Source organism: Micromonospora sp. NPDC005707 (genome assembly GCF_040631005.1).
Lineage (GTDB): Bacteria > Actinomycetota > Actinomycetes > Mycobacteriales > Micromonosporaceae > Micromonospora.
Genome location: NZ_JBEXYR010000027.1, coordinates 1 through 50,245, shown reverse-complemented (window position 1 = coordinate 50,245; position 50,245 = coordinate 1). Strand labels below are relative to the sequence as shown.

General features: G+C 72.1%; 40 protein-coding genes. 17 read left to right on the top strand and 23 right to left on the bottom strand.

Annotated features, from left to right (window positions below; genetic code table 11):
* Positions 1–159: 159 nt before the first annotated feature.
* Positions 160–2,055 carry a ricin-type beta-trefoil lectin domain protein gene (locus tag ABZ452_RS31540; protein ID WP_357950828.1) on the top strand — a complete coding sequence of 632 codons (1,896 nt, stop codon included), beginning with the start codon at positions 160–162 and terminating at the stop codon, positions 2,053–2,055.
* Positions 2,056–2,098: 43 nt separating this feature from the next.
* Here ABZ452_RS31540 and ABZ452_RS31535 read toward each other — a convergent pair whose 3' ends face one another.
* On the bottom strand, positions 2,099–3,331 hold the full coding sequence (locus tag ABZ452_RS31535) for an ROK family transcriptional regulator (protein ID WP_357950825.1): 1,233 nt from the start codon (positions 3,329–3,331) through the stop codon (positions 2,099–2,101).
* A 164-nt stretch (positions 3,332–3,495) separates the two neighbouring features.
* Between ABZ452_RS31535 and ABZ452_RS31530 the strand changes: the two genes are divergently transcribed.
* On the top strand, positions 3,496–4,854 hold the full coding sequence (locus tag ABZ452_RS31530) for a glycosyl hydrolase family 18 protein (RefSeq protein WP_357950822.1): 1,359 nt from the start codon (positions 3,496–3,498) through the stop codon (positions 4,852–4,854).
* Between the two features lie 116 nt (positions 4,855–4,970).
* Entirely contained in the window at positions 4,971–5,471 is a 501-nt protein-coding gene (locus ABZ452_RS31525; protein ID WP_357950819.1) for a hypothetical protein, read from the top strand.
* Between the two features lie 65 nt (positions 5,472–5,536).
* On the opposite strand, the gene ABZ452_RS31520 is transcribed toward ABZ452_RS31525, so the two are convergent.
* The 3 genes from ABZ452_RS31520 to ABZ452_RS31510 form a co-directional block, all read right to left on the bottom strand.
* Positions 5,537–7,333, bottom strand: coding sequence for a glycoside hydrolase family 15 protein (locus tag ABZ452_RS31520; protein WP_357950816.1), 1,797 nt, complete (start codon positions 7,331–7,333; stop codon positions 5,537–5,539).
* 61 nt (positions 7,334–7,394) lie between these two features.
* Positions 7,395–7,850 carry a hypothetical protein gene (locus ABZ452_RS31515; RefSeq protein ID WP_357950813.1) on the bottom strand — a complete coding sequence of 152 codons (456 nt, stop codon included), beginning with the start codon at positions 7,848–7,850 and terminating at the stop codon, positions 7,395–7,397.
* A 270-nt stretch (positions 7,851–8,120) separates the two neighbouring features.
* Complete coding sequence (locus ABZ452_RS31510) at positions 8,121–8,873, bottom strand: TioE family transcriptional regulator (protein WP_357950811.1); 753 nt, start codon at positions 8,871–8,873, stop codon at positions 8,121–8,123.
* Between the two features lie 58 nt (positions 8,874–8,931).
* Between ABZ452_RS31510 and ABZ452_RS31505 the strand changes: the two genes are divergently transcribed.
* A complete protein-coding gene (locus tag ABZ452_RS31505) occupies positions 8,932–10,161 on the top strand; it encodes an erythromycin esterase family protein (RefSeq protein ID WP_357950808.1) in 1,230 nt (409 codons plus the stop codon).
* 76 nt (positions 10,162–10,237) lie between these two features.
* Here the strand turns inward: ABZ452_RS31505 and ABZ452_RS31500 are convergent, their stop codons facing one another.
* The 4 genes from ABZ452_RS31500 to ABZ452_RS31485 all read right to left on the bottom strand — a co-directional run bounded on the left by ABZ452_RS31500 (position 10,238) and on the right by ABZ452_RS31485 (position 13,511).
* Positions 10,238–11,071 carry an ABC transporter permease gene (locus ABZ452_RS31500; RefSeq protein ID WP_357950805.1) on the bottom strand — a complete coding sequence of 278 codons (834 nt, stop codon included), beginning with the start codon at positions 11,069–11,071 and terminating at the stop codon, positions 10,238–10,240.
* Positions 11,071–12,027: an ATP-binding cassette domain-containing protein gene (locus ABZ452_RS31495; protein ID WP_357950802.1), complete on the bottom strand. Its 957-nt coding sequence runs from the start codon at positions 12,025–12,027 to the stop codon at positions 11,071–11,073. Before ABZ452_RS31495 ends, ABZ452_RS31500 begins: the two co-directional genes overlap by 1 nt.
* Positions 12,028–12,055: 28 nt before the next feature.
* Positions 12,056–12,901, bottom strand: a complete 846-nt coding sequence (locus ABZ452_RS31490; RefSeq protein WP_357950800.1) for a DUF4097 family beta strand repeat-containing protein — start codon at positions 12,899–12,901, stop codon at positions 12,056–12,058.
* A gap of 76 nt (positions 12,902–12,977) precedes the next feature.
* Positions 12,978–13,511 carry a YlcI/YnfO family protein gene (locus tag ABZ452_RS31485; protein ID WP_357950798.1) on the bottom strand — a complete coding sequence of 178 codons (534 nt, stop codon included), beginning with the start codon at positions 13,509–13,511 and terminating at the stop codon, positions 12,978–12,980.
* A 176-nt stretch (positions 13,512–13,687) separates the two neighbouring features.
* Here ABZ452_RS31485 and ABZ452_RS31480 point away from each other — a divergent pair, with 176 nt between their 5' ends.
* A complete protein-coding gene (locus tag ABZ452_RS31480) occupies positions 13,688–15,535 on the top strand; it encodes a glycoside hydrolase family 15 protein (protein ID WP_357950796.1) in 1,848 nt (615 codons plus the stop codon).
* An 8-nt stretch (positions 15,536–15,543) separates the two neighbouring features.
* Here ABZ452_RS31480 and ABZ452_RS31475 read toward each other — a convergent pair whose 3' ends face one another.
* The 4 genes from ABZ452_RS31475 to ABZ452_RS31460 form a co-directional block, all read right to left on the bottom strand.
* Entirely contained in the window at positions 15,544–16,920 is a 1,377-nt protein-coding gene (locus ABZ452_RS31475; protein ID WP_357950793.1) for a pyridoxal-dependent decarboxylase, read from the bottom strand.
* 87 nt (positions 16,921–17,007) lie between these two features.
* A complete protein-coding gene (locus tag ABZ452_RS31470; protein WP_357950790.1) occupies positions 17,008–18,006 on the bottom strand; it encodes a glycoside hydrolase family 11 protein in 999 nt (332 codons plus the stop codon).
* 276 nt (positions 18,007–18,282) lie between these two features.
* The gene (locus tag ABZ452_RS31465; RefSeq protein WP_357950787.1) at positions 18,283–19,248 is read right to left on the bottom strand and encodes an acetylxylan esterase; all 966 of its coding nucleotides are present in this window, start codon (positions 19,246–19,248) and stop codon (positions 18,283–18,285) included.
* A gap of 88 nt (positions 19,249–19,336) precedes the next feature.
* Complete coding sequence (locus ABZ452_RS31460; protein WP_357950784.1) at positions 19,337–20,371, bottom strand: acetylxylan esterase; 1,035 nt, start codon at positions 20,369–20,371, stop codon at positions 19,337–19,339.
* 315 nt (positions 20,372–20,686) lie between these two features.
* Here ABZ452_RS31460 and ABZ452_RS31455 point away from each other — a divergent pair, with 315 nt between their 5' ends.
* Genes ABZ452_RS31455 through ABZ452_RS31425 form a run of 7 tightly spaced genes read left to right on the top strand, consistent with a single transcriptional unit; the run spans position 20,687 to position 30,734 of the window.
* Entirely contained in the window at positions 20,687–21,718 is a 1,032-nt protein-coding gene (locus ABZ452_RS31455; RefSeq protein ID WP_357950781.1) for an ABC transporter permease subunit, read from the top strand.
* Entirely contained in the window at positions 21,715–22,644 is a 930-nt protein-coding gene (locus ABZ452_RS31450) for a carbohydrate ABC transporter permease (protein ID WP_357950778.1), read from the top strand. The genes ABZ452_RS31455 and ABZ452_RS31450 overlap by 4 nt, the downstream gene beginning before the upstream one ends.
* A gap of 49 nt (positions 22,645–22,693) precedes the next feature.
* Positions 22,694–24,331, top strand: coding sequence for an extracellular solute-binding protein (locus tag ABZ452_RS31445; RefSeq protein WP_357950777.1), 1,638 nt, complete (start codon positions 22,694–22,696; stop codon positions 24,329–24,331).
* A gap of 32 nt (positions 24,332–24,363) precedes the next feature.
* Positions 24,364–25,896, top strand: a complete 1,533-nt coding sequence (locus ABZ452_RS31440; protein ID WP_357950775.1) for a xylan 1,4-beta-xylosidase — start codon at positions 24,364–24,366, stop codon at positions 25,894–25,896.
* Entirely contained in the window at positions 25,893–26,582 is a 690-nt protein-coding gene (locus ABZ452_RS31435; RefSeq protein ID WP_357950773.1) for a YesL family protein, read from the top strand. Before ABZ452_RS31440 ends, ABZ452_RS31435 begins: the two co-directional genes overlap by 4 nt.
* Positions 26,579–28,612, top strand: coding sequence for a beta-galactosidase (locus tag ABZ452_RS31430; RefSeq protein WP_357950770.1), 2,034 nt, complete (start codon positions 26,579–26,581; stop codon positions 28,610–28,612). Before ABZ452_RS31435 ends, ABZ452_RS31430 begins: the two co-directional genes overlap by 4 nt.
* Positions 28,599–30,734 carry an alpha-glucuronidase gene (locus tag ABZ452_RS31425; RefSeq protein WP_357950766.1) on the top strand — a complete coding sequence of 712 codons (2,136 nt, stop codon included), beginning with the start codon at positions 28,599–28,601 and terminating at the stop codon, positions 30,732–30,734. Before ABZ452_RS31430 ends, ABZ452_RS31425 begins: the two co-directional genes overlap by 14 nt.
* 50 nt (positions 30,735–30,784) lie before the next feature.
* Here the strand turns inward: ABZ452_RS31425 and ABZ452_RS31420 are convergent, their stop codons facing one another.
* Genes ABZ452_RS31420 through ABZ452_RS31405 form a run of 4 tightly spaced genes read right to left on the bottom strand, consistent with a single transcriptional unit; the run spans position 30,785 to position 36,191 of the window.
* Positions 30,785–33,109 (bottom strand): glycoside hydrolase family 3 N-terminal domain-containing protein, encoded by a 2,325-nt coding sequence (locus tag ABZ452_RS31420; protein ID WP_357950762.1) that lies wholly within the window; start codon positions 33,107–33,109, stop codon positions 30,785–30,787.
* A gap of 39 nt (positions 33,110–33,148) precedes the next feature.
* On the bottom strand, positions 33,149–34,015 hold the full coding sequence (locus ABZ452_RS31415; protein ID WP_357950831.1) for a carbohydrate ABC transporter permease: 867 nt from the start codon (positions 34,013–34,015) through the stop codon (positions 33,149–33,151).
* Positions 34,012–35,010, bottom strand: coding sequence for a sugar ABC transporter permease (locus ABZ452_RS31410; RefSeq protein ID WP_357950759.1), 999 nt, complete (start codon positions 35,008–35,010; stop codon positions 34,012–34,014). Before ABZ452_RS31410 ends, ABZ452_RS31415 begins: the two co-directional genes overlap by 4 nt.
* Complete coding sequence (locus tag ABZ452_RS31405) at positions 35,007–36,191, bottom strand: extracellular solute-binding protein (RefSeq protein ID WP_357950757.1); 1,185 nt, start codon at positions 36,189–36,191, stop codon at positions 35,007–35,009. The genes ABZ452_RS31410 and ABZ452_RS31405 overlap by 4 nt, the downstream gene beginning before the upstream one ends.
* Positions 36,192–36,384: 193 nt before the next feature.
* Between ABZ452_RS31405 and ABZ452_RS31400 the strand changes: the two genes are divergently transcribed.
* Complete coding sequence (locus tag ABZ452_RS31400; protein ID WP_357950754.1) at positions 36,385–37,461, top strand: LacI family DNA-binding transcriptional regulator; 1,077 nt, start codon at positions 36,385–36,387, stop codon at positions 37,459–37,461.
* A 15-nt stretch (positions 37,462–37,476) separates the two neighbouring features.
* Here the strand turns inward: ABZ452_RS31400 and ABZ452_RS31395 are convergent, their stop codons facing one another.
* Positions 37,477–38,496, bottom strand: coding sequence for a LacI family DNA-binding transcriptional regulator (locus tag ABZ452_RS31395; RefSeq protein ID WP_357950751.1), 1,020 nt, complete (start codon positions 38,494–38,496; stop codon positions 37,477–37,479).
* 355 nt (positions 38,497–38,851) lie between these two features.
* On the opposite strand from ABZ452_RS31395, the gene ABZ452_RS31390 reads away from it, so the two are divergent.
* Positions 38,852–40,045 carry an endo-1,4-beta-xylanase gene (locus tag ABZ452_RS31390; protein WP_357950749.1) on the top strand — a complete coding sequence of 398 codons (1,194 nt, stop codon included), beginning with the start codon at positions 38,852–38,854 and terminating at the stop codon, positions 40,043–40,045.
* Between the two features lie 61 nt (positions 40,046–40,106).
* Here ABZ452_RS31390 and ABZ452_RS31385 read toward each other — a convergent pair whose 3' ends face one another.
* On the bottom strand, positions 40,107–40,568 hold the full coding sequence (locus ABZ452_RS31385) for a YdeI/OmpD-associated family protein (RefSeq protein ID WP_357950746.1): 462 nt from the start codon (positions 40,566–40,568) through the stop codon (positions 40,107–40,109).
* Positions 40,569–40,647: 79 nt separating this feature from the next.
* Here ABZ452_RS31385 and ABZ452_RS31380 point away from each other — a divergent pair, with 79 nt between their 5' ends.
* The gene (locus ABZ452_RS31380; RefSeq protein ID WP_357950743.1) at positions 40,648–42,237 is read left to right on the top strand and encodes an FAD-binding oxidoreductase; all 1,590 of its coding nucleotides are present in this window, start codon (positions 40,648–40,650) and stop codon (positions 42,235–42,237) included.
* A 167-nt stretch (positions 42,238–42,404) separates the two neighbouring features.
* On the top strand, positions 42,405–42,866 hold the full coding sequence (locus tag ABZ452_RS31375; protein ID WP_357950740.1) for a nitroreductase/quinone reductase family protein: 462 nt from the start codon (positions 42,405–42,407) through the stop codon (positions 42,864–42,866).
* A gap of 115 nt (positions 42,867–42,981) precedes the next feature.
* On the opposite strand, the gene ABZ452_RS31370 is transcribed toward ABZ452_RS31375, so the two are convergent.
* Positions 42,982–43,902, bottom strand: a complete 921-nt coding sequence (locus ABZ452_RS31370) for an AraC family transcriptional regulator (protein ID WP_357950737.1) — start codon at positions 43,900–43,902, stop codon at positions 42,982–42,984.
* A gap of 84 nt (positions 43,903–43,986) precedes the next feature.
* On the opposite strand from ABZ452_RS31370, the gene ABZ452_RS31365 reads away from it, so the two are divergent.
* The gene (locus ABZ452_RS31365; RefSeq protein WP_357950734.1) at positions 43,987–44,961 is read left to right on the top strand and encodes an SDR family NAD(P)-dependent oxidoreductase; all 975 of its coding nucleotides are present in this window, start codon (positions 43,987–43,989) and stop codon (positions 44,959–44,961) included.
* A gap of 90 nt (positions 44,962–45,051) precedes the next feature.
* Here ABZ452_RS31365 and araA read toward each other — a convergent pair whose 3' ends face one another.
* The 4 genes from araA to ABZ452_RS31345 are packed head-to-tail and all read right to left on the bottom strand — an operon-like array spanning position 45,052 to position 50,172.
* Positions 45,052–46,554 carry an L-arabinose isomerase gene (gene araA, locus ABZ452_RS31360; protein ID WP_357950732.1) on the bottom strand — a complete coding sequence of 501 codons (1,503 nt, stop codon included), beginning with the start codon at positions 46,552–46,554 and terminating at the stop codon, positions 45,052–45,054.
* Between the two features lie 26 nt (positions 46,555–46,580).
* Positions 46,581–47,570, bottom strand: a complete 990-nt coding sequence (gene yjfF, locus ABZ452_RS31355; RefSeq protein WP_357950729.1) for a galactofuranose ABC transporter, permease protein YjfF — start codon at positions 47,568–47,570, stop codon at positions 46,581–46,583.
* Positions 47,567–48,637 carry an ABC transporter permease gene (locus tag ABZ452_RS31350; RefSeq protein WP_357950726.1) on the bottom strand — a complete coding sequence of 357 codons (1,071 nt, stop codon included), beginning with the start codon at positions 48,635–48,637 and terminating at the stop codon, positions 47,567–47,569. Before ABZ452_RS31350 ends, yjfF begins: the two co-directional genes overlap by 4 nt.
* Positions 48,634–50,172 carry a sugar ABC transporter ATP-binding protein gene (locus ABZ452_RS31345; RefSeq protein WP_357950723.1) on the bottom strand — a complete coding sequence of 513 codons (1,539 nt, stop codon included), beginning with the start codon at positions 50,170–50,172 and terminating at the stop codon, positions 48,634–48,636. Before ABZ452_RS31345 ends, ABZ452_RS31350 begins: the two co-directional genes overlap by 4 nt.
* Positions 50,173–50,245: the final 73 nt, after the last annotated feature.

Genomic DNA, 50,245 nt, shown 5'->3' with positions numbered 1-50,245 from the left:
CACGCCCGGGTCGGTGCCGCCGTGCCCCGGGTCGATGACCACGGTCCGTCCGACCAGGGTCGGCCCGGCCTGCCGGATGGCGTCGGTTCATGGCTTGACATAAGCAGGTGTGAGGGGTTTTCTCATTCGCGGATGTCGATTGATCCGGAAGGAGCATCCGTGTCCCCCACCACCGTTCCCCGCATCGCCGGCCGCGCCGCCCTGGCGCTCTGCCTCGCCGCCGGCGCCCTCGCCCTCGCCCCGCCACCGGCCGCCCGGGCCGCCGGCGAGACCGTCAACCTCTGGCTCACCACCACCTCCGACTCCGGCGGGCGGACCGTCACGCGGGGGCTGCAACAGCAGAACCCCCTGACGTTCGCGGCCACCAGCCCCGCCGCCACGCACACGATCACCGTCGACGAGAACACCCGCTACCAGCCGTTCGACGGCGCCGGGGCGTCCATCACCGACACCACGGCGCACCTGCTGCGCGGCGGGCCGGTCAGCGCGGCCACCCGGGACGACGTGATGCGCAAGCTGTTCAGCCCCACCGACGGCATCGGCCTGTCCTTCGTGCGCAACCCGATCGGTGCCTCCGACCTGTCCCGGCCCGGCAACGTCTCCCTCGACGACACCTGCTGCGACCTGAACGACTTCGGCGCCAACGGGTACGACACGAACGTCGAACTGCTCACCGCCCAGGCCCGGCAGCTCAACCCGGCGTTGCGGGTGATGGTGGTGCCGTGGAGCGCGCCCGGCTGGATGAAGGACAACGGCCGGATGGACCAGATGGGCTGGCTCAGGTGGGAGTACTACGCCACCTACGCCCAGTACTTCGTGAAGACCATCCAGGCGTACGCGGCCCGGGGCGTGAAGGTCGACTACCTCTCGGTGCAGAACGAGCCGAACTGCTGCCAGTCCGGCAACCCCACCGCCATGGACTACCCGGGAATGAGCTGGAACTCCTCCGGCCTGGTGGAGCTGACCAAGACCTTCGTCTACCCGGCGTTCCGCGCCGCCGGCATCACCACGAAGGTGCTGGTGCACGACTGGAACTACGGCGACTACGGCACCATCGGCGCCGGGCTGCTCGCCGACAACGCGGTACGCACCGATCCGCTCTTCGGTGGCATCGCCTGGCACGGCTACTGGGGTGACCCGGCGGTCGGCAGCCAGGTGCACGGCCAGTACCCGGCCGTGCCGCAGTTCAGCACCGAGCACTCCGGCGGCACCTGGATCGGCAACCAGCACAACGAGGACATGGCCGACATCGTGAACTACGCCCGGAACTGGAGCCGGAGCGTCGTGAAGTGGAGCCTCGCGGTCAACCAGTTCATGGGGCCGCACAACGGCGGCTGCGGCACCTGCACCGGCCTCATCACCGTGCAGGAGGGCGGCGCCCGCGCCGGCCAGGTCGACTACACGATCGAGTACTACACCACCGGGCACCTCACGAAGTTCGTCCGGCCCGGCGCGCTCCGGATCGACTCCACCGCCAACGGCACGGTGCAGAACGTCGCGTACCGCAACCCGGACGGCACCAAGGCGCTGCTCGCGCACAACGGCGGCGGCTCCGCCCAGTCGGTGAAGGTGGTCTGGGGCGGGCAGTCCTTCACCTACACCCTGCCGGCCCGCACCACCGCCACCTTCACCTGGGCCGGCACCCCGTCCGGCGGCGGTGGGGGCGGCACGCCGACCGGCCCGGTCACGGGCATCGGCGGCAAGTGCCTCGACGCCACCGACAACAGCAGCGCGGACGGCACGCCGGCGCAGATCTGGAGCTGCACCGGCGGCGCGAACCAGCAGTGGACCCGGGCCGCCGACGGCACCATCCGTGTGCTGGGCAAGTGCCTCGACGTGGCCGGCGGTGGCACCGCCGACGGCACGAAGGTGCAGCTGTGGACGTGCAACGGCAGCGCCGCCCAGCGGTGGACCTGGACGGCCGCGCGGGACCTGGTGAACCCGCAGGCCAACAAGTGCCTGGACGTCACCGGCAACACCTCCGCCGACGGCACGAAGACGCAGATCTGGGGCTGCACCGGCGCCGCCAACCAGAAGTGGACGCTCCCGTCCTGAGCCGGGGCCGGGCCGGTGGCGCTCCCGCCGCCGGCCCGGTGGCTCAGCGGGCCCGCGAGCGGGGCCGCCGCGCCGGCCGCGCCGGCGCCGGCACCAGCCGGACGGCCGGGTCGCGCGGCACGCCGCCGTCACGCAGCAGCCGGGCCATGGGCAGGGTGGCCGCGCCCATCGCGACCGCGTCGGGTCCGAGCCGGCACAGCTCGATCGAGGTCTGGGTGTACGGCTGGCGCAGCGCGTGCCGCGCGGTGACCTCGCGGATCAGCGGCAGGTAGCGCTCGCCCAGGGCCAGGCCGGCCCAGCCGCCCAGCACCACCCGCTCGGGGTTGAACAGGTTCACCAGGTTCGCCACCCCGGCGCCCAGGTAGCCGACCGTCTCGTCGAGCACCTTCGCGGCGGTGCGGCTGCTGGCGCGCAGCAGCTCGCCGAACGCGCTCTCCTCGTCGCCGCCGGCCGCCGGGCGGCCCCGGTTGGCCTGCCGGAACCGGTCGAGCACCCCTTCCGCCCCGACGTACGCCTCCAGGCAGCCGAGGTTGCCGCAGCGGCAGCGGCGGCCCCCGTACACGATCGTGGTGTGCCCCCACTCGCCGGCGCTGCTGTGCGCGCCGCGGTAGCCCACGCCGTCGGCGACCACGCAGGCCCCGACGCCGGACCCGACCAGGGCCACGACCGCGTGCCGGACGCCGCGGCCGGCGCCGAACCACATCTCGGCCTGGCCGAGGGTCTTCGCGCCGTTGTCGATGTGCACGGGGATGTCGGTGCCGGCGCGGAGCATGGCGCCCAGCGGCACGCCGTCCCAGCCGAGGGTCTGCGCGTGCACGACGGCGTCGGCGGCGCGCTCGACCGTGCCGGAGACGGCGACGCCGAAGCCGAGCACCGCGGCCGGGTCGACGCCGGCCTGCTCGATCACCGCGGCGAGGCCGTGCAGCAGGTGGTCGGTGACCTGCCGGGGGTCGGGCTCGGCGGCGGCGATCGGATACTCCGCCTTGGCCAGGGCGGTCATGGCCAGGTCGAAGAGTTCGACCTGCACGCGGGTCTCGCCGACGTCGGCGCCGACCAGGTAGCCGTAGGCGGGGGCGACGCGGAGCAGGACCCGGGGGCGGCCGCCGTCGGACTCGACCGAGCCGGCCTCCTCGACCAGGCCCTCGGCGATCATCTCGCCGACCAGGTTGCTCACGCTGGCCAGGCTGAGCGCGGTGGACTGCCCCAGCTCGTGCCGGCTCAGCGGGCCGTCCAGCCAGATCCGGGTGAGCAGGACCGACCGGTTGGCACGACGCATGTCGCGCACAGTGGTGCGTCTGGCGTCCACGTCCGCCGCCGTCCTCTCCCGGCCGCTCCCGGCGGCCTGCTTCACGCCGTGAACCAAGTGCTGACAGACTACTGCGCATTTACATTTAACAAAGTTAACTGCTAGCCTCCGGCGCATCGATGAGGAGGTATGTCATGCGACTCAGACGAGGGTTGACCGCCCTGCTCGGCGGCGTCGCGCTGCTCGCCGCCACCGCCGCCCTGCCGGTCGCCACCGGGCTCGCCGCCGCGCGGACCGCCCTGGTGGCCTGCTCCGCGCCGGCCTGGGCCGAGGGGGTCACCTGGACCGCCGGCAGCCGGGCCACCTACGCCGGCCGCCTCTACCAGGCACTGGTGACCCATACTCCGCCGGCGGGCGCCGGCTGGAACCCGCCCGCCACCCCGGCGCTCTGGTCCGACCTCGGCGCGTGTGACGGTGGCACCCCGTCACCCACCCCGACCACCAGGCCGCCCTCGCCCACCCCCACGCCCACCTCGTCCCCCTCCCCCACCGCGACGCCCACCCCCACCCCGACCGCGACGCAGCCGCCGGGCGGCACGACCTGCGCCCTGAAGTCACGGCCGGGCGGCAAGGTGCTCCAGGGCTACTGGGAGAACTGGGACGGCGCGGCCAACGGTGTGCACCCCGGCATGGGCTGGATCCCGGTCACCGACTCCCGGATCACCGCGCACGGCTACAACGTGGTCACCCTGGCGTTTCCGGTGATCCGCGCCGACGGCACCGTGCTCTGGGAGAACGGCATGGACGCCGGCGTGAAGGTGCCCACCCCCGCCGAGGTGTGCCAGGCCAAGGCCGTCGGCCTGACCGTCCTGCTGTCGATCGGCGGCGCGACCGCCGGCATCGACCTCGGCTCCAGCGCCGTCGCCGACCGGTTCGTCGCCACCGTGGTGCCGATCCTCAAGCGGTACAACTTCGACGGCGTCGACATCGACATCGAGACCGGGCTGACCGGCAGCGGCAACATCAACCAGCTCTCCACCTCGCAGGCCAACCTCGTGCGGATCATCGACGGGGTCCTGGCGCAGATGCCCGCCGGCTTCGGCCTCACCATGGCGCCGGAGACCGCGTACGTCACGGGCGGCAGCGTCACCTACGGCTCGATCTGGGGCGCGTACCTGCCGATCGTCAAGAAGTACGCGGACAACGGCCGGCTCTGGTGGCTGAACATGCAGTACTACAACGGCTCGATGTACGGCTGCGCCGGCGACTCGTACCCGGCCGGCACCGTGCAGGGCTTCACCGTGCAGACCGACTGCCTCAACACCGGCCTGGTCGTGCAGGGCACCACCATCCGCGTGCCGTACGACAAGCAGGTGCCCGGGCTGCCCGCCCAGACCGGCGCCGGCGGCGGGTACCTGAGTCCGGCGCTGGTGGCGCAGGCGTGGAACACCTACCGGGGCGGCCTCAAGGGGCTGATGACCTGGTCGGTCAACTGGGACGGCTCGAAGGGCTGGACCTTCGGCGACAACGTCAAGGCTCTCCAGGGCCGCTGAGGCCGCGGCGGGGCCCCGCAGGCGCGCGGGGTCCCGCCGGTCCCGCTTTCGAAGCACCGCGGAAAGCCGCGGGGTCCGCCGCACGGCCGCGCGACGCCGATCTCTAGCCTTGCCCCGTGACGGGATTCGACTGGTCCGCGCTGTCGGCGGCGAGGGGCGCGAGGCCGGACGCGGTGCCGGAGATGATCAACCACGCCCTCCGCGTCCTGGAGGACCTCCTGGAGGAGGTCGACCACGCCTGCACGTTCACGCTCACGGGCGGCCCGCTGGTCGACGACGACGTCGTCGCGGCGATCGACGCGCTGCTGCCGGAGAGCTGCCGGACCGCGCGGTTGGAGCCGGTGACGTCCTGGTCGACGCTGGTCCGTGAGGCACTGCCCGGTCTGTTCGTGCCGACCCGGCAACCCGACGCCTGGGCGCCGGAGTCCGCCGCGCGGCGGCTGGCCGACGGGCTCACCGACTGGGTCCTGGCGCTGATGGGACGACTCTGGCCGGAGCGCGCCGAGGCGTGGACGCTGACCGTGGACACCGGCGATTGGTACGAGGCGGCCTACGTCGATCTCGTGGTCCGCGTGCCCGACCGGGTGTGGCTGCTGCACCTCGGCGTCAGCGACTGACCCGGCACAAGCCACGGTTCGGTAGGGACGGTGCCGAGGCGCGTCGTCCGGCGGCGGCAACCACGTCAACGAGGGCTGTCCCGGATCGCGAGTACCGCCTGGATGAGCGCGGCGTGGGTCAGCGTCTGCGGATAGTTCCCGAGGTGGGCACCGGTCGCGGGGTCGAGCTCCTCGGCGTAGAGGCCCAGCGGGCTGGCGTGGTCGAGCAGCGTACGGAACAGCTCCTCCGCCTCGCGGCGCCGCCCGGTGCTGGCGAGGGCCTGGACGAGCCAGAACGAGCAGGGCAGGAAGGCGCCTTCGGTGCCGGGGAGGCCGTCGCGTCCCGGCGGGTAGCGGTGCAGCAGCGGACCGCCGGCGGAGAGCCGTTCGCGGATGGCGTCGATGGTGCCACGCACGCGGGCGGACTCGACGCCGTCGATGCCGAGCAGGGGAAGGACGAGCAGAGCCGAGTCCAGGTCCGGGCTGCCGTAGCTGCGGACGTAGCTGCCCTGGGTCGGGTCGAAGCCGCGCGTGCGCACGTCGGCGGCGATGGCGTCCCGGGCCTCCTGCCAGCGCCGGCGTTGCCGGGCGGGAAGCCGGTGGGTTTCGGCGATGCGCAGGGCCCGGTCGAGGGCGAGCCAGCCCATGAGCTTGGAATGCACGTGCTGGCCGGCCTCGCGGACCTCCCAGATGCCGGCATCGGGATCTCCCCACCGGCCGGCGACGACGTCGGCGAAGCCGCGCACGGCCCGCCACGTCTCGGAGTAGAGGCGGTGCCCGGCCTGGACGAACACCCAGGCGGCGTCGACCACCCAGCCGTAGCCGTCGAGCTGGTGCTGGTCGGCGGCGCCGTTGCCGAACCGCACCGGCACGCTGTCGAGGTAGCCGGGCCAGCCGGCCAGCTCTCGCTCCCATGGCACGCGGCGGCCGGTCAGGGTTAACAGCGCCGGCAGGCGCGGCCGGTCCAGCCGGCTGGCGTGGAGCAGCCATGCGAGGAAGCCGTGGGCCTCGTCGAGCTTGCCGACGCCGAGGAACGCGTTGACGCCGATGCTGGCGTCCCGGGGCCAGACATAGCGGTAGTCCCAGTTCCGCACCCCGCCGGGATCCTCGGGCAGCGAGGTCGTCGGTGCGGCGACCGGAGCCTGCGACGGGGAGTAGGTCAGCAACCGCAACGTGAGCAGGCTCCGTACGACGTCCTCGCGGAACGGCAGCGAGCCGTCGATCCCGGCCGTCCAGGCCCGCCAGCGGGCCTCGTCTCCCAGGAGGAGGTCCCAGGCCGCCTGGGGCTCGACGTGGATCAGCGGTTCGCGGTTGGCCACGGCGAGGACGAGGGTGACCGGACTGCCCGGCGCCACCTCGACGGGGGTGACCCGGCCCGGTTCGACCGCGAGCTCGGGCGCGCAGCTCAGGGACACGGCGAGCGCCCCCCACTCACACACGAGGACTCCGCCGCGGCGGCGGACCCGGGGCCGGCGGTGCCGTACGCCGAGACGCGGATCGAACTCGACCACGGCGTCCACCGCTCCGCCCTCGGCCGAGAGACGCCGCACGAGCAGCGTCGAGGGCAACAGCCGTCCCGTGACCTCGGCCACCATGGACTCGGTGAGGGTGAGCCGGCGGTCGACCAGCCCCCAGGTCGTCTCGATCGTCGCGGTGTCCTGCCGGTAGCGCCGCGCGACGACCGTGGCGGGTGCGGCCGGGCCGACCCGGAACGTGCCCGCCGCCGGGCCGCCCACGAGGCGTCCGAACAACGGCTCACCGTCGAAGCGGGGTACGCAGAGCCAGTCGATCGCCCCGTCACCGCTAACGAGGGCCGCGGTGCGCGTGTCGCCCAGCAACCCGTAGTCGCTGATCGGCGCCGGGGGGCGCGGTGGCCCGGTCACGGCCGGCCCGCCGGTCGCCGGGCTCCCGCGGGCAGCAGCCGACGCCGGGGGCCGGTGCTGCTCAACCCGCCCGCAGGAGCAGCCCGAGGACGACCCCGTAGATGACGTGGACGACAACCGCGACGGTGGGCGTCTGGACGCCGTAGTTGAGGGCGAACAGGCCGGGCGGCTCCAACACGGCCGTGCTGGACGGGCCGGCCCGCTGCGAGGCCATCCGCGGATGGACGCCCGGGAGCAGCGGGAGGAGCACCGTCAGCGCGATCGCGACGTGGAGCCCGCCGAACAGCGCACCGATCCACCAGGTGGCGCGGTGCAGCAGGGCGAACGCGGCCGCGTACCCCAGGGCGAAGCCCTGACCGGCGACGAGGTGGATGAAGAAGCCGACGACCCGGGCCCGGTCGGGATCCTCGGTGACGAGGGTCCCGAGCACCAGGGGAAGGTCGAGGCGGCTGAGCCCCGCCATCTGCGCCGTGATCATCGCCGCGGTGAGCGCGGCGGTGGCGACCAACCCGAACACTGCCCATCCGGCCCAGTCCATCTCAGCGGTGGCCGCCGGGGCACGCCGTGGCGTTCCGTACGCGGTCCGGCGCGGTTGTCTCGGCCATCGATGCCTTCCGGCTGCACCCACGAGGTCGTGTGCGGCCCGGGACCGGGGCCCACCTCGCAACGGTCTCCACCGTAGGCCCATCAGGCGTCGACGCCGGGTGGCTTGCCGGAACGCACCGCGCAAGTAGACCGACCGGGTGAGCCACGGCGCGGGCGGGTGGCGGCCGACGATCGGCGGGCGCTACCTGGTGGAGAGGTCCGTCGTCGCCCCGTCTCCGGGCGGGGCCGGCCAACCGGTGAGGTAGGCGTCCAGTGCGGCGGCGCCGGCGAGCATGGCGCGGCTCCTGGCCGAGAGGCGGGCGCGCCAGTCGCCCAGCATCGACTCGAGCGGCGCGACGCCTCCCGCGGAGCGGACCTGGGCGATCAGCGGGGCGATCTGCTCCAGCCGGTAGCCACCCCGCCTGAGCTGGTGGGCCAGCCGGGCATCACGCACGTCGGCCGCGCGGTAGACCCGGTAGCCCGTCCGCGCGTCGCGGCGCGGCTGGACCACGCCGGCGCGTTCCCACTTGCGCAGGGTGGCCGGGCGGAGGCCGAGCCTTCTCGCCAGCGGACCGACGAACGTGTCGCCGCGTTCCGGCGGCACCGGCTCCAGGTCGCCAAGAGCGACCTCGACGGCCCGGAGGGTCCGTCGGTCGTCGAGAAGCTGGGCGTGGCTTTCGTCGATGAGTCGGAGGGCGTCCCCGGTCGCGCCCCGGTTGACCGCCTGCATGATCGACGTGGCCGTCTGATGGCCGTGCGCGGGCACGAGGGCGAGGAAAGCGCGCAGGGCCTGCGCGTGCCGGGGCGTGTAGGTGCGGTAGCCGTGCGGGGTGCGGTCGGCGCCCGGAAGGATGCCGGCCGCCTCGTAGTTCCGGACCGCCTGCGCGGACAGACCGTGCGCGCGCGCCAGGTCAACCGGCCTCAGCCGACCACCGTGTTGAAGGTTTTGCCTCATCGCCCCGCTCAGATCGCGCGAAAGTCTCCACCGTCGGTTCAACGATAGCGTTGAGAGTATGACTGCTGGAATCGGAGCCACCGCCCATCCCGTTGACGCTGCTGCCGCCCTGCGCCTGCTTCCGGCCAGGCCGCGGCTGCTCGCGCTCGGCGAGCCCACCCACGGCGAGGAGGCTCTGCTCGGCCTGCGCAACGATCTCTTCCGGCAGCTCGTCGAGCGGGAGGGCTACCGGACCATCGCGATCGAGAGCGACTGCCTCATGGGCCTGCTCGTGGACGACCACGTCACCTCGGGCGCCGGCAGCCTCGACGAGGTCATGGAGCGGGGCTTCAGCCACGAGTGGGGCGCCTTCCCCGGCAACCGCGAGCTGGTGCGGTGGATGCGTGCGTACAACGAGGGCCGGCCCGCGGCACAGCAGGTCCGCTTCGCCGGGTTCGACGGGCCGCTGGAGATCACCGGCGCCGCGAGCCCCCGGCAGGCCCTGACCACCCTCCACGCCTACCTCACCGACTGGGTGGACCCCGACCTGCTCCCCTGCGACGCCGCCACGCTCGACCGCCTGCTCGGCGCCGACGACCGCTGGACGAACCCCGCCGCCATGATGGACCCGTCCCGGTCCGTGGGGCAGACGCCCGAGGCGGCGCGGCTGCGCCTGCTCGCCGACGACCTGGTGGCCCTGCTCGACGCGCAGACACCACACCTGGTCGCGGCGTCCCCACGGGAGGACTGGGACCGGGCACGCCTGTACGCGCGTACCGCCACGGGGCTGCTGCGCTACCACTTCTGGATGGCCGACACGTCACCGAGCCGCATGGCGTGGCTGCTCGGCGTGCGCGACTCGATGATGGCCGCCAACCTGCTCGCCCTCGCCGAACGCGGGCCGACGCTGGTGAACGCCCACAACGGCCACCTCCAGCGGAACAGGAGCACGATGCGGATGGGCGGCCGGCCGGTGCACTGGTGGAGCGCCGGCGCGATCGTCGGCGCTCACCTGGGCGACGGGTACGCCTTCCTCGCCACGGCCCTCGGCACGATCCGCCACCGGGGCGTCGACACCCCGCCCCCGGACACCCTCGAAGGGCTGCTGTACGCGCTGCCCGAGGACCGCTGCCTCGTCGACGCCCGCCGCCTGGCCACCGCCCTCGCCGACCTGACGCCCGCGGCCCGGGTGTCCCCCTGGTTCGGTTACGCCCCGCTCGATCCGGCCCACGTGGCCAGCACCGACGGGATCGTGTTCGTCAAGGACTCCTGGAAGAGCGGGGCTCGCCCGCCGCTCGGCACCGACTGACCTGCGCCCATCGGGCGCCGTCGGCTGCTCGCCGACGGCGCCTGCCACGCGGTCCTCGTCGCCCCACCGAGCGGGGTCAGGACTCGCGGTTGAACAGTCGCTTCGACCAGAGGTAACCGCCCAGCGCGATGACGGCGCACCAGGCGAGCGCGATCCACCCGTTGTTGCCGATCGGCTCGTCCATCAGCAGGCCGCGCAGGGTTTCGATGACCGGCGTGAACGGCTGGTACTCGGCGAACCAGCGCAGGCCGGCCGGCATGGAGTCGGTGGGGACGAACCCGCTGCCGAGGAAGGGCAGCAGGATGAGGGGCATGGGCAGGTTGCTCGCGGTCTCGACGCTCTTGCTCACCTGGCCGAGGGCGACGGACAGCCACACGAGCGCGAAGGTCACCGCCAGCAGGAAACCGGCCGTGGCCAGCCAGGCGCCGAGCCCGGCGGTGGGACGGAAGCCGACCAGCACCGCCACGCCGATCACGATCGCCAGGCTCAACGCTGCCTGGATCATGCTGCCCAGGACGTGCCCGGTGAGCACCGAGACGCGGGCGATGTGCATGGTGCGAAACCGGGTGATGATGCCTTCGGTCATGTCCATGGCGATCGAGATCGCGGTTCCCTGGACCGTGGCCGCCACGGTCATCAGGATGATCGCCGGGGCGACGTAGTTGGCGTACGCGGCGCGCCCGCCGGCCGCGCCGCCGTCCACCGTCCCGCCGAGCCCGGCGCCCAGCGTGCCGCCGAGCACGTAGACGAACAGCAGCAGGAAGACGACGGGCATGCCGACGAGCATCAAGGTCATCGACGGGTACCGCAGCATGCGCCTGAGGTTGCGGCGCAGCATCGTCGCCGAGTCGCGCAGCGGGTGAAAGCGCAGGTCGACCGGGCGCGGCCCGGTGAGGGCGGTGGTGCTCATCAGCTGGTCACCTTCTCCTTGGCGGAGTCGCCGGTGAGGGCGAGGAAGACGTCGTCGAGGTCGGGGGTGTGCACGGACAGCTCGTCGACCTCGATGGCCTGGTCGTCGAGCCGGCCGATGAGGGTCCTCAGCGAGCGCAGGCTGCCGTCGCTGGGCACCCGCAGGGCCAGCGCGTCGTTGTCGCGGGAGGCCTGGTTCAGGACCCGCATGGCCGCGTCGAGGCACTGCGGGTCGGCGAACCGCAGTCGGACGTGTCCGCCGGGGATGCGCCGCTTCAGTTCCTCCGCGGTTCCCTCGGCGACCACGCGGCCGCGGTCGAGGACCGCGATGCGGTCGGCCAGCTCGTCGGCCTCCTCCAGATACTGCGTGGTCAGGAAGATGGTGACGCCGCCGGCCACCAGGTCCCGGACGATCTGCCACATGGCCCGGCGGCTGCGCGGGTCCAGTCCGGTGGTCGGCTCGTCGAGGAAGATCACCTGCGGGCTGCCGACCAGGGTCATCGCCAGGTCGAGCCGCCGCAGCATCCCCCCGGAGTAGGTGGACGCCGGCCTCCTGGCCGCCTCGGCCAGGTCGAACTGCTCCAGCAGCTGGGCGGTCCGCCGCCGGCCCTCGCCCCGGGTGAGCTGGTGGAGGTCCGCCATGAGCCGCAGGTTCTCCTCACCGGTGAGCAGCTTGTCCACGGCGGAGAACTGACCGGTGACACCGATCGCGGCGCGCACCGCGTCCGGTTCGCGGGCGAGGTCGTGCCCCGCGACCTGAACGTCGCCGGCGTCGGCGCGGAGCAGCGTGGACAGGATCTTGACCGTGGTGGTCTTCCCGGCTCCGTTCGCGCCGAGCAGCGAGAAGACCGTTCCCCGTGGCACGTGCAGATCGAGGCCGTCGAGCACGACGTGGTCACCGAAGGATCGGCGTAGCCCGGTCGCGGCGATCGCCGGCGGGGGTGGCGTGATGGTCATGGTTTCCCTTCCCAGGGCCGGAAGCGGATCAGGAGCGGTGGACGACGACGTCGCCGCACGAGGTGCGGCCGCGGATCTCGACGGTCTCGTCGGCCCGGTCGGGTCCGGTGGTGTCCTCCAACTGGTTGCGCACCTGTCCGAATCCGGTGTTCACCTCCAGCCAGGCGGCGGTGCCGGCGGCGATGCCGATGTCCAGGTCGCCCATGGCGGTGCCGAGGACGACCGTGCCACGGACCACCTCGCCGAGGCTGATGCTGCCGTTGGAGGTCTTCGCGTCGACGCCGGCGCCGGCCCGTCGGATCTGGATGTCGCCGTTGGCCGCGCGCACCCGCACGTCGCCGGTGACCGTGTCGACCGTGGTGTCGCCGTTGGAGTTCTTCACGACCGCGGTGCCCTGGACCTCGCCGATCCGGACCTTGCCGGAGCCGGTGGAGATCTCGGCGTCGCCGGAGACGGTGTCGGCGGTGACGTGGCCGGCGGACGTGCTCACGCGCAGCGGGCCGGTCCGTTCGAGCCAGATCTTGCCGACGGAGGTCTTGAGGCGGCACTGACCGAGCCGGCCGGCGCAGCGGTAGTCGCCCACCTGCATCTCGGCGGACACGTGAGAACCGCTGGGCAGTTCGATGGACACGTCGACCGACCTGGTCTTGCGGGAGAAGTCGAAGGCACGCGACTTCGGGCCGGTGATCCGCAGGGTGCCGTTGGCATAGTCGACGCGGACCTGCTGAGCGGCCTTCACGTCGGACTCGTCGGCTTCGTCGCTCGGGCGGACCTCGACGACGGTGTCGGTCCGGTCGCTCGCGGAGATCCGCAGGTCGCCGACGCCGAGTTCGAGCGTGACGGAGATCGGTTCGGGAGTCTCGAAATTGGGCATGGTTGTCCCCGCATCATGGGTAGGTGAGGCGTCCCCGCAGGTCGGGGACGTGGAGTGAGGAGAGCGTGCGGCGCGGCTAGCGCACCCAGCCGGTGAAGTGCTGCCTGGCCCGTTTGCCGCCGGCGGACGGCGCGGGACGCTGATCGCGGTCGGAGCGCTGCAGGCCGGCGGCGGCCGCCCGGACCAGCCAGGCGTTGACCGAGCGCCCCTCCCTGGCCGCGGCCTCCTCGACCGCGGCCTTGAGCTGCTCGGGCAGGCGTACGTTGATCCGCGCGGCCGGGCCCTCCTCGGCGATCAGCAGCTCGCCGGCCGGCGGGCCGCCGGCCGTCGTGGCAGCGTCCTCGCGCACGGGCTCGAGCGGCTCGGCGGGTGGCGCCGTCACGACGAACTGCGGGTCGCGCCCCCGCAGGCGCAGCTCCACCGAGCCCGGAGCCAGGTCCCGGGTGATCTCGTCGGCGGCGGCCGACAGCGCGTCCAGCAGCGTCATCCGGATCGCCGACTCGAGCGAGCCGGTCAGGCGCTCGACCAGCGCACGCGCCTCCTCGCCGCCGGCTTCGGCGAGCGTGGCGAACTCCCGTCCGAGGTTGTTCACATACGAGGTCAGGTCCATGGTGCCAGTCTGGCACACATTTGGCACACGGACAAGCCATCTTGGCTCAGATCCTGTGCCAGCTTGGCGTCAGACCATTGGCGCTGACGCTCGCCGGCGGGAGGACGCGGGCGTGGCCTCACGGTGTCCCACGACCATGCCCGGCGTACCGGTGGGCCGCCCGGGTAGTCCGCCTCATGGCGTGCGGACGGATCGCGGACCACGGGTTCCTGGCCGATGGCCGTAGCGCCGTGCTGGTGGACAGCTCCGGGTCGGTCAACTGGTGGTGTCCCGCGCGGTTCGACGCTCCGTCGGCGTTCGCCCGTCTGCTCGACGACGACGCCGGGCACTGGGTGATCCGTCCCGAGGGTGGGTTCAGCACGAGCCGTGCCTACCTGACCGACACCCTCGTGCTCCGTACCGTCTTCACCACCGCGACCGGCAGCGTGGCCCTGATCGACGCGCTGGCCCTCGAGCCGGGAGCGCGGGGCCACGAGGTCGGTCTGCACTCGCCCAGGCTGCTGGCCCGGGTGGTGCGAGGGCTCTCCGGCGAGGTCCGGCTGCGACTGCACTACCGGCCGCGGTTCGAGTACGGCCGGATGGTTCCCCTGCTGGAGCGGCGGGACGGCGCGCTGGTCGCCAGTGCCGCGTCGGCCCGGCTGGACCTGCGGTCGACCGTCCCCCTGGCCTGCGAGGTCGGGGAGGCGTCCGCGTCGTTCACGGTACGGGCCGGCGAAACATGTCACTTCACCCTGGGGTACGCGCCGGCCTACGACGCCGGCCCGCCGGCGGTGCTCGACGCCCAACAGGTGATCGACGACGCCGCCGCGGGCTGGCGTTCCTGGATGGGCCTGCACGACTACCGTGGCCGCTACCGGGAGCAGGTGCGACGCAGCGCGCTGGTCATGCAGGGCATGACCTACCGGCCCAGTGGCGCGGTGGTGGCCGCACCGACGATGTCGCTGCCCGAGGAACTGGGCGGCGAACGCAACTACGACTACCGCTACGCCTGGGTCCGCGACTTCAGCTTCAGCCTGGAGGCGCTGTGGCGCGTGGCCTGCACCGACGAGCTCAACCTGCACGTCGGCTGGTTGACGCGGTCGATGGGCATGAACGATGGCATCGTTCCGATCATGTACGGGGTCGAGGGTGAACGGGACCTCACCGAGCACCACCTCGAGCACCTTGCCGGCTTCGCCGGCAGCCGCCCGGTGCTGGTGGGCAACGACGCGTGGCGACAACGGCAGAACGATGTGCACGGTGAGCCGCTCAGCGCCGCCTGGCTGATGCGGGAGTACCTCGACCCGATGCCGCCGGACCTCCGCCAGCTGCTGCGCGCGATGACGGAGCGGGCCGCGCGGGACTGGCACCTGCCGGACGCCGGGATGTGGGAGGCGCGCGACGCCGAACGCCACTACGTGTCGTCGAAGGTGCAGTGCTGGACGGCGTTGGACCGAGCCGTCCGCTTCGGATCACACCTGGGCTCCGAGGCGGACGTCGCCAGGTGGGCGGCGGCACGGGACGCGGTGCGAGAAGCCGTGTTGACCCAGGGCTGGAGCGACCGGCTGACGGCCTACACCGGAGCGTTCGACAGCGATGAACTGGACGCGTCCGTGCTGCTGATGCCGTTGGTCGGGTTCCTGCCCGCCGGCGACCCGAGAATGCGCTCCACCATCCGTGTGATCGAGGAGAGACTGTCCCACGACGGCTTGCTGCGCCGCTGGGCCGGCGACCCCGCCGGCTTCCTCATCTGCTCCTTCTGGCTGGTCAGCTGCCTGGCGCTGGCCGGTGAGCGCGTGCGTGCCGGGCAGCTCTTCGAGCGGCTCGCCGCCCGGGCCAACGACCTGGGCCTGTTCTCCGAGCAGATCGACCCGTACAGCGGGGAAGCTCTGGGCAACTTCCCTCAGGCGTTCTCACACATCGGTCTCATCAACGCCGCCGGTGACCTCACCGACCTGGATGCCGGGCGCCACGACGTTCCACCCGCACCCGATCGGCTCATCCCCGCCGGCCAGGACGGCCCGCGGCCCACCACCGCACGCTGACGCCGCACTCAACCCGTACCGGCACCAAGGCGGATGATCGCGGCGACCGAGCGGTCCACGTCCGCCTCGGTGGTGGTGGCGTTCGACACCGAGAGGCGCATGAGGCGGCGCCCCCGCCACGTCGTGCCGCCCGCCCAGCAGGTGCCGTCCGCCTGCACCGCCGCCACCACCCGGTCGGTGCGCGCGTCGTCGCCGAAGCCGACCAGCACCTGGTTGAGGACCACCTCGTTCGCCACCTCGAACCCGGCCGCGGTCAGGCCCTCGGCGAACCGGCGGGCCAGCGCGCAGCAGCGGTCCACCAGCGCGGCGACGCCGTCGCGGCCCAGCTCCCGCAGGCCGGCCCAGACGGCGAACCCCCGCGCCCGGCGCGAGGACTCGGCGGTGAGGTCCGCGCCCACCGGCGCGCCGCCGGAACCGACCAGGTACGCGGCGGCGTACGACATCGCCGCGGCGTGCACGTCGGGACGGGCGCAGAACGCGAAGGCCGAGTCGTACGGCAGGTTCAGCCACTTGTGGCCGTCGCAGGCCCACGAGTCGGCCAGTTCCAGCCCGTCCACCAGATGCCGCGTGGCCGGGCTCGCCGCGGCCCACAATCCGAATGCCCCGTCCACATGCGCCCACCCGCCGTGCCGGTGGACCAGCTCGCACGCCTCGCGCAGCTCGTCGCAGGCGCCGGTGTTCACGTTGCCGGCCTGCAGGCACACGATGGTGGGTCCCGGGGCGCCGGCCCGCAGCACGGCCCGCAGCGATGCGAGGTCGATGGCGCCGTTCGGCCCGGTGGGCACCGGCTCCACCGCATCCGTCCCGAGACCGAGCAGACGCAGCGCCCGGTCGATGGTGCCGTGCCGCTCGTCGCCCGCGATCACCCGGATCGGTGGCGCCCCGAGCAGCCCACGCCGCTCCACGTCCCAGCCCGCGTCGGCGAGCACCTGGTGCCGGGCGGCGGCGAGCCCGGCCGTGTTCGCCGCCTGGGCGCCGGTGACGAAGCCCGCCGACGCCGATGCCGGGATGCCCAGCAGCTCCTTCAGCCAGCCGCCGGCCGCGGCCTCGGCGGCGATGGCGGCCGGCGACGTGACCGCGTTGAACGCGAGCTGGTCCCAACCGGCGGCGAGGATGTCGGCCGCGGTCGCCGCCGGCAACGCGCCGCCGACCACGAACCCGAAGTAGCGCGGGCCGGCGGAGGCGACGAGACCGGGCTCGGCCGCGGCGAGCAGCTCGGCCAGCACCTGCTCGGGCGGGCAGGGGCCGGAGGGCAGCGGGCCGGCGAAGCCCTCGGTCACCGCGGCCCGGTCGACCGGCACGCCGACCGGGCGATCCGGCAACGACCGCCGGTAGTCCGCCGCGTGGTCGGCGGCCAGCCGGAACAGGTGCGTCGGTTCCTCCACCGCCGCACCCTATCCGAGGGCCGACGGGCGGTCGGGCGAGCGGGTGGGGCGCGCCGGCAGGTCGACGGCACCCCACCCGCACGCCGGTCAGCCGGTCGCGCAGCTCGCGGTGGGCGTGGTGTTGTTGCCGTTCTTGTAGAGCGTGATGCCGAAGTTGTTGCCGTTGCCGTTCGGCCGGGCCGTGAGGGTGCCGCTGGTGCCGCTGATCGAGGCGTTCCAGCTGTTCTGCAGGGTCTGCCCGCCGTTCGTGCGGATGGTGACGACCCAGTTGCTGCTGCCGCTGACCGAGAGGTTCACGTTGAACCGGTCGCTCCACTCGTCGGCGCGGCTGACGCTGACCGTGCAACCGCCGCCGCCGGGCGGCGGGGTGGTCGTGCCGGGCGCGCCGCCGCCGACCGTGATGTTGGAGCTGCCGCTGCTCTGGTAACCCTCGGTGGCCAGGATCTGGTAGTCGTGGCTGCCCAGGTTCATCCCGTACCGGGCCCAGGCGTCGAAGTGGTTGCCGGCGGAGATGGTGCCGCCCACCCGCTTCGACTGCCGGACGCTCCAGTACTGGTAGAAGGTCCTGGTGCCCTCGATGGAGGGCGCGTTGACCCGCTGCGTCCGGTAGATGTCGTACGTGCCGCCGTCGCTGGTGACCGTGCCCATGAACCCCTGGCCACCCGGGGGCCGGTAGGTGCCCCAGCTGTCGACGATGTAGTACTCGACGAGCGGGTTCCTCGTCCACCCGTAGAGTGTCAGGTAGGCGTTGCCGGACGGGTTGAACGTGCCGGAGTAGGTCACCGTCCGCCGTGCGCCGGGATTCCAGCCCTTGCCGGCGACGAAGTTGTTGACGTTGCTCCACTGGGTGCTGTACTGGCCGCCGCTACCCATGTTCATGGAGACGTTGCCACTGTCCTTCCAGAAGGAATAGAAGTAGCCGTTGTTCGTCCCGGTCGAGTTCGACGTCACGGTCTCGGCCTGCGCGGGGCTGGACAGCAGGGCCGTGGCGCCGGCGGTGACCAGGACGGCGGCGCAGGCGCCGCCGATGAGCATTCGGAGGCGTCCGGGTCTGCGGGTTCTCGAGCGGACGGGGGCGTCGGTCATCTGCGTTCTTCCTCTCTCGACGGCTCAGGTCGCGGGTGGTCCGCATCGGCGGTGATGGATGGGCATCGATGCCGAAAGCATCGGCCGCACGTCATCGCGCTGTCAACAACTTCCGGAAATGTTGCGGAGTCTCCCGACGCCACAAGAGATCGTGGACGCGAGACGTATCCCCTGACCAGGCGAGGTGAGCAGTCGACGGCGGCCGGAGCATGACGGCGCAGAGCCCGGCCGTGAAGCCCACGAACCGCTTGACGGTTCCGGAATCTTCCGGAGTGATCAGCCGTCGAGGGCGGTACGGAGGAACTCCAGCGCCGCCGCGTCGTCGTCGATCCCGCCCGCCTCGTGGCCGTTGTACCGCCACACCGCCAGCTCGACCGGCCCCCGGTAGGCGTTGACCGCGGCGAAGACCGTCGACGGGGGCACGATCTCGTCCATCAGCGCCACGGAGAAGCGGGCCGGCACGGTGGCGCGGCGGGCGAAGGCGACCCCGTCGACGTAGCCGAGGGTGCGCAGCACCTGCTCCTCGCGGTCCCGGTGCACCGCCAGGTAGTCCCGGATCTCCCGGTAGGGCGCGGAGTCGGTGATCGTCACGGCGCGCGGCATGTCGCACAGGAACGGCACGTACGCGACCGCCGCGCGCAGGTCCGGCACGAGAGCGGCGGCGGCGAGCGCCGCACCGCCGCCCTGGCTGTGGCCGAGCACAGCGACCCGGCCGGCGTCGACGGCCGGGAGGCGGCGTGCCGCGTCGACGGCCCGGACCGCGTCGGTGAGGAAGCGGCGGTAGTAGTACCGGCGCGGGTCCTCGACACCCCGGGTGGTCATCCCCGGCGCCTGCGGGCCGGCGCCGGCGATGTCCGGGGTGTCGCCCCGGCTCCAGCCGGACCCCTGGCCGCGGGTGTCCATCTGCAGGTGGGCGAACCCGGCGGCGGCCCAGAGCAGGTTCTCCAGCGGATGACCGCGTCCGCCGCCGTAGCCGACGTACTGCACGATCGCCGGCAGCGGCCCCGGCGCGTCCCGGGGCACCCGCAGCCACGCCTTCACCGGCTGCCCGGCGAAGCCCGGGAAGGTCACGTCGAAGACGTCCAGCCCGACCAGCGGGGTGGCCACCGCGGTCACCTCGACCGGGTCGCCGCAGGACCGGGCCTCGGCGAGGGTGTCGGCCCAGAACGTGTCGAAGTCCGGCGGCTCCCGCAGGTCGCTGCGGTGGGCGCGCAGCTGCGCCTCGGGCAGGTCGGTGTACACGGCCGCCTCTCCGCTCGTCGGGTGCGCGGACCAGCCGGCCGGAAAGGGCCGGAAGGTTTCCGGAACAGTGCCGCGATCTCCCGGCACGCTAGGACCGCCCGGCGCGGCCGTCAACCTCGGCCGGTGCGGCTGCGACCGGCGTGCCGAGCACCCGGGCCAGCCAGCGCAGCTGCCGCCGCACCTGCACGGCCTCACCGCCCTCGTGCTGGTTGAACGGGTAGACGTGGATCTCCCGGTCCACCGGCTCCGGCCGGCCGTTGGCGGCGCCGTACTGGTTGTAGGCCGCGAACCCGGTGCTCGGTGGACAGACCCGGTCGCGCAGGCTGATCCCGAAGTGCGCGGGCGCGGCCGCCCGGCGGGCGAACGCGACCCCGTCCATGTAGGACAGCGTGCGCCGGACCCGCTCCTCGGCCTCCCGGTCGACCGCCAGGTACTCCGCGATCTCGCCGTACGGCCCGACGTCGGTGATCTCGACGGCGCGCTGGAGGTGGCACAGGAACGGGGCCGTGCTGAGCAGCGCCGCGAGATCGGGGACGAGCCCCGCCACGGCGAGGGCGAGGCCGCCGCCCTGGCTGTTGCCGGCGGCGACGACCCGGGCGGGGTCGACCCCGGCCAGCGCCCGCGCCGCCTGGACGGCGCGCACCGCGTCCGTGATGAGCCGCCGGTAGTGGTAGCCCTCGGGATCCAGGATGCCCCAGGTCACCGGCGAGGGTCCGCCGGCCGCGCCGGCGTGCGGATCGGGGGTGTCCCCGCTGCCGTACCGGCCGGACTGGCCCCGGGCGTCCATGAGCAGGTGCGCGTAGCCGGCCACCGGCCAGGTCAGCCGCTCGTGCGGCAGGCCCCGCCCCCGCCCGTAGCCGACGTACTCCACGACCACGGGCAGCGGTGCGTCCACTCCGGCCGGGCGGGTGTACCAGGCCCGGACCGGGTCGCCGCCGAAGCCGGCGAACGTCACGTCCCAGGAGTCGACCAGGCGCAGCTCGGTCGGTTCCGGGCGGACGTCGAGGAGCACGGGACGGGTGGCCTCCGCCGCCAGCGTCGATCGCCAGAAGGCGTCGAAGTCGGCCGGCTCGCGCACCGCGGGCGCGTACCGCCTCAGCTCGTCGAGGGGAAGGTCGAACATGGCCACGACTCCTCGCGCCGGGACGGGCGGCGGTAGCGGTACGGGACGGTGCCCGCCGCCGAAACTTTCGGCGCACGCTAGCACAGAACTCCATGGCTCCCGGCGGCACCGCGACGGCGCCCGTCCACCGTCCGGGGCATCACCGTCGATGCCCCGGAGCGCCCGGCGGCCGGGAAAGCGCTTGTCCCACGCCTCTTGACACATCGACGGGAGGCACTAAAGTTCCCGCAACAAGTATCGCGGCAGTACCGAAACTTTCGACGCGGAGCGTGCGCCCCGGGCGGGACGGTTGCTGGCCGGAAGCAGGGGGTGCGCATGACCGACCCGGTGCCCGTGGACGGTCCGGTGGTGGCCGTGGACGCCGACGAGAGGCGGGATCGGACCCTGTCGCCGGCCCGACGTACCCCGGCCGCCGCCACCGCGCCGCCGCCCACACCGGTCCGCCGCCGCACCTGGCGCCACGCGGTACGCCGGGACTGGCAGCTCTACTCGCTGGCGATCCTGCCGCTGCTGTTCTTCCTGGTCTTCCGCTACCTGCCGATGCTCGGCAACGTGATCGCGTTCCGGCGGTTCCAGCCGGGCGGCAGCGTCTTCGGCGAGTACTGGGTGGGCCTCCGGTACGTCAGGATGTTCCTCACCGACCCGACGTTCTGGGACGTCTTTGTCAACACCCTGGCGCTGGGTGCGCTGACCCTGCTGTTCTGCTTCCCCCTGCCGATCGTGCTGGCCCTGCTCCTCAACGAGCTGCGCAGCCGCCGGCTCAAGCGGTTCGTCCAGTCGGTGTCCTACCTGCCGCACTTCCTGTCCATCGTGATCGTCGCGGCGATGGTCATGCAGCTGGTCTCGGTCGACGGGACGGTGAACCAGCTCATCCGGGCCGTCGGTGGCGAGGCGGTGCCGTTCCTGCAGCGTGCCGGGTGGTTCCGGAGCATCTACGTCTCCTCGGAGATCTGGCAGACCGTCGGCTGGGGCACCATCCTCTACCTGGCCGCGCTGACCACCATCGACGAGGACCTGTACGAGGCGGCCCGGATCGACGGGGCCAGCCGGTGGCGGCAGACCTGGCACGTGACGCTGCCCGGGATCCGGCCCACCATGATGACCCTGCTGATCCTCAACGTCGGCACGTTCATGGCGGTCGGGTTCGAGAAGATCCTGCTGCTGTACAACCCGTTGACCTACCCGACGGCCGACGTGATCTCGACCTACCTGTTCCGGGTCGGCATCGTCTCCAACAACTTCAGCTACGCGGCGGCGATCGGCCTGTTCGAGTCCGTGATCGGGCTGACGCTGGTGCTGTCGGCGAACGCCATCTCCCGACGAGCGGTGGGGACGAGCCTGTGGTGAACGTCGACACGACCGGGCCCGCCCCCGCGACCGGCCGCCGGCGCGGTCCCGACACCGGCCGGGGCTACCGGGTCTTCCGGGTGGTCAACGCCATCGTCCTGACCGTGGTCGTGGTGGTGACGCTGTACCCGTTCGTCACCATCGTGGCGCGCTCGCTCAGCGACAACGCGTACATCGTGTCGGGCGAGGTGAACCTGGTCCCGCGCGGGTTCAACGTCGCCGCGTACAAGGCCGTGATGTCCGATCCGACGTTCTGGACGAGCTATCGCAACACGGTGGTGTACACGGCTGTCGCCACGGCCGTCTCACTCGTGCTGACCACCTGCTACGCGTACGTGCTGTCCAAGACACACCTCAAGGGCCGGAGCGTGCTGGTCGGGATCGCCGTGTTCACCATGTTCTTCAGCGGCGGGCTGATCCCCAACTATGTCCTGGTCACCAGCCTCGGGTTGAAGAACAGCGTGTGGGCCATCGCGCTGCCCAACGCCATCAGCGTGTTCAACCTGCTCGTCATGAAGGCGTTCTTCGAGAGCCTGCCGGTCGAGCTGGAGGAGGCCGCCGCGGTCGACGGGCTGAACACGTACGGCATCCTGCTGCGGATCGTGCTGCCGCTGTCCAAGGCGATGGTCGCCACGATGTTCCTGTTCTACGCCGTCGCCTTCTGGAACTCCTGGTTCGCCGCGTTCCTGTACATGGACCGCATGGACCTGTTCCCGGTGACGGTGTACCTGCGCAACCTCATCGCCGGCGCGACCGACGCGACCTCGACCGCCGGCGGCCTCGGCAGCGCCAGCGACGTCGTGCAGTCCGCCGCCACCATCCAGTCCGTGACCATCGTGCTCACGGTCCTGCCCATCCTGGCGGTCTACCCCTTCATCCAGCGGTACTTCGTCTCCGGAGTCATGCTCGGCGCCGTCAAGGGATAGCCACCGGCACCACCACCCGCACCGCTCCCCCACCCGAAAGGAACTACCCATGGTCCAGCTATCCCGGCGCCAGTTGCTGGCCGCCGCCGGCGCGGCCGCCGTCGTCTCGATGGCCGGCTGCGGCGACGACAAGGCCGACGAGAAGGACCTCGGCGACAACCGGGCCGGCGCCATGGACGAGTACGGCGTCGGCGACCAGTTCAAGGCCACCGTGCCGGTGTCCTTCTCGATGCTCTACAACAACCACCCGAACTACCCGCTGAAGGACGACTGGCTGTTCTGGTCGGAGCTGTCCAAGCGCACCGGGGTCAAGATCGATCCGGTAGCCGTGCCGCTGAGCGACTACGAGCAGAAGCGCAGCGTCCTGGTCGGCGCCGGTGACGCCCCGTTCATCATTCCCAAGACCTATCACCCGCAGGAGGAGGCGTACGTCTCCTCGGGCGCGATCCTCCCGGTCAGCGACTACCTCGACCTGATGCCGAACTTCAAGGACCGGATCGAGAAGTGGAGCCTCCAGCCGGAGATCGACACGCTGCGGCAGGAGGACGGCAAGTTCTATCTGCTGCCCGGCCTGCACGAGAAGCCCTGGCAGGACTACACCCTCGCGGTCCGGATGGACATCCTGGAGGAGCTCAGGATCCCGGTCCCGCAGACCTGGGACGACGTCTACACCATGCTCAAGGCGATGAAGGCCAGGTACCCGAACGTCTACCCGTTCTCCGACCGGTTCGGCAAGCCCAACCCCGCCGGCAACCTGCTGAACATGCTCGCCCTCGCCTACGGCCTGGAAGGTGCCGGCTGGAACTTCCAGCACACCAGCTGGGACGCGAGCGCCAAGAAGTTCGTCTACACCGGTGCGTCGGAGAAGTACAAGGCGCTCCTGGAGTACCTGCACAAGCTGGTCGCCGAAGGGCTGCTCGACCCGGAGACCTTCACCCAGACCGACGACCAGGCCCGCCAGAAGCTGGCCAGCGGCAAGTCATTCGTGATCAGCAGCAACGCCCAGACCCTGGTCAACGACTACCGGAAGGACATGGCCACGACGCTGCCGGACGCGCGGATGGCCAAGATCCCGTTCCCGATCGGGCCGGCCGGACCGATGAACCCGGCGCCCCGGCTCGAGAACGGAATCATGATCTCCAAGAAGGCCCGGGACAGCAAGAACTTCGTGGCGATGATGCAGTTCATCGACTGGCTCTGGTATTCGGACGCCGGCCAGGAGTTCGCCAAGTGGGGTGTCGAGGGCACCACCTACACCAAGGACTCGTCCGGCAAGCGCACCCTCGCCGCCGATGTCGACGTCATCGGGCTCAACCCCAAGGGAACGAAGCACCTGCAGAAGGACTTCGGCTTCTACAACGGCATCTTCGCCTACGGCGGCCCCCTCGAGCTGGTCCAGTCCTTCTTCTCGCCGGAGGAGATGGAGTTCCAGAAGGTGCTCAACGCGCGCCCGAACCACGCGGTCGCGCCGCCGCACCCGCTCAGCGACGCCGAACGCGAGCAGGTGACCCTCTGGGAGACGCCGCTGAAGGACTACGTCTACGCGAACACGCTGAAGTTCATCCTGGGCCAGCGCGCCCTCGGCGAGTGGGACGCGTACGTCAACGAGCTCAACGGCAAGAACATGGGCTCCTACGTGGACGTCGTCAACAAGGCGTACGACCGCTACCAGAAGAAGCACGGCTGACCACCGCCGGCCGCAGGGCGGAGGAGACGGGCATGCGGATCGTCGTGCCGGATGAGGCCGCGGGCCGGCTGGGCGATGCCTGGCGCGCCTGCGTCGGCACCGGCCGGTTCGACCTCGCCCTGCGGCGGGACCACCAGGACTCGCTGGCGCTGATCCAGCGCGCGATCGGCTTCCGGCACATCCGCGGCCACGGGCTGCTGAGCGACGGCACGGGGGTCCACCGGCCCTACGAGTACCGCGGGGCACGGCACGTGCGCCACGCGTTCACGTACGTCGACCAGGTGGTCGACACCTACCTCGAACTCGGCATCCGACCCTTCCTGGAGCTGGGTTTCATGCCCTCCGGCCTCGCCTCCGGTGACCAGACGGTGTTCTGGTGGCGCGGCAACGTCACCCCGCCACGGTCCTGGAGCGAGTGGGTGGACCTGGTCCGGGGCACGATCACCCACCTCGTCGACCGCTACGGGCTCGACGAGGTCCGCGGCTGGCCGATCGAGGTGTGGAACGAACCCAACCTCACCCACTTCTGGCAGGGCGCGGACGAGGCCGCGTACCACCGGCTGTACGAGGTGACCGCGCACGCCGTGAAGGACGTCGACGCCGACCTCCAGGTGGGCGGCCCGGCGCTCTCCCCCGGCGCCGACGAATGGCTGCCCCGTTTCGCCGATTTCGTCGCCGCCCGGTCGGTGCCGATCGACTTCGTCAGCAAGCACGCCTACACCTCCGGGCCGGCCCAGCACGTGCCCTTCGGGGTGCATCAGACGCTGACCCCGGCGTCCGGGCTGCTGGAGCAGTTCGCCACCCCGCGCGAGCTGCTGCGGGACACCGCCCTGGCGGGGCTGCCGGTGCACATCACCGAGTTCAACTCCTCCTACCGGCCGGACAACCCGATCCACGACACCGCATTCCACGCCGCGTACCTCGCCCCGGTGGTGACCGCCGGCGGGGACCTGGTCGACTCCTTCTCCTACTGGACCTTCAGCGACATGTTCGAGGAGGAGGGGGTGCCGACCTCGCTGTTCCACGGCGGCTTCGGCCTGCTCACCCACCGCCAGGTCAAGAAGCCGACCTACCACCTGTACGCCTTCCTGGCCCGGATGGGTGACCAGGTCCTCGCGCGCGGCGCGGACCACCTGGCCACCCGCGACTCCACCGGCCGGATCACGGTGCTGGCCTGGGCGCCCGTGGACGTCACCGGCCGCGAGCCGGTCCCCGAGGTCCACACGGTGCGGCTGTCCCTGCCGCTGCCGTCGCCCGGGGCGACCTCCGCCTTCCTGCTGCGCTCGTCGGTCAGCGAGGAGGCGGGCAACGCCTGGCGGGCGTGGTGCGAGATGGGGCGGCCGCGCTCCCCGCACGCTCGCCAGCTGAACGCCCTGCGGGAGGCGGCCGAGCCCGCGCGGCGGCACGCGAACCTGCCGATCGTGGCCGGCCGCGTCGCGCTCGACCTGCACCTCTCGCGGCACGAGGTGACCCTGGCCGAGTTCACCGCCGTCACCGACGAGACCCCGCCGTGGTGGGCGGACGAGCGGCTGCTCGGCCAGGCCGCCGGAGAGGAGTCGGCATGAGTGACGTCGTGCGCGCCCGGCGCCAGTTCGGCGACGGTCCGCTGTCCCGCGCCGCGGCGCTGATCTACATCCTGCTGGTGGTGGAACTGCTGCTGCTGGTCACCACCGCGCCCGGCCTGGTCGCGCTCGCGTTGCTGGATCGGGACGTCAGCAACCTTCCGCTGGTCGCGGCCTGCGCGGTCCCGCTCGGCCCCGCTCTCTCCGCCGCGTTCTACACGCTGCACCACCAGCGCCTGGACCTGACCGACCTGCGCCCCGCGCGGGTCTTCTGGCGCGGCTATCGGACCAACCTCCGGGACGCCCTGCTGATCTGGGTTCCGTTGCTGCTGTGGCTGACCGTCATCGCCGTCAACCTCGCCCACCTGTCGGCCGCGGCCCTGCCCCGCTGGTGGGCGGTGCCGCTGGTGCTGGTCGGGGCGGGCGCGGCCCTGGTCGGCCTCAACGCGCTGGTGATCACCTCGTTGTTCGCCTTCCGGGTGCGGGACGTCATCCGGCTCGCCCGGTTCTTCGTCCTGCGTACCCCCGTCGGCACGCTGGGCGTCGCCGGCCTGCTGGCCGCGGCGGCCGCCCTGGTGCTGGTCACCTCGGAGGCGCTGCTGGTGGCGCTGGGCGCGGTGCTGGTGCTGGCCCTGCTGCGCGGCAGCGACCCGATGATCGCCATGATCCGGAACGAGTTCACCGCGTGAGCCTCCCGGCCACCGCCAAGGTGCCCTTCGGTGGGGACTACAACCCCGAGCAGTGGCCGGAGCCGGTGTGGGACCAGGACTACCAGCTCTTCGACCTGGCCCGGATCGATCTCGTCACCCTGGGCGTCTTCGACTGGGCGCTGACCCAGCCCGCCCCGGACGTCTACGACTTCACGCTGCTCGACCGCATCGTGGCACGCGCGACCGCCGAGGGCCGGAGGATCTGCCTGGCGACCGGAACGGGCGCCCACCCGGCGTGGCTGGCCCGCGCCCATCCCGAGGTGACGCGCACGGACTTCGAGGGACGGCGGCACGGGTTCGGCCAGCGGCACAACTCGTGCCCCAGTTCCCCGGTGTTCCGTCGGCTCTCCGCCGAGCTGGCCCGGCGGGTCGCCCGGCGCTACGCCGCGAACCCGTCGATCGTCGCGTGGCACGTCGGCAACGAGTACGGCGGCGCCTGCTACTGCCCCCGGTGCGCCGCGGGCTTCCGGGACTGGCTGCGCCGGGGGTACGGCACGCTGGAGGCGCTCAACGCGGCCTGGTACACCACCTTCTGGTCGCACACCTTCACCGACTGGGAGGAGATCGAGCCGCCGTCGGCCCTCACCGAGCACTGGCGCGGGCCGGACCACACCGCCTTCCCGGGGATCACCCTGGACTACCGCAGGTTCATGTCCGACGCCATGCTGGCCAACTACCTCGACGAGAAGGCGGCGATCCGGGAGGCAAGCCCGGACGTCCTGGTCACCACCAACTTCATGGGCATGTACCGGCCGATCGACTACCACCGCTGGGCGCCCCACCTCGACTTCGCCTCGTGGGACAACTATCCCCCGGACGACAGCTCACCGTCCTGGATGGCCCTGACCCACGACCTGATGCGCGGGCTCAAGGACGGCCAGCCGTTCTGGCTGATGGAGCAGACCCCGAGCCACACCGCCTGCCGGGACGTGAACCCGCTGAAACGGCCGGGCGTGCTGCGGCTGTGGAGCTGGCAGGCGGTGGCACACGGCGCGGACGCGGTGCTGTTCTTCCAGTTGCGCGCCTCGCGGGGGGCCAGCGAGAAGTACCACGGTGCGGTCATCGGCCACTCGGGCCGGTCGGACACCCGGGTGTTCCGGGAGGTCGCACAGCTCGGCGCCGAGTTCGACCGGCTCGGTGCGGCGACGCTGGGCGCGCGGACCCCGGCCCGGGTCGCGCTGCTGTTCGACTGGGACAGCTGGTGGGCGCTGGAGATCTCCGACGGCCCTTCCCGGCTGGTCCGCTACCAGCAGGTGGTGCTGGCCTACCACCGGGCGCTCTGGGACGCGGGGGTCGACATCGACGTGGTCGCGGTGACGGCGGACCTGTCCCGCTACGACGTGGTCGTCGCGCCGGCGCTGCACATGGTCAAGGGCGACCTCCCGCAGCGGCTGGCGGAGGTGGCCGAGCGGGGCGGCTCGGTGCTGACGACGTTCCTGTCGGGGCGGGTGGACGAGAACGACAACGCCTTCCTGATGGACGTGCCCGGCCCGCTCGGGCGGCTCATGGGCGTGCGCGTCGACGAGTGGGACGCCCGCGGACCGGGATTCGTCAACCCCGTGCTCCTGCGGGCCGGCGCCGACCGGGTCGAGGTGGCCGCACGGCTGCTGTTCGAGCTGGTGATCCCCGAGGGGGCCGAGGTCGTGGGCACCTACCAGGACGACTTCTACGCCGGCACCCCGGCCGTCACCAGGAACGCCTTCGGCGCCGGTGACGGCTGGTACGTGGGGGCCGGGCTGGATCAGGAGGGGGTGTCCTGGGTGGTCCGGCGGGTACTCGACCGGCACGGCCTGGCCGGACCGTACGCGGACGTGCCGGATCTGGAGGCCGCCGTGCGGGTCACCCCGGGCGGGGCGCGACTGCGTTTCCTGCTCAACCACCGGGCCGAGCCCGTCGAGGTGGCCGCCTGCGACGGTGGTGTCGACCTGCTCAGCGGCGACCGGATCGAGCGCGGGCAGGCGGTCCGGCTCGGCCCGCGGGAGGTCCTGGTGGTCCGTGAGGACGCATGAGGCCGCCGCCATCGGCCCGCGCGACCCGGGAGATCCGGTGAACACGGCCCGGTCGGACGGTGTGCACGCCGCCTGGCTGCCGCCGGAGGCGTTCGGCGCCATCGGTGCAAGGCGCAGTCTGGTCTGCGGCGACGGCGTGCTCGTCGACACGGTCCGCGACGAGATCTCCCGAGCCTGCGCCCGGTACGGCGGCAGCACCGACCGGCCCCCGCCGCGGCCGGCGTCCCCCGACCGGCCGGCCGCGGGCACGCCGTACGACCTGGTGCTCGCGCTGGTCCCGGCCGCCCTCCTGCCGGTCGCCGCAGCCGCGGTCCAGGTCGGGTACCAGCGGCGCCACGGGGCCGGCGCGCTCGGCGAGGAGGGTTTCCTGCTGGCCCGGCACGCCGAGGTCACCGTGGTGCTGGCCGAGGCGCCCGCCGGCCTGCTCTACGGCCTGTTCCACCTGGTCCGGCTCGGCGAGTCGGCGTTCGGCCTGACCCGCCCGACGGAACTGCACCGCCCGGCCGTGCGGCTGCGCATGCTCGACCACTGGGACAACGTCGACGTGCACCCGGTGATGGGGCAGGTCGAGCGCGGCTACGCCGGCGGGTCCATCTTCTGGCGGGACGGCGCCCGGCGCGACGACCTGACCCGGGTCGGCGCCTACGGGCGGCTGCTGGCCGCCTGCGGCGTCAACGCGGTCTCGGTGAACAACGTGAACGTCCATGCCACCGAGGCGCGCCTGCTGACCGACGGGCTCGGCGACGTCGCCGCGATCGCGGACGTCCTGCGGCCGTACGGGATCCGGGTGCACCTGTCGGTCAGCTTCGCCGCACCCGTCGCTCTCGGCGGCCTACCGACCGCGGATCCGCTGGTCGACGGCGTGCGGACGTGGTGGGCCGACACCACCCGGAACGTGTACGAGAGCATCCCCGACTTCGGCGGCTACGTGGTGAAGGCGGACTCCGAGGGGCAGCCGGGCCCCTTCGCGTACGGGCGCAGCCACGCCGACGGTGCGAACCTCCTCGCCGACGCGCTGGCGCCGTTCGGGGGCGTGGTGCACTGGCGGGCCTTCGTCTACGACCACCGCCAGGACTGGCGTGACCGGTCGACCGACCGGGCCCGTGCCGCCCACGACCACTTCACGCCCCTCGACGGGCGGTTCCGCGACAACGTGATCCTCCAGGTGAAGCACGGGCCCATGGACTTCCAGCCGAGGGAGCCGGTGTCCCCGGTGCTCGCGGCCATGCCGAACACGCGGCTGGCGGTGGAGTTCCAGGCGACCCAGGAGTACACCGGCCAGCAGCGGCACGTCTGCTACCTGGCTCCCTGGTGGAGCGAGGTGCTCGGGTTCGCGCCGTGGGGCGACGGCGGGCCGACGGTCGCCGACGTGGCGGCCGGCGGTGGGTTGGTGGGGGTTTCCAACGTGGGCGACGACCCGTTCTGGACCGGGCACCCGCTCGCGCAGGCGAACCTGTACGCGTTCGGTCGGCTGGCCTGGGATCCCCGCCTGGATCCGGTGGCGGTGCTCGACGAGTGGATCGACCTGACCTTCGTGCGGCCGGCGCCGGGCTGTCCCGGGCTGGTGCGCCGGGCGCTGCACGCGATCATGGACGACTCGTGGCGGACCTACGAGCGGTACACCGCGCCGCTGGGGGTCGGTTTCATGGTCCGCCCCGGTCACCACTACGGCCCCGACGTGGACGGGTACGAGTACACCCCCTGGGGCACCTACCACTTCGCCGATCGGGACGGCGTGGGCGTCGACCGCACCCGGGCCTCAGGCAGCGGATTCACGGGGCAGTATCCGCCGCCGTGGCGCGACGTGTACGAGTCACCCGACCGGTGCCCCGACGAGCTGCTGCTCTTCTTCCACCACGTGCCGTACGGGCACCTGCTGCACGACGGGTCCACCGTCATCCAGCACATCTACGACACCCACTTCGCCGGGTACGAGCAGGTGGTCACCATGCGACGGCGGTGGGAGGGGCTGGCCGGGCGGCTCGACCCGGGGGTGTACGACCGGGTCCGCGAACGCCTCGACGAACAGCTGCGCTGCGCGCAGGAGTGGCGGGACCAGGTCAACGCCTACTTCTTCCGCAAGTCCGGGGTGCCGGACGCCCGAGGACGGCCCATCCACTGAGCGTGTGCCGGTCCGCCGGGCGTCCCCCGTGGACGCCCGGCGGACCGACCTCACCTGATCTCGGTCGTCGTCCAGCGCGGAGCCTCGGTGGTGACCGGCACGGTGTCACCGACCAGGGTGGTCAGCGCCTCCGTGTCCCGGCGGGCGCTCGTGCCGATCCAGAGTTCGACGTCGCCGGGCTCCACGACCCGGGTGAGCGTGCGGTCGGAGAAGGCCAGGCGAGTGGTGGGGACCGTCAGCTCGACGGTGACCGACTGGCCCGGGGCCAGGTGGACCCGCCGGTAGCCGAGCAGTTGCGCCACCGGCCGGGTCACCGAGGCGACCAGGTCACGGCCGTAGAGCTGGACCACGTCGTCGCCGGCGACCGCGCCGGTGTTCGTCACGCGCACCGCCACGTGCAGCGCCCCGTCGGTCGGTGCCGTCGCCGGCGCGCCGAGGCCGGTGTGCGCGAACGTCGTGTACGACAGGCCGTGGCCGAACTCCGCCGCGGGGGTCGCCGGCAGGTTGGTCACCTCGCTGCCCTCGCCGAGCGCGGGGTGCAGGTAGGAGTACGGCTGCGACCCCGCCGAGCCGGGCAGGCTGACCGGCAGCTTGCCCGACGGGTTGACCCGCCCGGACAGCACGCCCGCGATCGCTCCGGCTCCCTCCTCGCCGGGGAAGAACGCCTGCACCACCGCCGCGCAGCGCGACAGCGCCCAGCCGATCGCGTACGGCCGGCCGGTGAGCAGCACGAGGACGACCGGGGTGCCCGTGGCCAGCACGGCCTCCACGAGCTCGCGCTGGACTCCGGGCAGCTCCAGGTCCTCCCGGTCGCAGCCTTCGCCGACCGTGCCACGCCCGAAGAGGCCGGCGTGATCCCCGACGACCAGGACGGCGACGTCCGCGGCGGACGCGACGGCGACCGCCTCGTCGAAACCGGACCGGTCGTCGCTGTCCACGTCGCAGCCGCTCGACCAGGTGACGAGATCGGCGCCGACCTCGGCACGCAGGGCGTCGAGGACCGTCGGCACCTCGATGCCGGTCTCGACGCCGGGGTGCTGGACGAGCACGTGGTTGAGGAAGGAGTAGCACCCGAAGAGCGCGGCCTGCCGGTCCGCGTTCGGACCGATGACCGCCACGCGCCGGCCCGCGGGCAGCGGAAGGACGCCCTGGTTGGCGACCAGGACGACCGACTTCTCGGCGAGGCGGCGGGCGATCGCCCGGTGCTCCGGCGAGTCGAGGTCGACCGCCCGGGGCGGCTCGTCGGTGAACGTGGCGTCGAGCAGCCCGAGCTCCAGCTTCTCGCGCAGGACCCGCAGCACCGCCCGGTCGACGAGCGCTTCGTCGAGCCTGCCGGCCCGCACCTGCTCGCGCAGGGTCAGATAGGCGTCGCCCGTCGGGAGTTCGACGTCGACTCCCGCGGCCAGCGCCTGCGCGGCCGCCCCCGCGTGGTCGGCCGCGACGTGGTGCAGCAGGTTCAGGAAGGCGACACCGTAGTAGTCGGACACCACCGTGCCGTCGAAGCCCCAGCTGTCCCGCAGCACGCCGGTCAGCATCGTCGGATCGGCGGCCACGGGCACGCCGTCGATCTCGGTGTAGGAGTGCATGACGCTGCGCGCGTTCCCGTCGAGGATCGCCATCTCGAACGGCGGGAACAGCACGTCGGCGAGCTCCCGAGGGCCGGCGTGCACCGGGGCGAAGTTGCGCCCGGCGCGCGACGCGGAATAGCCGGCGAAGTGCTTCAGCGTGGCGTGGACGCCCTGCGACTGGAGGCCGCGCACGTACGACGTGCCGATGGTGCCGACCAGGTAGGGGTCCTCGGCGATGCACTCGTCGACCCGACCCCAGCGCGGGTCCCGGATCACGTCGAGCACCGGGGCGAGGCCCTGGTGGATGCCCAGCGCCCGCATCGAGGCCCCGATCGCCGCGGCCATCTCGGTGACGAGCTCGGGGTCGAACGCGGCGCCCCAGCCCAGCGGGGTGGGGAAGGTGGCCGCCTTCCACGCCGAGAGCCCGGTGAGGCACTCCTCGTGGACGATCGCCGGTATGCCCAGCCTGGTGCCCGTCACCAGGTCCCGCTGGAATCTCCACAGCCAGGCCGCGCGGGCCGCGGCGTCGACCGGGCGGGTGCCGTAGACCCGGGTGAGATGGCCGAGTCCTTGCCGGGCGAAGTCCTCCAGCTTGACGTCGTCGCCGAACTCGCCCTGCAGGGGTGCGACCGCCTCGCCGTCCTCCTTCTCCCAGAAGCCGACGAGCTGGGCGACCTTCTCCTCGATCGTCATCCGGCCGAGCAGCTCACGGACGCGCGCCTCGCCGGTGTGTCCGTCCGGCCGATCGTGGTCGGGAGTTGCCTGGGCCGGCGCCGGCCCGCCCACCACCGCGTGGACCTCAGTCATGCTGTGCCTTTCCTTTGATTGTGCTGGTACCGCTGTCGCTCAGCCCTTGACCGCGCCCTGCAGGCCACCGACGATCTGCTTCTCCGCGAGGGTGAAGAAGAACAGCGCCGGCAGCATCGCCAGGGACGTGAAGGCGAGGACGCCCGCGGTGTCGGTGGAGAACTGGCTCGAGAAGTTCTGCACCCCCAGCGGCAGGGTGTGCAGGCTGACATCGCCGAGGACGAGCAGCGGCAGCAGGAACGCGTTCCAGCTCGCCACGAACGCGAGGACGCCGACGGTGACGAGCGCGGGCCGCGACAGCGGCAGCGCGATGCGCCAGAGGAAGCCGAGCCGGCTCGCGCCGTCGATCGCCGCGGCGTCCTCCAACTCGCGGGGGATGGCGGACAGGAAGGGTCGCAGGATCACGATCGTCAGCGGCAGCTGGAAGGCGACCTGCGGGAGGATCACGGCGTAGTAGGAATTGATCAGGTTCAGGTCGCGCAGCATCAGGTAGAGCGGCAGGATCGCCGCCCCGGCCGGGAAGAGCAGGCCGAGCGTGAAGAAGGTGTAGAGCCCCTCCCGCCCCCGGAAGGTGTACCGGGCCAGCACGAATGCGGCGGCCATGCCGAGCACCACGACGCCGAGCGTGGTGCCGAGGGCGATCACCCCGCTGTTGAACGCCTGCTGCCAGAACTTGCCCTGCGTCAGCACCCGGGTGTAGTTGTCGAGGACCCACGGGTCGGGCAGGCCGGCCGGATCGTCGACGATCTGCGGGGTGGTGCGGAAACCGCCGACGATCACGTAGAGGATCGGGGTGATCGACACGGCCGCGACCGCGAGTGCCAGCGCGTACGTGAGCGGGGTGCCCCACGACATCGGCCGGCGTTCGGCGGACGGGGAATGAACGAGGTTCGTGGCCACGGTCAGTTCGCCCTTCTGGTGATGGCGCCCTCGATGTCCCGGCGGAGGATGAAGCGCTGGAACAGCAGCGCCGCGACGAACGAGATGACGAAGAGGATCACGGCGACCGCGTTGCCGTAGCCCCACAGTCGGGCGAAGAACCCGTTGTCCACCATGTACGTCGCCATGGTTCCGGAGGCCCCGAGCGACCGCACCGCGGGCACCGAGGTCACCCAGATCACGTCGAAGACCTGCAGCGAACCGATCATCGACAGGAACATCCAGATCCGGATCGTCGGCCCCAGCAGCGGGAGGGTGACGTGGCGCTGGGTCTGCCACCAGCTCGCGCCGTCGATCGCGGCGGCCTCGGTCAGCTCGTGCGGCACGTTGGACAGGCCGGCGAGCAGGAGGATGATGGCGAAGCCGACGTACTTCCAGGTGAGCACGAACAGCAGCGTCCAGATGACGACGTCGAGGTCGGCGAGCCACGCCTGCACGAGGCTGCCCAGTCCCAGGGACCGCAGCAGCGCGTCGACCGTGCCACCCTCGGCCAGGATCAGCTTCCACATGATGCCGACGGTGACCTCGGCGAGCACGTAGGGCACGAACACCAGCAGGCGGAACACCGAGCGCCCGCGGAAGCGGCGGTTGAGCAGCAGGGCGATGCCCAGGGCGACGGGGCCCTGGATCAGCAGCGACCCGAACACGATGATCGCGTTGTTGCGCAACGCGTCGAGGAAGATCGGGTCCTGGAAGGCGAGCGTGTAGTTCTTGAAGCCGATGTACTCAGTGGGGGGCCCGACCCCACGCCACCGGTAGAGGCTGTAGTAGACCGCGAAGCCCATCGGCACCAGCACGAACATCACGTAGACGACGAGCGCCGGCGTCGTGAGCCCGATGATCTCGTACCACTTACGGCGGGTCTCGGCCCGGCGGGAGGACGAGCCCCCGGCGGGCCGGTGACCCGCCGGCGGCGCGGACACGCCGCCGGCGGGGAACCGGGTTTGGTCGGTGGAGGTCACTTGCTTGCGGCTGCCTTCATCCCCGCGACGACCTTCTCCGGCGTCCCCTTGCCCGAGAAGATGCCGACGATCCCGTCGTTCATCGCGGTGCCGACGGTGCTGCCGTAGGCCGTGTCGAGCCAGAGCTGGACGTAGCTCGCCTCGGACGTGGCCTGCAGGATGGACTTCAGGGCCGGGTCCTGGATGCCGGCCTCCGCGCCCTTGACGACGGGGAGCCCGGTGCCGGTCTCGGCGTAGCCCTTCTGCACCTCGGGGCTGGCGATGTACTTGAGGAACTCGACGCACTCGGCCGGGGCCTTCTTCGAGCAGGCGAACCCGTCGCCGCCGCCGAGGGCCGCCTTGGGGTCACCGGCGGAACCGGAGATCGCCGGAACGGGGAACCAGCCAAGGAACTTGGCGAGCTTGGCCTTGTCCGTGGCGACGTTGTCCAGGGTGCCCCGGTTCCAGTCGCCCATCAGCTCCATCGCGGCCTTGCCGTTGGCGAGCAGGCCGTTGGCGCTGGTCGGGTCGTTCTGGCCCGGCGTGGCGATGAAGTTGTTCTGGAACGGCTTGGTGTCGATGAAGGCCTTCAGGTCCTGGCCGGCCTTCACGAAGCACGGGTCGTCGAAGACCTTCTCCTTGGACGCCTTCTTCAGGGTGTCGATCGAGCAGTCGCGCAGCGCGAAGTTGTACCACCAGTGGGCGGCGGGCCACTTGTCGCCGGCGCCCACGGCGATCGGGGTGACGTTGATGGCCTTGAGCTTCGTGACCGCGGCGTTGAGCTCTTCGAACGTGGTCGGCGGCGCGCTGATGCCCGCCTGGGCGAACATGTCCTTGTTGTACCAGATGCCCTCGATGCCCATCCGGAACGGCAGGCCGTACTGCTTGCCGTTCACCTGCCAGATCTCGGCCGCGCTGCCGATGTTGGCGACCTCGGTCTTGACCTGGTCGGTGAGGTCCTTGAGGTAGTCGGCCTCGACCTGCTCGACCATCTCGCCGCCACCCCACGTCATGAAGACGTCCGGCGGGTCGTTGCTCAGCAGCGCGGCGGGGATCCGGGTGCGCTGCAGCTGGTTGGTCTCGATCGCCTCGATCTCGATCTTGACGGTCGGGTGGAGCGCGGAGAAGTCCTTGGCGACCTTCTCCCAGTAGGTCTTGCCCGGCCCGTCCTGGGGGGCGTTGTGCCACCAGGTCAGGGTCACGGGGTTCTTGTACAGCTCACCCTCGCTGGACGTCCCCTCGTCGCCGCCGCTGTTGCAACCAGCGACGACGAGAGCGCTTGCCATAAGTAGTGCCAGGGCGGCACCTGCACGCCGCTTCGTCGCCATCGATTTTCTCCTCCGTCAGGCAGTCGCGGTACTCGGCCTGCGGGGAGTTTTACAGCCGTGAAAGGGGGTGTCAATCGGTATCGATAACGTTTTCGAGTCACTGCTGACCGCACCCACGCGGCGGCTCTATCATCGTCGGGTGGTCTTCCCGGAGCGCGTCAAGATGTCGGACGTGGCACGTACCGCCGGCGTCTCGGTGGCAACGGTATCGAAGGTTGTGAATGGTCGCTACGGCGTGGCCCAGGCGACGGTGGAGCGCGTCCAGCAGGTCATCCACGAGCTGGGCTACGAGGCCAGCCTGGGGGCGCAAAGCCTGCGCAGCCACCGCACGAACGTGCTGGGCATCCTGGTCGCCGAGTTCGAGCCGTTCTCGACCGAACTGCTCAAGGGGGCGTCCCGGGAGGTCGCCGGCAGCGGGTACCAGCTGTTGGCCTACTCCAGCGGCGACGGCGAGGGTGCCGCCATAGGCTGGGAACGGCGCTCGCTGGCCCGCCTGTCCGGAACCCTCATCGACGGCGCCGTGATCGTCACGCCGACCGTGATCGAGACCAAGCACGGCTTCCATGTCGTGGCCGTCGACCCCCATACCGGCCCATCCGGCCTGCCCACCGTCGACTCGGACAACTTCGCCGGCGCCGTGCTCGCCACCAACTACCTGCTCTCGCTCGGCCACCGCCGCATCGGGCACATCAGCGGGCGCCCCGACCTCGAGTCGGCGCGCCTGCGCGAGGCGGGCTTCCGCAAGGCCATGGCCGACGCCGACGTGGCGGTCGACGAGAGGATCGTGCGCGTCGGCGGGTTCCGGACCGAGACCGCCGCCGGCACGGCCGCGGAGCTGCTCTCGCTCCCGGACCGGCCGACGGCGATCTTCGCGGGCAACGACCTTTCGGCGATCTCCACGATGGACGTCGCCCGCGGCATGGGCCTCGCGGTGCCCGACGACCTGTCCGTCATCGGCTTCGACAACGTCCCGGAGTCGGCACTGGTGAACCCCCCGCTGACGACGATCATGCAACCGCTGCAGCGCATGGGCGCCGAGGCGTTGCGCCTGCTCATCGACCTGATCGCCGGCGTCGAGCGCGACACGCACATCCGGCTCCCCACCGAGCTGGTCGTGCGGGCCTCCTGCCGCCCCTACCGCTGACGCGGTCGGTGGGAGTCAGGGGACCAGCGGGGCGGCGCTGTCGCGGACGACGAGCTGGGTGGCCAGCTCGACGCGGGGGCTCTCGATCCGCTCCCCCTGGGCCAGGCGCAGCACCGTGCGCGCGGCGAGCAGGCCCATCTTCGCCAGGGGCTGCCGGACGGTTGTCAGCGGTGGGGAGCACCACCGGACCTCCGGCAGGTCGTCGAAGCCGACGACGCTGACGTCGTCGGGCACCCGCAGGCCGCGTCGTCGGACGGCCTCGTAGACCCCGAGGGCCATCTGGTCACTGGCGGCGAAGATCGCGGTGGGCGGGTCGGGCAGGCGCAGCAGGTGGGTGCCGGCGGCGAAGCCGGCCTCGTGGTAGAAGTTGCCCGGCTGGATCAGCTCCTCGTCCACGGTGAGGCCGGCGGTCTCCAGCGCCGCCCGGTAGCCGTCCAGACGTACCCGGCTGCACATCAGCTGCGGCGGCCCGGCGATGAAGCCGATCCGCCGGTGACCGAGACCGAGCAGGTACTCGGTCGCGCGCAGGCTGCCCACCCAGTTGGTCGCCCCGATGGTGTGCGCCTCCTGCGGGGGCACACCCGCGGGGTCGACGATGACGACAGGGATGTTGAGGCGGCGCAGCTCGGCCTGCAGCGGCGGCTCCAGGGTGGAGGTCACGAAGATGACCCCCTCGGTGGAGCGGGTGCGCAGGTTGTCCAGCCACTGCCGGGCCGACGAGCTGCGCCGGTGGATCGCGGAGACCACGGTGCCGATGCCGGCCGCGTGCGCGACGTCCTCGACCCCACGGATGATCTCGACCGCCCAGGGGCTGTCCAGGTCGTTGAAGACCAGATCGATCAGACCGGAGCTGGGCCGCATGCTCGGCCGGCGGCGGCGGTAGCCGTGCCGGGTCAGCAGCTCCTCGACCCGTTCCCGGGTCCGCGGCGCGACGTCGGAGCGACCGTTGACCACCCGCGACACCGTGGGCACCGAGACGCCGGCCAGCCGCGCGATCGCCGCGATGGTGACTTTCCGGGAGTCTTCCGAGGCCACCGGGTCGCCCTTTCGTCCAGGGACTTTCGGTCTGATGCCGGTACTTTCGATCGGTTGAGGGCACGTTATGACCTGCCGCGATCCGGGTCAAGGCCCTGCCGTGCCCGGTCGTCCCCCACCGCGACCCCGCGAACGGACCGGCCGGCGCCGCCCTCCGATGGTTGACGAGGGGGATCGACGCTCGTATTGTTCCGGCTCAGTTACCGGAAGTTTGCGCGAAAGTATCGGACCGGCCGCGCACGTACCACGGTTTCCCGCACCGTCCCTCTGATCGGCGTCCGGCGCGCCACCCGCGTGCGTCCGCGCCCCCTGGGTCGACGTCCCGGTCGACCCGTTCCCCACCGGAGGAAAACCCATGAAACTGCGACGATGGATAGCCGCCGGCGCGGTCGCCCTGGCCACCGCCGCCACCCTCAGCAGCGCGCCGGCCACGGCGGGCCGCCCGTACGACCCGGCCGACCAGAGCCTGCGCAACCTCGCGCTGCGCCACGGCCTGGCCGTCGGCACGGCCGTCGACATGGCCGCCCTCGACGACCCCGCCGACCCCCGGTACCGCCAGCTCGCGGCGTCGGAGTTCTCGACGGTCACCGCCGAGAACGTGATGAAGTGGGAAAGCCTGGAGCCGACCCGCGGCACCTACAACTGGGAGCCGGCCGACCGGCTCCTCGCGTTCGCCAAGCAGAACAACCAGCGCGTACGCGGGCACGTGCTCGTCTGGCACAACCAGCTGCCCGGCTGGCTGACCGCCGGCGTGGCCGACGGCTCCATCAGCGACACCGAGCTGCGCGACATCCTGCGCCGGCACATCACCGCCGTGGTCACCCACTTCAAGGGCCGGATCTGGCAGTGGGACGTGGTCAACGAGGCGGTCAGTGACCCCTGGGACACCCCGTCGACCCTGCACTACAAGGGGTTCTGGGCCCAGCACCTGGGGGCTGGCTACATCGCCGACGCCTTCCGCTGGGCCAGCGCGGCCGACCCGCACGCCCTGCTGTTCTACAACGACTACAACATCGAGGCGTTCGGCTCACGCGACCCGGCCAACGACAAGACCCAGTTCGTGTACGACATGGCCAAGAGCCTGCTCGCCCAGCGCGTGCCGATCGACGGCATCGGCAGCCAGGGCCACCTCGGGACCCAGTACGGCAACTTCGACACCCTCCAGGTCGCCGAGGCGCTGCGGAAGTTCGCCGGGCTCGGGCTGGCCACCGCGTTCACCGAGGTCGACGTGCGCAGCCAGCTCACCGAGGGAGTTCAGGCGGGCGACTCGAACGAGATCAACCCACGCTTGCAGGCCTCGGCCGCGAACTTCAGCGTGCTGCTGCAGGCCTGCCTGGCCGAGCGGCACTGCCTGTCGTTCACCGTCTGGGGATTCACCGACAAGCACTCCTGGGTGCCCGGCTGGTTCACCGACCCGCCGGAGGGCCTGGCCACCATCTACGACGAGAACTACCAGCCCAAGCGGGCGTACCAGGAGATGAAGGCCGACCTGATCTACAGCGGGCCACCGTACGTCCTGCCGCGCGTCCCGCAGCGGCCGCGCCGCTAGGCGCAGCGGCCGGGCGGGGCCGGTCGGTCGACCGGCCCCGCCCCGCGCCGTTCCGGGTCGCTCAGCGGTGCTGGCCGGCGCGGAGCATCTCGATGGTCTTCGTGACGCGCTGCGCCCGGGTGGCCTCCCGCTTGGCCTCGGTGACCCAGCGGACGAACTCCTTGCGGTGCGAGGGGGCCAGCGCCCCGAACGCCGTCTGCGCCTGGGCGTCCCCGGCGAGAGCGGCGGCCAGGTCGTCGGGCACCTCGACGCCGCGGGCCTCCGCGTCGAGGGCGATGGCGACCTCGTACGACGCCCCGATGCTCACGCCCGCCTGCGCCCGCGCCGCACGTGACAACCCGATCAGGTTCTCCCCGCCCATCCGGGCCAGCCGCAGCGGGAGCGTCACCCCGTTGACATCCACGCGCACGGGGAACGTCCGCCGCCCCTCCCCCACGACCGACACCTGCTCGTCGGACAGCACGAACGCTCCGGCCGGACCGCGCTGCTCCAACGTCAACGTCAACGCGAGGGTCCCGGTCATGACGTCATCGTAGTCGGCAGCACGCCGGCCGGCGATCAACGGCCGGCAATCCCGGCGATCGATGGCTACCGTCATGGCCATGGCCGACGCCGCGACCGCCCGCCCCACCGCCCGCGCCCGCTCCTGGTGGGGCTGGGGCTGGGCGGACGAACACCCCGACGACGCCGAATGCGTGGCGATGGGAGCCCTCCTCCCCGGTACGCTCCCGCGCCCCCTGCCCGTCCCTCGGGTCGCCGACCTGCGGATCGACCGGCCCGCCGTCGAGCCGCCGCCGAGCCTCGCGCAGCTGGTCACCGCCGACCCCGGGGCGCGCGCCGCGCACGCCATGGGCAAGGCGTACCGGGATGTCATCCGCGCCCTGCGCGGCCGGCCGGCGCGGATACCCGACCTGGTCGCCCGGCCGAGCAACGACCAGGACGTGGCCGACCTCCTGGAGTGGGCCGGCGACCGTGACGTTGCCGTGATCCCCTACGGCGGGGGCTCCTCGGTGACCGGCGGCGTGGAGTACCGCGGCGACGCGCACCGGGCGGTGGTGTCCCTCGACCTGACCGCGCTGGACCGGGTAGTGGAGGTCGACACCGACAGCCGGGCCGCCCGCATCCAGGCCGGCGTCCTCGGCCCGGCACTGGAGGACCAGCTCAGGCCGCACGGCTTGACGCTGCGGCACTTCCCGCAGAGCTTCGAGTTCTCCACCCTCGGCGGCTGGCTCGCCACCCGGGCCGGCGGTCACTACGCCACGGTCCACACGCACATCGACGACTTCGTGCAGTCCCTGCGACTGGTCACCCCGGCCGGCGCCGGCACGTCGTGGCAGGTGCCCGCCTCCGGCGCCGGACCGTCCCCCGACCGGCTGTTCCTCGGTTCGGAAGGCACCCTGGGCGTCATCACCGAGGCGTGGATGCGCCTGCAGGACCGCCCCCGCCACCGGGCCTCCGCGTCGGTGCGTTTCGCCGACTTCGCCGCCGCGCTGCGGGCGGTTCGTACGATCGCCCAGTCCGGCCTCACCCCCGCCAACTGCCGCCTGCTCGATGCCGGCGAGGCCGCGCTGTCCGGCGCCGCCCGCGACGGCTCGTCCGTCCTCGTCCTCGGCTTCGAGTCGGCCGCCGCGCCGGTGGACGCCGCTCTCGCCCAGGCGCTGGACCTGGCCCGCGCGCACGGCGGCACGCCCTCCTCGGGCGGTCGGGGCGACGACGCGGTCGGCGCGTGGCGCTCGGCGTTTTTCCGGATGCCGTACCTGCGCGACGGCCTCGCCCGGATGGGGGCCGTCGTCGAGACCTTCGAGACGGCCGCCACCTGGAAACGGCTTCCCGCTCTGATCGACGCCGTCCGCGACGAGGTGGGCGCCGCCGCGCGCGAGGCCACCGGGCATCCCGCCGCCGTCAACTGCCGCCTCACCCACGTCTATCCCGACGGAGCGGCGCCCTACTTCACGGTGCTGGCCGGCGGCCGGGCGGGCGACGAGGTCGCCGTGTGGGACCACCTCAAGGACGTGGCGACCGACGTCCTCCACCGCCATCACGCCACCATCACCCACCACCACGCCGTCGGCCGCGACCACCGCCCCGGCTACGACCGCCAGCGCCCCGAACCGTTTGCCCTGGCCCTGCGCGCCGCGAAGGCCGCGCTCGACCCGCACGGGATCCTCAACCCCGGCGTGCTCATGGACTGACCCGCGCCCCCACCGAGTGATGAACGGTCGGGGTGACCGGGACCTTGGGCCCTGCATTTCCCGCCCGGGATCGCCAACCCTGGAGACCGGACGGTCCGGACCGGTCGAAGGAGGATGTGGTGGCGAAGTTGGGGAGTTGGCCGTTGTCCGAGAACACCCTTCGCGCGATGTACGCGGGGGGCCGCGGCAACGCGGCGGCCCGCCGGTTCGCCCGATTGTGGGCGGCCGTACACGGTGCCGGCCTGACACCCCGGCGCTGGGTGACACTGGAGGTGGCCGGACGCCGTAGCGGACGGCTGACCCGGTTCCCGCTGGGCATGGCCGACTGGCGGGGCGACTGGTATCTCGTGTCGATGTTGGGCGAGAACTGCAACTGGGTCCGCAACGTACGGGCGGCCGACGGGCTGGTGACCATCCGGCACGGGCGGGCCCGGGCCTGCCGGCTGGTCGAGGTGCCGGTCGAGGAGCGCGCACCGATCCTCAAGCGGTACCTGGCGACGGTACCCGGAGCCCGGCCGCACCTACCCGTCGACCGGCACGCACCCCTGGCCGAGTTCGCGGCCATCGCGGCGCGGTACCCCGCGTTCCGCGTCGAGGCGGCGGGCGAGAAGTCGGACCACCGCGGCTGAACGGCCACGGTGGCCATGGTGGTTGCGGCCGTACCGCCAGACCGGTCTCGGCGACCAGGCGGGCCAGCCGGGCCCGCGGCGCGCGGGACTCCGGGACGAACCGCGCGTCTCGGCCTCAGTGCTCCGCGCGTGCGCCGGCGGCGCGGTAGGCGCGCGGCGAGAGACCGATGGCGCGTTTGAAGGCGACGCTGAAGGCGCTCTCGGAGCCGTACCCCACGTCGCGGGCGATCGTGGCGACGGTGTCGTCGCCGCGGCGGATGCGGTCGGCGGCAAGCTCGACCCGCCACGCGGTGAGGTACTCCAGCGGCCCTTGGCCGACCACCTGCTTGAACCGGGCCGCCAGGGTGGAGCGGGAGACCGCCGCGCTGCGGGCCAACTCGGCGACCGTCCAGGGGTGTGCGGGCCGGGCGTGCATCCGTCGCAGGACGGTCGTCACGGTGGGATCGGTCAGGCCGGCCAACCAGCCGGAGGTGTGGCCGGCGTCCCGCGTGAGGTACAGGCGCAGGATCCGCACCAGCATGACGACGGCCAGGTGCTCGGCGACGAGCCTCGCCCCCGCCGCGTCCTGCTGCAGCTCCGCGTCGATCTCGGCGACCGCGCGTCGCACGGTGGCGGCCTCCGGCGTCCCGGCCGCCACCCGGATGACCGGCGGCAGGCCGTCGAGCAGCAGGGCCTGGGCGCGGTCGGTGAAGGAGAACGCGCCCCCGATGAGGAACACCTCGTCGCCCTGGCCGGCGCGGGCCACGCCGTCGACGGCCGCGGTGAACAGGGGCCCCGCCGGCTCGGCCGGCAGGCTCAGGTCGCTGGCCAGGGTGAACGCGACCGGCCGGGTCAGCAGGAAGCAGTCGCCCTCGTGCAGCCGGAGGGGATCCGGCACCCCGTCCACGCGAAGCCAGCAGGCGCCCCGGCGTACGACGTTGAACTTCACGCCGGCGGGCGGCTCGAACCGGACGGCCCACGCTCCGCCGGCCGACATACCGGCGGAAAGGTGACTCGTGGCGCCGGTCAGGGAGAGAACGTCCTCCAACGGGTCCACGCACACCCCCTTCGGACGCTGACGAAACTTTCTCGGACGGCAAACTATAGTTCGTCCAGAACCGCCGGTCGTAGCGTTGCTGTCATGACAGAGAGCACACGCCTGACCACCGAGTTCACCGCCCGCGCCACCGCCGAGGAGGTCATCGACGGCGTCGACCTCACCGGGCGCCGCATGATCGTCACCGGCGGCGCCTCGGGCATCGGTCTGGAGACGGTCCGCGCCCTCGCCCGCGCCGGCGCGGAGGTTACCGTGGCGACCCGTGATCCCGCCCGCGCGGACGACCTGGTGGCCGAGTTCGCCGGACCCGGTCCGGGCACGGTCCGGGCCGCCGCGCTCGACCTGGCCGACCTCGACTCCGTCGACGCCTTCGTCGCCGGGTGGACCGGGCCGTTGCACGCGTTGATCGCGAACGCCGGGATCATGGCGCTACCGAACCGCCAGCTGACTCCGGAAGGCTGGGAACTGCAGCTCGCCACCAACTACCTCGGGCACTTCGCGCTGGCCCGGGGCCTGCACGACAACCTCCGCTCCGCGGGCTCCGCGCGGGTCGTCGTCGTCAGCTCGGGCGCACAGCTGCGCGCCGGTGTCGACTTCGAGGACCCGCACTTCGCCCGCCGCCCGTACGACCCGTGGACCGCGTACAGCCAGTCCAAGACCGCCGACGTCCTGCTGGCCGTCGGGATCGCCCGGCGTTGGGCCGTTGACGGGATCACCGCCAACGCCCTGGCCCCGGGCGTCATCATCACCAACCTGCAACGTCACCTCGGCGCGGACACCCTGCGCACCTTCGGGGTGACGACCGACGAGGCGGGCAACCTGTCGGTGCCGGAGCACTACAAGACCCCGGCCCAGGGCGCCGCCACCACCGTGCTGCTGGCCGCGTCGCCGCTGGTCGAGGGGGTCACCGGCCGCTACTTCGAGGACAACCAGGAGTCGGCGGTGGTCCCCGGCGGTCCGGAGCCGATGACCGGGGTGGCCGAGCACGCCGTGGACGTCGCCGCCGCCGACCGGCTCTGGGCGTACGCCGAGCAAGCCCTCGCCTCCCGGCGAGCCTGAGCGCCGCTCCACCTGCCGACCCCGGCACACCGGGACCGGCCGGCGGGTGACCGCCGGCCGGTCTTCGTCGCGAGACCCGGGACCGCCGGCTCAGAACCCCCGGGCGAGCCGGTAGTACGCCTGGTTCCAGCGGATCTGCTCGGCGAAGCGGCGCGGGTCCGTGTCGGCGTCGATGACGACCAGCTCGGTGCGGCTCATCTCGGCCAGGTCGTGCAGCTCCTCCACGCCCACCGCCTGCGAGAGCACGGTGTGGTGCGGGGCGCCCGCGGTGATCCACGCCTCGGCGGAGCCGGCCAGGTGCGGGCGGGGGCGCCAGACGGCCCGGGCGACCGGCAGCCGGCGCAGCGGATGGGGCGGCGCCACCACATCCACCTCGTTGGCGACGAGCCGGAACCGCTCCCCCATGTCGGCCAGGCCCAGCACGACCGCGGGACCGGGGGCGGCGTCGAAGACCAGCCGGACCGGGTCCTCCCGCCCACCGATGCTCAGCGGGTGGATCTCGACGGATGGGGTGCCCGCGGCGATGCTCGGGCAGACCTCGAGCATGTGCGCGCCGAGGACCAGTTCCCGGCCCGGGGTGAGGTCGTAGGTGTAGTCCTCCATGAAGGAGGTGCCGCCGTCGACCCCGACCGCCATGGCCTTGAGGGTGTGCACCAGGACGGACGTCTTCCAGTCGCCCTCACCGCCGAAGCCGTAGCCGTCGGCCATCAGGCGTTGCACCGCGATGCCGGGGAGCTGGCGCAGCCCGCCCAGGTCCTCGAAGTTGGTGGTGAAGGCGCGGAAGCCACCAGCGTCGAGGAAGGTCCGCAGGCCGAGTTCCAGCCGGGCGGCGTAGCGCAGCGACTCGTGCCGGTCGCCGCCGGTGCGCAGCTCGGGGACCAGCCGGTAGCTGTCGTCGTACTCCTTGACCAGGTCGTCCACCCGCGCGTCGGTGACCTCGTCGACCACCTGGACGAGGTCGTTGACCCCGTAGGTGTTCACGGAGACCCCGAAGCGCAGCTCCGCCTCCACCTTGTCGCCCTCGGTCACCGCCACGTCGCGCATGTTGTCGCCGAAGCGGGCCAGCCGCAGCGAGCGCATGGCCGACCAGCCGATGGCCGCCCGCGCCCAGGCGCCCACCCGGGCCACCACGCGCGGGTCGCTGACGTGCCCGGCGACGGTCTTGCGGGCCACACCGAGGCGGGTCTGGATGAACCCGAACTCCCGGTCGCCGTGCGCGGCCTGGTTGAGGTTCATGAAGTCCATGTCGATCTCGTCCCACGGCAGCAGGACGTTGGCCTGGGTGTGCAGGTGCAGCAGCGGCGTCCGCAGCGCGTCCAGGCCCGCGATCCACATCTTCGCCGGTGAGAAGGTGTGCATCCAGGCGATCACGCCGACGGCCCCGTGGGCGGCGGCGTCCCGGCAGACCCGCAGGATGTCGCCGCTGGTGGTCAGGACCGGTTTCCACACGACCCGGGCGGGGATGCGCGCCGAGCCGTCGAGCGCCGCCGCGATCTGCCGCGACTGGTCGGCCACCTGGCGGAGGGTGTCCTCGCCGTACATGGCCTGGCTGCCGGTCAGGAACCAGATCTCAGGCTCAGCGTGCGATGCCATGGGGTCGCCTCCCGCGAGTTGGTCGGTCACTTGTAGCGGATTCCGATCAGGCGTTGGAGCAGGATGAACGCGAAGAGGAGGCCGCCGATCACGATCTTGGTCCACCACGAGTTGAGGCTGCCGTCGAAGGTGATCAGGGTCTGGATGACCCCGAGGACCAGCACCCCGAGCACGGTGCCGAAGACGTAGCCGGCGCCGCCGGTCAGCACGGTCCCGCCGATGACGACGGCGGCGATGACGTCGAGTTCCATGCCGACGCCGATGAGCGGGGCGCCGGAGAGCGTGTAGAAGGACAGCAGGATCCCGCCGATCGCCGCGCAGAGACCGCTGATGGTGTAGACGGCGATCCGGGTCCGCCCCACGGGCAGCCCCATGAGCAGCGCCGACTGCGAGTTGCCGCCGATGGCGTACACGTTGCGGCCCAGTCGGGTGTAGGCCAGCGTGTACGCGGCGACGGCGACCACGGCGAAGGCGATGAGCACGCTGATCGAGACGAAGTTGCCGCTGGGGTTGCCGATGCGTTGCTGGGACATCCTGGTCCAGAACCCGTCGGTGATCGGGATGGACGAGCCGCTGATGAAGGTGCACATGCCGCGGGCGAAGAACATCCCGGCGAGGGTGACGATGAACGGCTGGATGTCGAAGAAGTGGATCACACAGCCCATCAGGAAGCCGAGCGTCGGCCCGATGAGCAGCGCGACGAGCAGCACCAGCGCCGCGGGCAGCCCCTCGCGCAGCAGGAACGCCGACACCATCGCGGTCATCGCGACGACCGAGCCGACGGAGAGGTCGATCCCTCCGGTGAGGATCACGAAGGTCATCCCGACGGCGACGACGAGCAGGAAGCCGTTGTCGATGAAGACGTTGAAGACGACCTGGACGTTCGAGAACGCGCGGTACTGGGACACGCCGACGCCGTACAGGACCAGCAGCAGGGCGAGGGTGGCCAGCACCGGGATGTGCCGCCGGGGCAGCCGCGACCGGGTACGCGCGGCCAGCAGGGAGAGGGTCGTCATGCCGGCACCTGCTCCTTCGGCTGCTCGGTGGCGGGGGTGGGCCCGGCCGTCGGGGCCCGGCGTCGGGTGAAGCGGGCCCGGAAGCCCGGCGCCTGGATGAGGCAGACCGCGATGACCACGACCGCCTTGAACAGCAGCGAGGTCTGGGGCGAGATGTTCATGGCGTACACCGTGGTGGTGAGGGTCTGGATGAGCAGCGCGCCGAGGATGGTGCCGCCGAGGGAGAACCGGCCGCCCGCGAGGGAGGTGCCGCCGATGACCACGGCGAGGATCGCGTCCAGCTCGACCCAGAGGCCCGCCGCGTTGCCGTCGGCGCTGGACACGTTGGCCGTCATCATGAAGCCGGCGACCGCGGCGCAGGCCGCGCTGATCACGTAGACGAGGAACGTGATCCGCGCGGACCGGATGCCGGCCAGGCGGCTGGCCTGGGCGTTGCCACCGACCGACTCGATGATCAGGCCGAGGGCGGTCCGCCGGGTCACCGCGGCGACCAGGAGAGCCGCGGCGAGGGCGAGGAAGATGGCCAGCGGCAGGGTCAGCAGGTGACCGACGCCGATCGCCTTGTACGGGGCCGAGTTGATGGTCAGGATCTGCCCCTCCGTGATCAGCTGGGCGAGGCCCCGACCCGCGACCATGAGGATCAGGGTGGCGATGATCGGCTGGATGCCGATGACCGCGACCAGCACGCCGTTCCAGGCGCCGAGCACGAGGGCCACCCCCAGCCCGAGGGCCAGCGCGGTCAGCACCCCGCCGATGCTGTTCTGGTCGCGCTGCTGGCTGATGTGGAGGCAGGCGATGGCGCCGCTGATGGCGCAGAGCGAGCCCACCGACAGGTCGATGCCGCCGGTGGCGATCACCAGCGTCATGCCGAGCGCGACCAGGATCAGCGGCGCGCTCAGCCGGAGGATGTCGATCAGGCTGCCGTACAGGTGACCGTCGCGCATCTGCACCGACAGGAAGCCGGGGCGGTAGACGGTGTTGGCGGCCAGCATGCCGACGAGGACGACGACCGGCCAGAAGAGCCGGTGTGTCGTCAACGCCCGGTAACCGGCCGTTCGGTTGCTCATGACGGCACCCCTTCGTGCCCGGCGCCGGCCGCGATGGTCTGCATGATCCGGTCGGCGTCGATGCTCTGGTCGTTGGTGAGTCGCGCGACCATCTCCCGGTCGCGCATCACGGCGATCGTGTGGCTGAGGCGGAGCACCTCCTCCAGCTCGGCGGAGACGAACAGCACCGCCATGCCGCCGTCGGAGAGCTGGGCGACCAGCCGCTGGATCTCGGTCTTGGCGCCGATGTCGATGCCCCGGGTCGGCTCGTCGAGGATCAGCAGGCGCGGCTCGGTGATGAGCCAGCGCGCGAGCAGGACCTTCTGCTGGTTGCCGCCGGAGAGGTTGCCCACCGGGATGTCCGGGTCGGCCGGCCGGATGCTCAGGGCCTGCACGTACCGTTCGACCAGCTCGTCCTGCCGGCGGCGGGGTACGGGCCGGAGCCAGCCCCGCGCGGCCTGCAGGGCCAGGATGATGTTCTCCCGCACGGACAGCTCGGCGACGATGCCCTCGGCTCGCCGGTTCTCCGAACAGAAGCCGATGCCGTGGCCGATGGCGGTCACCGGGGTACGCAGCGACGTGGGTGTGCCGTGCACCCGGACGGTGCCGTGGTCGGCGCGGTCGGCGCCGAACAGCAGCCGGGCGACCTCGGTACGGCCCGAGCCGAGCAGCCCGGCGAGGCCGACCACCTCTCCCTCGTGGATGGTGAGGTCGAACCGTGCGACCGCCGAGCGGCGTCCCAGCTCGCGCACCTCCAGCAGCGGTGCGCCCTCCGCCGGCGCGGCGTCGTGCCGGGACTGCTCGTCGAGTCGCTCCAGCACCCGCAGTTCCTTGCCGATCATCTTCTCCACCAGGCCGAGCTGGGGAAGCTCGCTCGTCGGGTACTCGCCGACGAGCTGGCCGTTGCGCAGCACCGTGATCCGGTCGGCGATCTCGTAGACCTGGTCCAGGAAGTGGGTGACGAACAGGATCGCGAGGCCGTCGTCGCGCAGCTGCCGCATGACCCGGAACAGCTGCGCGACCTCGCCCGCGTCGAGGCTGGAGGTGGGTTCGTCGAGGACCAGCACCCGCGCCTCGATGTCGATGGCGCGGGCGATCGCCACCATCTGCTGCACGGCCAGCGAGTAGCTGCCGAGCTGCGCGTTGACGTCGATGTCGAGGTCCAGCCGGGCGAGGAGGGCGCGGGCGCGCCGCCGCATCTCCGCCCACCGCACCGCGCCGAGCCGGCGGGGTTCCCGGCCGATGAAGATGTTCTCCGCCACGGAGAGGTTGGTGCAGAGATTGACCTCCTGGTAGACGGTGCTCACGCCGGCGGCGGTGGCCTGCATCGGGCCGGTGAAGGACGCCTGCTCGCCGCCGAGCGTGACCGTGCCGTGGTCGGCGCTGTAGACGCCGGTCAACACCTTGATGAGGGTCGACTTGCCGGCGCCGTTCTCACCCATGAGGGCGTGCACCTCGCCCGGAAGGAGGCGGAAGTCCACGCCGTCGAGCGCCCGTACCCCCGGGAAGGACTTGCTGATCCCGGTCATTGTCAGCACTGGATGGCTACCCGTCATGCCACCGGGTCCTTTCCTGGTCGATGAGGCGGTGGGCGGTGTGGGCGCGGCGGGGGCGGCCCCGGGGCCCCCC

Coding starts and splice junctions, on each gene's coding strand:
- ABZ452_RS31380 (WP_357950743.1), top strand. CDS start 40,648: ATGGCCGACGCCGCGACCGCCCGCCCCACCGCCCGCGCCCGCTCCTGG.
- ABZ452_RS31480 (WP_357950796.1), top strand. CDS start 13,688: ATGGCGTGCGGACGGATCGCGGACCACGGGTTCCTGGCCGATGGCCGT.
- ABZ452_RS31495 (WP_357950802.1), bottom strand. CDS start 12,027: ATGACCATCACGCCACCCCCGCCGGCGATCGCCGCGACCGGGCTACGC.
- ABZ452_RS31385 (WP_357950746.1), bottom strand. CDS start 40,568: ATGACCGGGACCCTCGCGTTGACGTTGACGTTGGAGCAGCGCGGTCCG.
- ABZ452_RS31390 (WP_357950749.1), top strand. CDS start 38,852: ATGAAACTGCGACGATGGATAGCCGCCGGCGCGGTCGCCCTGGCCACC.
- ABZ452_RS31375 (WP_357950740.1), top strand. CDS start 42,405: ATGTACGCGGGGGGCCGCGGCAACGCGGCGGCCCGCCGGTTCGCCCGA.
- araA (WP_357950732.1), bottom strand. CDS start 46,554: ATGGCATCGCACGCTGAGCCTGAGATCTGGTTCCTGACCGGCAGCCAG.
- ABZ452_RS31365 (WP_357950734.1), top strand. CDS start 43,987: ATGACAGAGAGCACACGCCTGACCACCGAGTTCACCGCCCGCGCCACC.
- ABZ452_RS31530 (WP_357950822.1), top strand. CDS start 3,496: ATGCGACTCAGACGAGGGTTGACCGCCCTGCTCGGCGGCGTCGCGCTG.
- ABZ452_RS31510 (WP_357950811.1), bottom strand. CDS start 8,873: ATGAGGCAAAACCTTCAACACGGTGGTCGGCTGAGGCCGGTTGACCTG.
- ABZ452_RS31445 (WP_357950777.1), top strand. CDS start 22,694: ATGGTCCAGCTATCCCGGCGCCAGTTGCTGGCCGCCGCCGGCGCGGCC.
- ABZ452_RS31460 (WP_357950784.1), bottom strand. CDS start 20,371: ATGTTCGACCTTCCCCTCGACGAGCTGAGGCGGTACGCGCCCGCGGTG.
- ABZ452_RS31350 (WP_357950726.1), bottom strand. CDS start 48,637: ATGAGCAACCGAACGGCCGGTTACCGGGCGTTGACGACACACCGGCTC.
- ABZ452_RS31505 (WP_357950808.1), top strand. CDS start 8,932: ATGACTGCTGGAATCGGAGCCACCGCCCATCCCGTTGACGCTGCTGCC.
- ABZ452_RS31435 (WP_357950773.1), top strand. CDS start 25,893: ATGAGTGACGTCGTGCGCGCCCGGCGCCAGTTCGGCGACGGTCCGCTG.
- ABZ452_RS31420 (WP_357950762.1), bottom strand. CDS start 33,109: ATGACTGAGGTCCACGCGGTGGTGGGCGGGCCGGCGCCGGCCCAGGCA.
- ABZ452_RS31455 (WP_357950781.1), top strand. CDS start 20,687: ATGACCGACCCGGTGCCCGTGGACGGTCCGGTGGTGGCCGTGGACGCC.
- ABZ452_RS31345 (WP_357950723.1), bottom strand. CDS start 50,172: ATGACGGGTAGCCATCCAGTGCTGACAATGACCGGGATCAGCAAGTCC.
- ABZ452_RS31470 (WP_357950790.1), bottom strand. CDS start 18,006: ATGACCGACGCCCCCGTCCGCTCGAGAACCCGCAGACCCGGACGCCTC.
- ABZ452_RS31500 (WP_357950805.1), bottom strand. CDS start 11,071: ATGAGCACCACCGCCCTCACCGGGCCGCGCCCGGTCGACCTGCGCTTT.
- ABZ452_RS31440 (WP_357950775.1), top strand. CDS start 24,364: ATGCGGATCGTCGTGCCGGATGAGGCCGCGGGCCGGCTGGGCGATGCC.
- yjfF (WP_357950729.1), bottom strand. CDS start 47,570: ATGACGACCCTCTCCCTGCTGGCCGCGCGTACCCGGTCGCGGCTGCCC.
- ABZ452_RS31535 (WP_357950825.1), bottom strand. CDS start 3,331: ATGCGTCGTGCCAACCGGTCGGTCCTGCTCACCCGGATCTGGCTGGAC.
- ABZ452_RS31485 (WP_357950798.1), bottom strand. CDS start 13,511: ATGGACCTGACCTCGTATGTGAACAACCTCGGACGGGAGTTCGCCACG.
- ABZ452_RS31490 (WP_357950800.1), bottom strand. CDS start 12,901: ATGCCCAATTTCGAGACTCCCGAACCGATCTCCGTCACGCTCGAACTC.